The sequence below is a fragment of the Erysipelotrichaceae bacterium 66202529 genome (assembly GCA_017161075.1).
GTDB lineage: Bacteria > Bacillota_I > Bacilli_A > Erysipelotrichales > Erysipelotrichaceae > Clostridium_AQ.
This window is the reverse complement of record CP046174.1, coordinates 2595215-2652885: the sequence shown is the minus strand read 5'-3', so window position 1 is coordinate 2652885 and position 57671 is coordinate 2595215. Positions and strand designations below refer to the sequence as shown.

Here is a 57671-nt window from a genome sequence, read left to right as displayed (position 1 = left end):
TAAAAGAAGCTGCCAATTATCAGACGCGAAGCAATGCTGAACACGGGGTTGCCTATGTGCTGGAGCGCCTTTTGAAAACCGTAGAAGAAAAAAAGGTTTCAAAATTTTAGAAAATAATGTAAAATAAAGCTATATGACTCATGGAAAGGATGTTCGAGTATGAAAAAAGCTACGATTGCGGACGTTGCTGAACTTGCCGGTGTTTCCAAAGCAACCGTATCCCGCTTTCTCAAACAGGAAAATGTACGGGAGGAGATCGCAGAGAGGATACGTGCTGCCATTCAGGAAACCGGTTATGTTGCCAGAGGAAGTAAAGCAAATAAGACAAACGAAAAGACAACGGAGCCAAAGGGCGAAAAATCAAAAACAAATGTAAAAGCAAAACAGAGGAATTACCGCTTCGGTATGCTGGTGAAGGATATCACTTTGCCGCGTACCAGAAATATTATACAGGCATTAAAGGATGTACTCAGAGAACAAAATATTACGTTTTCCATCTGCATAACGGATGGAGTGGAGGAGCTTGAGGAGAAATATCTCACCTCTTATATCGTCCAAAATGTAAACGGGATTCTGGTTGAGAGCTGTTCCAGTACGGAATTTATCCAGAAGCAGATGCGGACAACCTCCATACCGGTGCTTTTTCTGCATGAGAAAAAAGAACAGCTGAATAGCTGCTGCTTTCATGAAGTACAGGCTGGTGAGGTTCTGGGGGCGTATATGCTGAAAAAGGAACAGCTGATCGTTCGCTACCTTGGTACTGAGCAGGAGCTGGCAGAACAGCGTCTGCAGGGTATCCGGAATGCTTACCATGAAAAACGGCAGCCGATCGATCTCAAGCTGTGCCTGTGTGATGGAAGCTATGGGGATATCTATGAGAAAATCAAAGAGGTATTTACAGAGAAATTTGATCTCCTTTTGCTGGAACGGGATGAAATGGCTGTACCTTTAACAAAATTCGCAAGAGAATATCATATCGCCATACCGCAGAATACATCCGTAATCAGCTTTGGCGGACATGAGCTATGTACTGTGATGTCACCAACGCTTACGGCACTCGTTTACGATTATGCCGCATATGCCAGTGATATCGTACAGCATATGAATGCCCTGATTGAAAAGACAGCTGTGAAGGAACAGACAGAGGTTTTCTCCGTTAGAGAAGGGGAAAGTGTACGATAGCTGCTGGATGCTTAGTAAGGCATGGAATAAGTGATGTAATAATGAACGGGAATAGGACGCTACTAAACAGCTTTTATAGCAGCAATACTTCTTGTATGCTGTGCGTTATTCCCCAATAGACTGTAAAGCATAACGAACTGATACCTGGTATCAGTTTTTTTACGCATGAATAGTTGCAATTTTCTTTATCCCCATTTACAATAACGATAGAAGCATTGGGGAGTAAATGTGTGAAAGAACATCAAGACGAAATGATTTGAAATACTTTCATAAACATTTATACTCACATAAGGTGAGAGAATGGAGGCATTTATGATAAGGGCTGAGGTAAGATATTTATGTAAATCCTTTGGAAAGCATGAGGTTTTAAAAAATGTGAGCTTTTCTATTCAGGATCATGAGATCGTTGGCTTCATCGGGCCAAACGGCGCTGGGAAATCAACAACGATGAAGTGTATGGCATCCCTGCTGTATCCAAGCAGCGGAACGATTATCATCGAGGGACATGATCTGGCGAAGGAGCGTGAGCTTGCTTTGCAATATGTATCCGCCATGATAGAAGCACCGGGATTGTATCCTACATTGAGCGGTTATGAAAATCTGCAGTATTTCGCAAAGCTGAAGCATGTCGATCAGAAGCGGGTTCAGGAAATAGCGGAGTTCACACGGCTAGGAAAAAATCTCAAAAAACGTGCAGGACAATATTCCATGGGAATGAAGCAGCGTCTCGGTCTGGGAATCGCATTGCTGGGGCATCCGAAATTTCTGATTCTGGATGAGCCTACAAACGGACTGGATCCCCGGGGGATTATGGAGCTTCGGCAGGAGCTTCGCCAGCTTGCGGATGAGGAGGATGTGGCGATCCTGATTTCCTCGCATCAGCTTGGGGAGATTGAAAAGGTGGCAGACCGTATCATCTGTATTAACCAGGGAGAAATCGTGGAAACACCATCAGCTGTACACAATGCGTATGTGTATACCTTTTATGTGCATGAACAGGATCTTGAGACTGCCTTATCCATACCGGTCGAGGAAGCAAGGCTGCAGCGCGATGGTCAGGGAGTGAAGGCGATGTTCCGTGATGAGGAAGGAATAAACATCTATCTGAAAAAGCTGATAGAGCGTGACATACAGGTGCTCGATATTGTCAAAGAGGATGTTGACATTGAAGCCATTTACCGGGAAGTGTATGGTGATGCGGCGTGAAGGATATGATTCTGGCTGAACTGCGAAGAAGCTGGAAGGGACGCCGTATTCTGGCAGCCTTTGCGGCCTTTCTATGCTTTTTCTCGGTTGTTTATGCACTTTCTTTGCAGAAGGCAAAAAGCTATGAGGACGATTTGATCATACAGCTGCATAATCAGAATACGATTATCGGCACGCGCTGTGGTGATCTGATGCATGAGCTGCAATTTACACCAAACAATCAGGAAACACCGGGACAAAGAGAAGAAGCATACGGCTGGTGTGAAATCAATGATAATCTGTACAGCTGGACACTAATGCGGCAGGCATCCGAGTATTATGACTGGCAGAATATCAATGCATATGCAATCGGACGTGCAGAAAGCCTTCTTTCGATGATGGATCATGGCTTTTATCATGATGAATTAAAGGATTACGGTATTACAAGAAAATCACTGGAAACAGACAGGGACTTTTACCGCTACTTCCAGGAACAAAATATTCCGCCTTATACGACACCGTATGAGCCTAATCTATTGAATTTTCTTTTACAAATCTTCCAGCAGGATACCATGCTTTTGCTTATGGTGGTGGTTATGCTACTTATGGCGGATCAAATCTGCCATGATTATGAAAGCGGCGCATTTAAAACGATTTACAGTCAGCCCATCGCAAGGGAGAAGCTTATGATCGCAAAGGTCATATCCGCAACCATTGTGATCCTGGTTGCTTTTCTGGCAGCACTCGCTCTGTTTTCCATCCTGCCGCTGACTACGTATGGAATGGGCAGCAGTGCGTATCCATATGTTGTGCATACCTATGATGTGATGCCATGGTCCGGGCTGATGGTGAGAGTTATACCCTTTACCTTCCTTGTCCTTGTATTTTATATGATGGTTGCCGCTTTGCTTGCCTCCTGGCAGAAAACGATATCCAATACGATGCTGTGCGCAGGCTCTGTGCTAATTCTGATTTATTTTCTCATCCGGATTTTCGGCTCCTCTTTGCCGTTGTTTTCCTGGGTCCCATTCTTTTACATGGCTCCGATAGAAATCGTGACACATGATTTTGCGCTTGACCTGCTTCCGTGCACGGCTTTGTGTATTGCCGGTATTCTGCTGTTCTTTATCCTAAATATCATAGTTGTGAAAAGGAAGGATCTGGAAGGAGGTACACGATGATGCTGGAAATAAAAAAGCTGCTGCGAAAGCGTAAGCTATGGATTGCTATGCTGTGTGTGCTGCTCTGCGGTATTCTGACTGCTGTGGATTTGAATGAAAAAGCAGCTCTGGAGCACAGAGATTTGTATGTAAATGCTCTGGAAGCAGAAAACAAGGTTAAAAATCAACTGTTTTTGTTAATGTCCGATGAAACAGCCGGGTATTTTACAACGCTGAGCAAAAAGAGTGAGGAATTGAAGGCTGCGATTCAAAAAAAGGACTGGAAGAATGTGAATAAAAGCTTTGCCGAAGTGAATCTTCTGCAGGCACGGCGCGTATCCGCACTGTATAAAACACGAAATTATGATTTATATTACCATGATTACATAACACAGGAGGATACACTGCAGACCTTACGCAAGGAACGCGGTTTGCCGGAGTTCACAGACAGCGAGATTGCAGCGGATTGGGCCAATGAGTTTATGATGGGGGATGAAACGCAGATGTTTCCTTATTATCAGTTTACCGCACGCTTTTATGATCAGCTCGAGAAGCAGCATATTGATACCCTCACCTACTCTACAACGGATAGCTCCACACTGATCGTACAGTTTATCCGCAGTCTGTTTCCTATTCTTCCGGTTATTCTGATAACCCTTCTGTGCTTTGATACGATCCATGAGGATAAGGACAGCGGTGTGCTCAAGACGCTGCTGTCACAGCCACGCAAGCGTATTCACTATCTGCATCAGAAAATGCGCAGCAATATGGCTGCTCTTACTGCGATCTTTCTCGTACCCCTGCTTTTGCTTTCGTTATGCTTCGCAATGTTTGATCATTATGACCGCGTGCAGGCCCCGGTGTTAACCAATGTGCATGGTCTGACATCGCTGGAACAAATGGAAAATACTCTGACGGAAACGGAGGAAAATAATGCGATGACGTATACGCTTGGCATTACCCGTTATTTCTCTATACCTTATCATGTGCAGAGTCCAAATACGAAGTTTGATCTTATGCCGATGTGGCAGTTTACAGGATATGTGATCGTGATGGCATTACTCGTGATTGCCTTCTGCATGCTGCTGAATCTGCTATTCAATGTCATCTGCCAAAATAAGATGGTATCGCTGGTTCTGACGCTTGCCATATTACTGCTGGGTATGGGAATCGCACAGCCGCAAAACATGGAGGCATGGTTTGCCTGGCTACCATTTACCTATTTTAATCCGGTGGAAATTCTTAGCGGCTATTCCTCCTATACGTATCTGCATGGCATCCTAACCTTAACGCTTTCCTGCAGCTTGCTGTATGTCATAACTCGCTGGATATTTCAGAGAAAGGATGCGGCATGAGGACTTGCATAAGGGGACAGCAGGCATATTGTTTTGATGGGGTTGGTGCATAATATAAAAAAACATGCAGCTTCTATTACGGATTCATTCTCACTTAAAAAGGAAGGAGCATAAGACACAAAAGGATGGGTATGCATAAGCTTTTTGTATTTCATGCTTCTCATATTCCCAAAGATGGGAAAAAGTCTCTGACAATTCATGCTTTCTTAAAAATATAAACCTAAAAAAGATGCAAGTATCATCCTGCATCTTTTCGTTTTTGTATGCAAACAAGATATAGGGCATACATATGATTCGCTTATTCACCATAAGAGAAGAAACCCTGCGTTCGGGTATTCTGTAGAACTTAGCCTTACACCGATAGTATGGTGTGCTTTCTCTTCAGCGCCTCATATTTGTCCTTTGCAATGCTTCGATAAATTTCTTCCCCGCGGCTTTCCCACATCATCATGGCCCAGTTACACCACAGCAGGTTTTGAAAGCTTTCCCAGATATCCAGCTGATGGCGCAGAGTGTCATCCAGTTTATCAAAATATACCGCATAGAAGCGTTCCCGTAAAGCAGGGTCTTCGATCTGGTTTTCACTCAGAAAAGACATGACATCAAACAGCGGGTCATTGTTTGCGGCATACTCATAATCGATCAGATAGGTTTTATCCTTTGTGAACAGGATATTCCCATCCACCCAGTCATTGTGACAGAGGATTTTGGGATTGTGCAGTTGGGATACCGCCTGCACCACATCCTCATATGGCTGAAGGTCATAGAGCGGCTGCCGGACACGGCTTTGATATTGCTGCAGTAGACGGACTGGCTCAAAATCCGCATCCACCTGTTTGTTCAACTGGTGAAATCGTTTCATTAAAGCTGCGGTTTTTTCAATTTTGAGCGGGTCTTCACATTCGCTGTAGGTTTTCGCATCCGCCAGATAGCGCGTTACCTTATATCCGCTTGCTTCATCGTAGTAAATTGTTTCCACATCAATATCGTGTGCCTGTATCGCTTCCAGTGCCATCGTTTCATGATGACGGTTCACAATATGTTCACTATCTGCGCGGGGAATCCGCAGCACATAGGTTTCCTGATTCATGTTCAGAAGGAAGTTCTGATTTGTCAGACCCTTATGCATATCGGTTATGGTAATGTCCGGGTCAAAAAACAGAGTATCCAGAAAATCCATTGCTTTCATTCATATCACCTGTTTAATCATAGCATATTTACGTAAAATTTGTTAGAATAAATAGCGAGAAGGTGAAGAAGTGAAAAAAGTTCTGCTGACGACATGCAATGCCAAATACATACATAAGAATCTGGCACTGCGCTGGTTATACACGACCTGTCCGCACAGGGAGCGTGTCACAATACGTGAATACACGATCAAGGAACGGGAAGAACAGATTGCAAGCGATATTCTGTCTATGGAGGTGGATGTCGTATGCTTTAGCTGCTATATATGGAATATCCAGCCGATCAAAACAATTATCCAGCTTTTAAAGCAGCACGATCCCCGGCTGCATATCGTTGTGGGCGGCCCGGAGGTCAGCTACGAATCCTATCGTCTGCTGGATGAGGGCGTGGACGCCATCAGTATCGGAGAAGGGGAACAGAGCATCTGGGAATACATCACCATGCTGGAAGAGGGGCAGCCTCATGAGGTTGCCGGAATATATACAAAGCAGTTTCCGAATACGGAATATCAAAGGTGCGATCTGTCGTGGCTGGAAGGCTTTGACAATCCGTATTTTATGGAAATGGATCAGCAAGCTATGGGAAGGCAGTATTTCTATCTGGAAACAAGCAGGGGCTGTCCATACGGCTGTACCTACTGTCTGTCCTCCGCCGACCGTAAGGTACGTATGTTTTCCATGGACTATATTATGGGCATTCTCAGGCAGTTAAAGGACAGCGATGTAAAGCAGGTCAAGCTGCTGGATCGCACGTTTAATTCCAATCCTGCGCGGGCCTTGAAAATTGCACGCTATATGAATGAACATTGCCTTCATCAGACGTTCCAATTTGAAATCGTAGCGGAAACGCTGAGTGAGGAGCTGTTGCGATTTTTTTGCGAGGAGGCGGATACCAGTCGTTTCCGTTTTGAAATCGGTGTGCAGTCCTTCAATACAAAAACACTGGAATCTGTTGGAAGGATACAAAATAATGAACGCTTGAAGGAAGTAATTGCACGGCTGAAAGCAAGCGGCTGCATCATGCATGTGGATTTGATTGCAGGCCTGCCTTATGAGGATATAGCTTCCTTTCAGACCTCGTTTGATACCCTGTTTTCACTACAGGCAAGTGAGGTGCAGTTGGGCATCTTAAAGCTGTTGAAGGGAACAGAGCTTCGAAGGCAGAAGGAAAGCTATCATTTTATCTTTCAGGATACGGCACCCTATGACGTGACTGCCAGCGCATGGCTGACAAAGGAAGAAATGAAGCGGATTCATACATGTGCTCATGCTGTAGAAAAATTCTGGAACAGCGCTGTCTGCCGTTATGTGATAACGGTGATATTACAGCTGCACTGGTATGACAGTGCCTTTGCCTTATTCATGGAGCTTGGACAGGAATACGAAAAGCTGCCCCGTCCCTATCAGCCCTATGAGCTGTTTCGCTGCTTTTATCCACTATTACGAAACCAAAATGAGCACTTTGTCGATGCGATTTTGTTAACACAGTATTATCGCGGTTTCCGTCAAAAGCCGCATCGCTTTACAAAATCCCGGATATCTCTGGAACAGAAAAAGAAGCTGCTATTTTTTGCACTTAAACAGGGAATTGCCAATCAGGATACGCTGTTTCGCTATGGTGTTGTGGATATCGGCTATGATGGGGAAGAGGGATATCAGCTGGTGCTGTACAATCGTCACCAGCAATACCCTAAGCAGTGGTTTATCAATAAAGAAGTGACAACAATCAAGGAGATGACGATATGAAACAAATAATGCTGGCAACCGCCAATGCACACAAGGCGGAGGAATTTGCGGCAATGCTGAAGCCATTGGGATATACAGTAAAAACCCTGCTCGATCTGGAGGAGGCTATTGAGATTGAGGAAACAGGTACGAGCTTTGAAGAAAACGCACTGATTAAGGCAAGAGTGATTCATGAGCGTCTGGGCATTGAGGTGATTGCGGATGACAGTGGACTTGCGGTCAATGCACTGAATGGTGCTCCCGGTATCTACTCGGCACGCTTCATGGGACGCGATACCTCCTATGAAGTAAAAAATCAATATATCATAGACCAGTGTAAGGATGTGAATGATCGAGGCTGTCAATTCGTCTGTGCGATTGCCTATGTGACAGCGGATGGCAGGGAATATGTGTTTACAGGTGTCGTAGAGGGTCTTGTCGCAGAGCATATAGAGGGAGAGGGAGGCTTTGGCTATGATCCGATGTTCTATTACCCACCCTATAAAACCACACTTGCCAATGTGAGTGAGGAACAAAAAAACAAGGTATCTCACCGCGGCCGAGCCCTGGCAAAGCTGATAGCTTTTATGGAAATGGAGAATTGATATGCTGCATCTGGTATTATATGAACCGGAAATCCCGCAGAATACCGGCAACATGATGCGTACCTGTATGGCGACCAATACCCGTCTGCATTTAATCAAACCACTAGGCTTTTCACTGGATGAACAGCATTTGAAAAGAGCCGGTATGGATTATGTGAAGGAGCTGGATTATACCGTTTATGAAAACTGGGAGGATTTCACATCCCAACATCCCAGTGACAATTATTACTATATGACCCGTTATGGAAAAAAGGCACCATCGCAGTTTGATTTTACTGCGTGTAAAGGCGATATTTATTTTATTCTCGGTAAAGAAAGTACCGGAATACCCAAAGAGCTGCTGTCCAGACAGCTGGATCGCTGCATGCGTCTGCCAATGGTTGCCAATGCCCGCTCTTTAAATCTCAGCAACTGCGCGGCTATCATTTTGTATGAGGCGCTGCGGCAGCTTGACTATCCCGGCTTATCCAATGTTGAGGTCATCAAGGGAGAGGACTGGCTGACACAATGATAGAACTGCTGGACCGCTTTGTCGATACCAGAGCGAAGCGCCGCCATCTTCTTTATTTGCTTACCCTTACAGCGCTTATTCTGCTTTTGCTGCCATATCTGTTTCTGGGGGCGCGTTTATTGCAGCTAACGGATTATCCATCGGTATTCGCATTGTTAAAGGAACCGCTGATTTCCTCAACCTATGTATCCCGCATAATTCTGGATACCATATCCACAGCCACCTTTTCCTTTTCAAAGGCAGCCGGTATCCTGTTAAAGGAGCTGCGTCCCTTTGAGGTAATTACCTTTCTGCTCGTTTTACTTGTTTTTCCCGCAGTGGAGAAAAAACGCAGCACGACGGTACTTTTGCTTGCCATACTGCTTGGCGCATGCGGTATATTCTACTGTACCTGGCGGGGGCTTTCCAGTACCTCTCTTTTACAGGCGGTGGTCTATATCCGTCTGATCGGAGGAATCCTTTGTGCAGTGGGCATATTGCTTCTGGTATTTCTTATATTCTATTTTGTGAAACAGCTTCAGGGCTATTGTCTGGCATTGCAAATGCAGGTGGAGGAGATGGAAGAAAATGAGTGAGAAACGTGTGATGATAAAAACAAGGCGGCTGATTCTGCAGCCCTTTACAGAAGCGGATCAGGATGCTATGGAACAGCTGTTATGCAATGAAAAAATAAAGGAAACCTTCATGCTGCCGGATTTCACCTCTCCTGATGAGGTGGCACGGCTGTTTGATAAATTTATGGAATGGTCACAGGATGACAGCCGCTATGAGCGTGGTATTTATCTGGAACACAAGCTGATTGGCTTTGTAAATACCGTGGAAATCGTAGAAGATACCATTGAGCTTGGGTATGTTATACATCCCGATTATCATTCTTGCGGATATGCGAGTGAGGCTTTACGTGCAGTCATTGCGGATTTGTTTGCGAAGGGCTATCATACGGTATGCGGGGGAGCCTTTCAGGAAAATATTGCAAGCTGCCGGGTTATGGAAGCATGCGGTATGAAGCGAATATCGCGCACAGTCGATGTGGAATATCGGGGAAGTGTACATCCTTGTGTTTACTATGCAATCAAGCAATAAAAAAGAACATGTGCATTTGCCGTAATTGGCACACATGTTCTTTCTTTTTTTCGCTTCTTAGAACTCTTTCAGGTTACGCAGGTTTGTAGATTCGTCTCCGTCGTTGATTCCGCGGATATGACGAGCGCCATCACGTCCTGTGAATGGAAGTGCGTTTTCGATCATACCCTGTTCAACAGCCTCTAAAGCCTGTTCGTAATCGTACGTCTTTCCGTTGTCATCCTTGAACTCGCTCAATGTACCATCACTGTTACGACGAGCTGCAACGAAACGTGTCTTTTTGCTTGTTTTTTCTTTTTTCATTTTTTCTTACCTCCTGACATTATTGTGAACACCAATCGCATATTTATACATAGGAGGGATACTGTGAATTTCTGGAAATTACAAATGAATGATCGAAATTTTTTACTCACAAGTGCAAGAAGGGAGCACATGAGTGATGTGACATTATGCAGCGAACAGATGCAGCATACCAGGCAGCAAAGCTTTGAGGGGAGGATCGTAGGGGAGGATATCCGGTTTCAGATCGTTGAGGATCAGAATTCGGCTTCCACAACGTGTACGCTGGAGGCGATGTGCTGTCTGGGCTACTGGTATATGAAGCAGTTTGAACGGGATACCTGTCATATTCGGATTGATGAACAAACCTGCCGTATGAAATGCTTTCGCAATCTTGTGACACTGGAAATCCGTGAGCATGCGTATCGTATGCCAGAAGCGTATGAAATACAGGATGCCATGCATTTCAGTACAACGGATAATTCAGAGGCCCTGATTCCGGTTTATTGCAAGGCATATCATGAGGAGCTTCTGCACAAAATAGCAATCGGTGCATCCCGGGGCGGAAAAAGTCTTTTGCGCTGGTCGAATAACAATATCTATCTTTCTGCACCCGTATATATGGATTATGAGGGCTTTGTCAGAAAATGTGATGAAAATGGCTGAGGATATCGTAAGAATATAGTCGTTTCCATTGAATTTTTCCAATTTTCGTTTATAATATTGACTATGGTGAAGAGTCTTTCAACCATCTTTTTCTAAACGGACATACGGTAGGGAGTGGTAATTCTTGGATGGATCGCAAATATGTCTTCTCATCGTTTTACTTATACTGGTAGCTTTCAGTGCATTATTTTCGTCAACGGAGACCGCATATTCCTCAGTGAATATGATACGTCTGAAGCAGATGGCGAAAAACGGAGACAAGCGTGCCCGTACGGCGTACAGCATTTCCAAAAATTTTACGGCAGCTATTACAACGATATTGATCGGTAACAACGTTGTTAATATTCTGGCTACTTCAATCGCGACAGAGCTGTTTACACAAATGTTCGGAAGTGCCGGTGTGGCGGTTGCGACCGGAATTATGACGGTGCTGATTCTGACCTTTGGAGAGATCACGCCAAAAATTGTAGCAAAGGCAAAAGCGGAAGCCGTCGCTTTGTTCATGGCAAAGCCGCTGTCTGTCATGGTATTGCTGTTTCGTCCGATTTCCTTTATTGTAGAGTCCATTGAGACGCACTGGGAAAAGAAAATGGAAATAGAAAATGTAACGGCGACAGAGGATGAGCTTCTGGAAATCGTATCAACGATTGAACAGGAGGGGGTTCTGGAACAGGAAGAACGCGAGCTGATTGAAAGCGTTATTGAATTTGACGATAAAAACGTTCGCGATATCATGGTTCCCAAGGATCAGGTGGTCTTTCTGTATGACAATGCGACCTATGATCAGATGAAGCAGGTTCTGCATGATCATAAGCTGTCCCGTTTACCTGTGATTTCCTATCAGACGACCGAGGTTGTCGGTATCCTGCGTGTCCGTGATGTTTTGGATGCATTGCTGGAGGATAAGGAAATCGTTATTTCCGAAATGATGCAGGAGCCGGTATTTGTTACACAGCGAAAGAAGCTGCCAGCGGTTTTGGAGGATATCCAGAAATCAAGAGAGCATATGGCGATCGTTGAGGAATCCCTGACCTCACATGTATTCGTGGGAATTGTAACACTGGAGGATGTATTGGAAGAGCTGGTTGGAGAGATTTATGATGAATATGATCCTCTTCCCAATCATGTCGTTGAAATCGGACACCATACCTTTACGATCGATGGCAATGTGTCACTTGTCGATTTCTTCGATACATACGTAGAAGATCAGGATGCGCCGAAAACAAAAGCTAGAACCTTCGCTGCCTGGATCTTTGAATTAAACAACCATCGCAAGGTCCGCAAAGGCCGTGAAATAGAATTTGAAAACTTTGAAATTAAGGTTCTGGATACCAAGGATGGTATGGCAGCCAGAATCGAAATGCAGATCTTGTCACAAATGGATGACGATTTAGACTAGGAGGCTATTATGAACGTATTTTTAAAAGCAGTGAAACCTGCAAATGCACCAAAGGCGCTGGGGCCGTATTCTCCGGCAGTAAAGCTGGGTGATTTTGTTTACCTGAGCGGACAGATTCCTTTGAATCCGGAAACCGGAGAAGTAGAAGGAACCACTATTGAGGAACAGACACATCAGGTCATGAAAAATATCAAGGCAGTTCTTGCTGATATGGGCCTGGATTATAAGCACATTGTGAAAACAACGATCTTTGTAAGCGACCTGAATGATTTTGATAAGCTGAATGAAGTATACGGCAGCTATCTGGAAGAACCATATCCGGCAAGAAGCTGTGTACAGGTGGCTCGTCTGCCGAAGGATGTCAAGGTGGAAATCGAATGTATCGTCATCGATACCTTGGTATACGAGCAGCAGATGGCAGCTCAGGAAAGCGGATGCTCCGGATGCGGTGGCGGATGCGACGGGGGCTGCTGCTAGTAATTGAGAAATGGGAACAGAGCACATACTCTGTTCCTTTTTTTCGCCTGAAAGCTTCATTTACCGCTTTTATTCTCATATTTTATATGCTTCTCTTCCGTATTTGATGATTTTTACTCCGGTTTTTATCCATATGTGTTATAACCATAAGGAGCATATCGTGTTGAAGGAGGGGGACAATGGTATATTATCTTCGTAGAATTGACGAACGAAGCTGTCTTATGGTACAGGAAAACGGACAGCAGACTGTTTTACAGGAGCCGCTGCTAGTGATTTTGCAAAGACTGTGCCTGCGTTATGGAAGTACCTGTGAGGGAAGGAGGGAAGCGGCAGCGTGCAATCTGGATATTCATCAAAAGGTACCGATTCTTTTATCCGAGGTATATCAGGATATTCTGTTTCCAACAAGAGCACTGCGCAATCCGGAATGTATTTGGATCAACTACCGTGCCGTGGATGAGATCCGCCGCAAAGAGAAGGGCTGCATTGTACAGTTCCATGATGAAAGCGAGCTGTTTGTTTCTGTGGATGTCCGCTGTATTCGCAGAAGTATGCAGCTATGCAAGCGTTATTTATCTTTTCTGAATGCCTGAGTGGAATGTATGATATAATGAAAACCGCTAGGAGAGATAATTATGGAATTGTATGTGTTAATATTTTTAATTCTTTGCGTTGTGCTGCTGTTTATCTTTCTGTTTCTGCAGCTTCGTCCAACAAGGGGAACAGAACAGGAGCGTATATTGCGGGAGCTGAGCGGCCAGCGTGAGGATATGGCTGCCATGCAGCAGCAGTGGAACAATCAGCTGATGCTGTTACAGACACAGATTTCCCAGCTGATGAAGACAGACCTGCAGTCTCTGCATGAAAATGTGGAACAGCGGATGAGCCATTTGGAGCTTACATTGAATGAAAACCTGCATCATGGCTATCAGACCACAACGCAGGTGTTTGGAAAGGTGTTGCAGCAGATGGGAAAGCTGGATGAAAGCCAGCAGAGTATAAAAGAGGTGTCCGCTTCTATATTGCAGCTGCAGAATATTCTGAATGATAAAAAAACAAGAGGTATTTTTGGTGAGATAGAGCTATACAGTCTGCTGGAGACGGCAATGGGAACGGATGAGCACCGCTATCAGAAGCAGTATAAGCTGAGCAATGGCATGATTGCAGACGCTGTATTGTTTGCGAGTGAACCACTGCGTATGATTTGTATTGATGCTAAATTTCCGCTGGAGAATTATAACCGCCTCATGCATGCGGATACGGCGCAGGAGAAAGCAAAAGCACAGGCTGCGTTTGTACAGGATGTGAAAAAGCATGTCCGTGCCATTGCGTCAAAGTATATCCTACCGCAGGAAACAGCGGAGTTTGCCTGTATGTTTCTTCCCGCAGAAGCGGTGTTTTCCTATATTTATGCAAGCTGTGATGAAGTGGTGCAGTATTCCTATGCCGAAAAGGTGTATATGGTGTCGCCGACAACGCTGATGGCGTATCTGACGGCAATCCGCGCTATTTATCTGGGGGTACAGCGCAATGAGCATGTAGAACAGATTCAGCAGGAGCTGAAGCATCTGCAGGTGGAATTTGAACGCTTTGATAAGCGCTATCAGGCAGTGAGCAATGATTTTGAACGCAGCTATCAGGATATGCGTCAGTTATCAATTACGGCCGGTAAGATTGTAAAGCGCTTTGAGGAGATTCAGGAGGTGCAGCTGGAGAAAAAAGAAGAGACTGCATCTGAATGAGAATTGGGTGTGAAGAGGAGTCTGTATCAAAAATCAGGTATGAAAGTATAAGACTTTATTTCTAATCATGATAGGTAAATAATTATCTAACTTGTCCTACATAGAAATTTATATATCCATTACCATGAAAATCGTACGATTGCAGGTGCACTAGCATGGATTTGATTTTGTAAAGGAGGTGTTAAAATGTGGTTTTACAAAGAGGATGTAACAAATCCTGTTATAACAAGTGAGAAACAAGTAAGTTCAAAGCACGCAGAAGCTAAGCTTGCTAAGCTGCCAAAAACAGCTGTATTACTATATATGAGTGGATTTGATTATATAAAGAGAAGATATAAAATAGAATTGATTACGGATAAATTTCCAAGATTTTTGAATGCCTGCCAAATATATAAACGAATAGGGGATGATAAGGTCTGTTTCCTGGATGGTGGACGCGGGGCACCAATGGCAGCAGATACAATCGAAGTGCTCAAAGCTTTTGGAGTTGAAAATGTTATTTCTATTGGATTGATGGGAGGATTTGCTGGGAAAACAAGAGCAGGTGAAATAATAATTCCCAATAAAGCATATGTCGAAGAAGGAACCACATTACATTATTATGAACATTTGGAATACAGTACACCGGACTATGACTTACGAAACGCAATGATGACAGCTCTTTCTCATTATAAAGTAGCACCCATCGTTTCTACAGATGCTATTTACAGGCAAACATTCTATAAAGAACGCTTGTGGAAAGAAAAGGGCTGTGTAGGAGTTGATATGGAGACTTCAGCCTTATTCAGCGTTGGAAGGTATCTACATATGCGAGTTGCTTCAGTTTTGATGGTTTCGGATTTGCATCCGATAGATGAAAAACACGATGCATGGGAATGGCATTTGTCTGATGAATTAAGAAAACAGTTTCTATATAAGGTTTTTGAAATTGCGTTATCTATATAATATAATCAGGATTTTAAAAACACAAAACTTAATATTATACATAGGAAATATTTTAATTTTATGAGATAATTAACTATCAGATATGGCTAAGAGTGAAGGAAATAACTGTCAAGTAAAAAGGCTCTGGAGGATATTCTGATGGTTTAATGCTTCGTAGTAGAACTGATTTTAATTATGAAGGGAGAATCTTTATGGATATTTTTGTTTACTGTCTTATCATCTGTGTCTTATTTGTGCTTGCCTCCATATTCAATGTACTGAAAAACTGCCTGAAGGAGCTGCGGCAGATTCGGGAAATGCTGAGAACAAGCCAACTGGTTGAGCTGCAAAAGGTCATGGACGAAGCAGAAGTGAAGCATGAAAAAACGGCAGAATAGTCTGTCGTTTTTCTTATATTTTCTATTTTTCAATCGTGATATTCCGGGTGATGATCCATCGGTCGATTTGATACAGATAGGCTAGCAGCTGCGGCCCGCTCATTAACTGACCGTACCATGGCAGCTGGAAGCTTTCCCCCTTGCTTTCAATCAGCTTCCTCAGCATTGCATCATCAAATAACTGATGCAAAGGACTCTTTGGATCATCATAACGCTCACGCAGGCGTTTACTGATCAGCTCGGCATACTGTGGATTGTGTGTTTTCGGAAACGGGTTTTTCTTGCGATGTGCGACACTTTCCGGCAGCTCCTGTTCAAATGCCTTTCGCAGAATACCCTTTTCCTCCTGCTGCAGAAATTTCATATTCCAGGGGATATTGTAAACATATTCCAGCAGCTTGACATTGGCAAAGGGAGCGCGAATATTCAGGCTTGCGGCATCCCCCATACACACCTGACGGGTTACCAGTGTCTGCATGAACCAGTGGAGACATAAAACGGTATGAATTCTTGCTCTTCGATCCTCCTCGGTATCCGTATCCAGAAATTCGATGTTCTCTATACTTTGTGCATAGCGTTTTGCGATATAATCCTCAAACGGCAGCTCGCGCAGATCAGGATGGAGAAGGGAAATGCGCTCCTTTGTGGAACGAAGCCATGGAAAGGTATCCAGATCCTTCAGCTCATCGCGGTAAAACCACGGATATCCGCCAAAAATTTCGTCTGAGCATTCACCACTCAATATAACCTGCTCATGCTCTGCCACCTGTTGACACAGCCACAGCAGACTGGAATCCACATCCGCCATACCCGGTGTCTCTCTGGCAGCCATTGCATCCTCCAGCAAATCACATAATTCCTGCTGTGTAATCATAAGCGGGGTGTGACTGCAATGACAATATGCACACATGTCCTGAATGAAGGCGGTATCCATTGACACCTGATACATATTTCCCTTGAAATTCTCCTTGTTTCCCTCATAATCCAGGGAATAGGTTCGCCAGCTTGGATTTGCACTGGCCGCGATACTGGTAATCAGACTGGAATCCAGACCACCGGATAAAAAGCTGGCCTGTGCACCATCCGCCTGGGCATGGATGGATGCGCACATCAGTTCATGAACCCTTTCTAATGTTTCCTCCAGTGTATCGGTATGAGGCAGGGCATGCAGAGTGTAGTATTGTTTTACCTTCAGCTCTGCATTGGAAACGCGAAGCAGGTAACCCATCGGAAGTGCAGAAACATCCTTATACAACGTGCAATCCTCGCTGATGCTGGGACCAAAGGCAAATAGCTCCAATATACCACTGCGATCCAGCACTGCTTTTCTTTTCGCGGCGTCCAGCAGCGTTTGTATCCGGCTGCTGATCCATATGCAATCATCCGCTAATAGATAATAAATAGGCCGCAGTCCCAGCGGGTCTTTTGCGCAGAACAGGGAATCCTTGGCTTGTATCAGAAAGGAATATGCCCCTTCCATATGCAGCATCGCTTTTTCTCCCCACAAAAGATACGCATACAAAACTGTTTCCTCTAAACCCGCAGGCTTTGGAAAGCCTGCCTTTTGCAGCTCCTCATGCAGGCTCCTTTGGTTGTACAGCTCTCCATCCACCAAAACGGAAAACTCCATATGTTCATGCCGCAGTACGGTAAATCCCTCTGTGTATATACGGGAATTCTTAAGCATTTCATTTTGCTTTACTGCCGTCTCATCCAGAGCGGCAACAGCTAAAAATTGTTTCATGACAACTCTCCTTCCATATGCATTGTATGAATTTGCGGAATGCAATAGTATCACTTATCGAAAAAAATAGGTGTAAGTGCTTGCGAAAAAACGTGTAAGCTGTGCTATACGAAAGTGAAAATTTACATCCTGAAAAGTAAACAGGTATCATCGGGAAAACGGTTGCATGTAGAAAAAAAGATAGTATAATAATGCATGACCAAAGAAAAAGGGAGTAGAAGAATGAGATTAAAAATAAGTGGCAGAGATTTGATCACGGTAGGCTGTGTTATCGTAGGTTCGCTTCTTTGTGCTATCAATATCAATACCTTTATCAATGCGGGAGGGCTGTTTCCCGGAGGCTTCACCGGACTGACCGTATTTATTCAGCGCTATGCGGAAAAATATTTAGATATGCAGATTCCGTATTCTGCCGTCAACTTTGCATTGAATGCCATACCGGCATATATCGGCTATAAGACAGTTGGAAAGAAATTTACGATGTATTCTTGTGTCATGATTGTTTTAACCGGAGTATTCGTCGAGGTTCTGCCAAGAACAAACATTACAGAGGATATCCTGCTGATTACTATATTCGGTGGGATCCTGCAGGGCGTTGCCTTGGGAATCGCATTGCGTGGAAATGCCAGCAGCGGGGGAACGGATTTTATTGCTATGTGGATTTCCCAGAGAACAAATCAGCCTGCCTGGAATTATATTCTGGCGATGAATGCTGTGATGCTGGTGGCTGCGGGGTATCTGTTTGGTTGGAATGCAGCTTTGTACTCTATTATCTTTCAATTCTGTTCCACACAGGTAATCAATTTTGTACATACCCGCTATAAGCGAATGACACTGTTTATCGTTACCAGCAATCCGGATATCGTCATTGAAGAAATCCAGAATTCCACACACCATGGTGTTACCCGTGTGGAGGGCATCGGCACCTATTACGGGCGACCGAGAACCATGCTGTATACGGTGGTTGAATCGCAGAACGTTAAAGGACTGGTCACCAGAATTCGTGAAATTGATCAGACCAGCTTTGTTAATGTTACCAAAACCGAAAGTGTCGAGGGAAGATTTTACCAGCGGCCAATCGAGTAAAGGGATGTATCCCCTTTAACTACAAGTTTAAGATTGAATAAGAGGAAGGAAAGACTCCTGTAGAAAGGGAATTCTCCTTCTTCTTTCATTTTTACACATACAGCATTCCCTAATTTGAATAGAACAGCAGAAACACCCGGCGGGTGTTTTCCTTTGTTTTTCATGACTTGTTCACATCCTCATCACCTGACCACGATATACTGAATCCGTGAAAGGAGAATCATCATGTATATCATCAAAAATGCATTACGAAATATAACGCGGTCAAAGGGCCGAAACATTCTGATTGGCTGTATTGCTCTTGTCATCGGTCTGTCCGCCTGCCTTGCCTTGTCGATTCGACAGGCTGCTGTCAGCGAACGGGAAAGTGGGTTATCCAATCTGAATATCACCGCTTCCATCAGTATGGACAGACAGTCTGTGATGGAGGAGCTGCGGCAAAACCCACCGGAGGATTCAGAAGACACCCGCAGCAGTATGAAAGAAAAAATGTCCGGGATGAAGGAGCTGTCTCTGGATGAATTAAAAACGTATGCGAAGGCAGACTCGGTAAAGGATTTTTATTATACGCAGAGTGCTTCACTGAATGCCTCCTCTATTGATGCGGTATCAACCTCCTCAGCTTCCTCCAGTGCTGACTCTCAGGGTAATAATATGCCTATGGAAGGAAAGGGTATGGGAGGTATGCAGAATCAGGGTGATTTTACAGTTACCGGCTACAGCTCCTATGCTGCCATGACAGCCTTTAGCGATGGAACTGCCACGTTACATGAAGGGGAGCTTTTCACAGAGGGCAGTGCTGCACTGGAATGTGTAATCAATAAGGAGCTGGCAACCTTAAATGATATCGCCATCAACGATACAATTACCTTTACCAATCCATCGGATGAGGAAGAAAGCTATAAAATCAAGGTTGTCGGTATATATACAACTACTTCTGCCACAGATTCCGGTATGGGGATGAACAGCATGGATCCGGCAAATCAAATCTATATGTCATATGAGGCGCTGAACAGTATTGCAGAAAAGAGTGCTGCCTCCTCCAGTGATAATGCGCTTCGCACCCAGACCCGCGGCACCTATGTGTTTGAAAATGTGGAGGCCTATGATACATTCGAAGAACAGGCACGCAAGCTTGGACTGAGTGATGATTATACGGTATCCTCCAGTGATGTAGCAGCTTATGAACAAAGCCTGGTGCCACTGGAAAATCTGAGTACCTATGCCGGCTATTTCCTGGCTGTTGTTCTGATCATCGGCGGAGTGATTCTGGTGGTATTGAATATCTATCATATCCGTGAGCGGAAATATGAAATCGGAGTACTGGCGGCCATTGGTATGAATAAGAAAAAAATCGCCTTACAGTTTATATGTGAAATCTTCATTGTCACTTTAATTTCCATCATGCTTGGCTGCGGAATCGGAGCCGCTGGTAGTGTGCCGCTCACCAATACGCTGCTGCAGTCACAGTCTGCAGAAGTCTCTACAACACAGGAAACTGGCCCTTTTGGCAATGCAGGAGAGCCCGGCGGCCGCGGTATGAATAAGGGACAGCCAGGGAACCAGAAGGTATCCTATATCGAGGAAATCAGCAGTGCCACCAACGGAAGGGTTTTGCTGGAGCTTGGCGGTATTGCCATATTGCTGACGTTGCTTTCCTCCGGTATGGCTGTCATGACCATTCTGCGCTATGAGCCATTGAAAATATTATCGAACAGGGAATAGGAGGAAGAAAAATGCAACTGGAATTACAGGATATCGGCTACAGCTACAATGGAAGAGACCGTGTGCTACAGCATGTGAGCTACAGCTTTACCTCAGGTAAGCTGTATGCAATAACAGGGCGCTCCGGGGCAGGAAAGACAACGCTGCTTTCTCTGCTTTCCCAGCTCACCAGACCCACAGAGGGTAAAATTATATACAATGATAAGGACATCAGCGAGGTGGATCAGTATTTGTACAGGAGCCGCTATGTAGGGGTTATCTTTCAAAGCTTTAACCTGCTGATGAATTTGACCGCAGTTGAAAATGTATTGCTGTCTATGGATATCGCCGGTGTGAAAAAGGATAACAATCGGACATGGGCGATGGAGCTGCTGGAAAAGGTGGGGCTCAGCGATGAGGAAGCCAACCGCAGAATTCTGAAGCTCTCCGGAGGACAGCAGCAGCGGGTGGCGATCGCCCGTGCATTATCCTATGATCCTGATATTATTCTGGCGGATGAACCGACAGGGAATCTGGATGAGGATACTCAGGAGGAAATAATGGAAATCTTCCGTAATCTTGCGTATGATGAGCAAAAATGTATAATTCTTGTCACCCACTCCCCTGTCGTAGCTGCACAGGCGGATGAGATTTATGCTCTCGCAGGTATTGCAAAACAAAGGAAAAAGCGAAAAGGTGTGTAATACGCCTTTTTCTTTCGAAAAAATTACATTTTGTAAAGGATATCCTGTATAATATACTGTATAGGAACTGAGGTGAGATCATGAAACGAAAGGGAATACTTGCATGCTGTCTGCTTCTGCTTGCTTTTGTATTATCTATAGCTCCCGCTGTACAGGCAAAGGAAAACAAGCGTGTAATTCGTATAGGCTTTCCCATACAGGATGGTCTTACTATGAAAAATGACGATGGCACCTATGCGGGCTATACGTATGATTACCTGAAGGAAATTTCACAATACACCGGCTGGACATATGAATTTGTTGAAATCGAAGGGGATTTGAATACACAGCTAACTACTCTGATGGATATGCTGAAAAAAGGCGATATTGATCTGCTGGGCGCTATGAGCTACCATGAAAGTCTTGCGAAGCTGTACGATTATCCTACCGAGAATTACGGGAATGCTTATAATGTAATTGCTATTAAGACGGATGATGAGCGATACGATGAGTATAATCTGACGGAAAGCAAGGGCTTTAAGATTGCTTTGGATAAAAAAGCGGAAAACCGGAACGCTTCCTTTCTGCAATTTGCGGAATTAAATGGAATGAATTATGAAATCGTCTGGTGTAAAGACGGCTATGCGCAGATGCAGGCTGTAACCGATGGCAAAGCTGATGGTTTTTTAACGGTTGATTTAGGCCTGGAAGGAGACTTTCGCTCGATTGCAAAATTTTCACCGACACCGTTTTATTTTGCTACCACCAAGGGAAACAGTGCCCTGATTTCCGAATTAAACAGAGCTATTGTAAACATCAGTGAGGTCAATCCAACTCTGCAATCCAGTCTTTATAATAAATATTTTACAAAAGCAAATCATCAGCTGCTTTTAAACAGCAAGGAAAAGGCGTATATTAAGGAGCATCCTACACTGAAGGTACTCGTACAGGACGGATTTGGCCCTTTGCAGTATTATGATGAAAGCAGGGAAATTCGCGGTGTTGCAAATGATCTGCTCAAAAGCATCAGTAAAAAAGCCGGATGGAAGCTGGAATATATATACACGGCAGATTATGATGAATTCGAAGCAAAGCTGAATAACAAAGAGGCGGATGTTGTATTAAATATACAGTACGATTATGATCTCATCAGTCACAGCGCACTTTTGCTCAGCACCCCATATCTGGAAACAGAACGGGTTCTGGTAGCTGGAACCAATGTGGATGTCACTACGTTAAAGGGGAAAAAGGCCGCGATCTACAAGGGGAATATTTCGCAGAATTATACAGATATAAAGAATGCTGTGTATTACGATTCCATAGAGGAAGCCCTTCGTGCTGTGGATGAAGGCGTCTGTGATTATACATACACAGACAGCTATGCCGCCTCCTTTTATCAATACCGGGATGATTTAACGCATTATATAATATATCCGCAGGCAAACGCTGCATCTATGAAATACAGTATGGGTATTCTGGATAGTAAGGAGAATCTGCTGGCAACCATTCTGAATAAGGGAATCCGCTCCGTGGATGCCAGTGAATTGGAAAGCTATATTTATGAAAATGCACAGCAGCAAAAGCCGTTTACCCTGATGACCTATATCCAGGAAAATCCACTGCGGTTTTTAACTCTGATCTGTGCAGCAGCAGCGATACTTCTACTGCTTGGCTATGTGTATTATCGAAATCAGATGAAAATGAAAAAACAGATTGAGCTGGAGAATACCCGCTATCGCTATCTTTCTGAAATTATGAAGGAAGTCATTTTTGAATATGATTATAAAAGTGATACCCTGCGTCTTACCCGTGAGGCTGTGGAAATATTCCAGGTGCCGGAAATTATTGAAAAGTTCTCTGTATTTTCCGCCGATATACAGGTCGCAGGAAGCAATTCCAATAATCCGCTCTATGATCAGCTGATGAAAAAAACGGATACCGATGCGGATATCAAGCTGACATTTCGCGGAATTGCCTTGTGGTATCATATTTATATCAAGGTTATTTCTGACCGGAATCAGGCTGTTTCTGCGATCGGGCGCGTACAGAATATTCATACAGAAAAACTGGAGAAGGAACAGCTGCGAAAGAAAAGCATGCTGGATTCTTTGACGAATATTCTCAATGCAGCTTCTGTGAAAAAGAAGATACAGGATATATTGCAGGCGGACAGTGCTGCACATGCTTTGTTCATACTGGACCTTGATAATTTTAAAGATGTAAATGATATTCATGGACATTATACCGGGGATCAGGTATTGATTCAGACAGCGACTGCCCTGTGTGAGGTATTCCGTGATTCCGCCGTTGTTGGACGTTTGGGCGGTGATGAATTTGTTGTATTTTTAAAGCAGGTACAAAGCGATGAACAGGTACAGGAAAAATGTAAGCTTCTGACAGAAAACCTGCGTTACAAAAAAGAAAGCAAGAATCTGCCGATTCCTACCATCAGTATCGGTGTGGCTCTGAGCAGGGCAGAGGATGATTTTGTGAGTCTCTATCAGCGTGCGGATACGGCATTGTATGATGTAAAGCATGGAGGCAAGGATAACTATGTTATTGAAAAAGAGTAAACCAGCGGGCAGGATCATGATGATGATTCTGCTTTCTGTGCTATTACAGGGATGCAGTAAGCAGGTAGAGATACCCAAACAGACCAAGCAGCTTGCCGCACAGCTTTCCCAGCAGCGCCAAAGCACCGTGTATTCTACGCCTTCCCTGCATTATGAAAAAAAACATCTGCAGGATTACTGGAAGGCTCTTGATTATGCATTGGAGCACCGCAATGCCGCATCTCCCTCACGAACTCTTACAAGAGATGAGGCAGTACAGGATACAGAGGCATTGTTTGCGATGCTAAAGGAGCTGTACGGCTGCTATGATTTCTTCAATGATAAACAGGCGTTTGATTGGGCGAGGAAGGCCGTCCTGTCTGACATACAACAGCTTCCTGCGTTTGACTATGCGGCATACCGTTCCTCTTTGCGTGCTCGCCTGCGTTTTCTTGAGGATCAGCATTTTCTGATAGATCAAACACCGCTCAGGCATGCAATGATTACAATGACCATGCAGGAAGCCTTTGAAAAGCGTAAGGGAGGCTATTACTTTCAAAACCGGCAGGTTGCTGCTATCGACAATGAAACAAAGCTCGATGTGCTGCTGAAACCGGATGTTCTTCATAAGGGACAGTATATGTATATTCAAAAGGTGGAGGAGCAGAAAAGTGAAATCACCATTCATTTTAAGAATGGGGAAGCACAAGTGCATAAGGTGTATCCCGTCGCTACCCAGAGTGTAACGAAGGCGATGGAACAAAAAGAGCTTGACAATGTACCCTATGTACATCCGGCCCGTATGTTTTATATGGACAGTGAAAAGGAAAAAGCAGATGCTTTTTTGGAAACTGCAAAGACATGTAGAAGCAGCAAGGCAGCCATACTTGACTTGCGCGGAAACAGCGGCGGTGATCTGCTGCTGGCGGAGAAATGGTATCGAAGTTTTTCCGATTGTGAGGAAGGCGGACATATTCGCAGCATAATCAGCTTACCACTTGAGGAGACATTACTAAAAGAAAAGTTTTCAGCAATCAAAATGAGTCAGTCACTACAGGAGCTTCAGAAGGGGGAAGACTGGCAGAAGCTGGATGCGCTGCATTATATGGTGGAGCGAAATACAACAGGATTGATACAGAATGACACCCTGCTGCTTGTTCTGCAGGATGATAAAACAGCATCTGCTGCAGAGCATCTGATTGACCGGCTGCACAGTCTGGAAAATGTGATATTCATCGGCACACCGAGTGCAGGAATGCTGCGCGGATCGTCCTTTTTAACCGTATATTTGAAAAACTCAAGCGTATCTGTGAGCTTTGGCAATATGCTTTCACAATTTCCGTCGTCCTATGCAAAGGAATATTATGGTATCGAACCGGATGTATGGACGACCTCAGAGGATGCTCTCAGGGTAGCTGAGGCACTTTTTAAAAAGGATGCGTAAAGTATCTGCTTCTAAAAGCTATCAATACAGCTTCGACAGGAATTTATGCAATGAAATAAAAGCTGAAAAAAACCTGCTTTGCACTGCTGTGGAAGTCCACACAAGAGTACGCAAACAGGTTTTTATTTTTAAGCCTTCTGTGCCTGACCGGACAGATGGTTGATCAGCTGCTGGGCTGCACGACCGCTGTTTCCACCATGCCCAAGTCCCCATTTTCTTGCCTCTGCCTGCAGCTCCTCCTCACTTAATGTGATTTCCGGATACTGCTTGGCCAGCTCTGTGACAATCTCGAAATAATTTTTCTGATTCGGACGCTCATAGCAGATGCTTAGACCGAAGCGTGCCACAAGGGAGAGCTTCTCCTGCATCGTATCGGAATGATGCAGCTCGTCATCGTCATTGATATCGTTGCGATCCTTCCATGTTTCCCGTACCAGATGCCGGCGATTACTGGTGGCATAGATCAAAACATTATCCGGCTTTGTCTCCACACCTCCCTCGATTACAGCTTTTAGAAACTTATATTCAATTTCAAATTCCTCAAAGGATAAATCATCCATGTAAATGATAAAGCGGTAATTGCGGTTTTTAATGCGTGCGATAATCGTAGACAAATCCTTGAACTGGTGCTTGTAGATTTCTATCATGCGAAGACCGTCCTTATAATATTCATTTACGATGGCCTTAATGCTGGTGGACTTACCTGTACCGCTGTCTCCATACAGCAAAACATTGTTGGCATTGCGCCCCTCCACAAAGGCCTGCGTATTCTCCCGCAGCATATCCTTTTGCAGCTGATAGCCAATCAGATCATCCAGCACCACGCTGTCCATGTTGTTGATAGGCAGAAACTCCACATCTCCATGTTCACAGGAACGGATACGAAACGCCTTGTTCAGTCCAAACATGCCAACGCCGTATTCCTGATAGAAGGTCGTAATGATCGTGAATATTTCCTCCTCATCCACTGCCGCTTCAATTCTGCGGGAAATGCTTTGTACCATCGCAGAAACATTCTTGTTGTACATGCGTTCCTTCTTCGCGATGGCTTTATAGGAGCTGATCGTGGAAAAGCAGTCGATGCCGAGTGCTTCCTCGATTGGCTGAAAGTCAAAATCAAACAGGCGCTTGAAAATTTTAAAATCATTTTTTGCGAAATGATGCACACTGCCGGCTTGCACGGGACTTTTCTCACTGACCAGGCTGAAGGAATTTTCATTCATCAGTAACAAAAAGGTCAGATAGTTATGCCATAAATTTTCATCGAAGCCATAGCTTGTCGCCAGGTCAAGCAGAGCTTTGATCTGGGCGTAAATTCGTTCTATCAGCTCGGCATCACTCACCGTATGACTGTCAAAATCACGAAATATCTGAGAAAGCTCTGCGAGAATGCTGTGTTCACCAAAGCTGCGGTATAAAACCAGTTTTGCTGTTTCCTTATACATAGGGATACCTCCGTTTGCTTACCTCTTATTATAAAGAAGGTTCAAAGGAATGAAAAGAGTTTTGTGAAAATAAATATACGCTTTACAGAGCTAATGTAAGAAGATTGTAAAATAAATGAAAATATCATTGAAAACTATTGACAAAAGGGTGAAAAAGTTTTATTCTAATACCATCACAAGTTGGAAAGGAAGTGGACAGGTGATGGCACTATATATTATCGTCATTATTATTATTCTCATAGTCCTAAGCAAGTCTGTTTTTCTTTCTAGCGAGTCTCATGTGTGAGATTTCCATAACAGATCACTTTCGTTGTATAGACACAAAGGCGTGAGGATAGAAAGAAAAGCAGCTTATCATTGGATATGCTGCTTTTTTACGAAATAGGAGGAAGCGGAATGGAATGTAAAGATGTAGAGCAGGCGGCCGCCAGACTGCAGGGGCAGATTCACAATGTGAAGGTGACCAGCTCGCGGACATTTTCGGAAATGAGCAACTGTCAGCTGTTTCTGAAATGTGAGAACCGGCAGAAAACGGGATCCTTCAAGGTACGGGGAGCGTTCAATAAGCTGGCCAAGCTGAAGGAGGAGGGCAAGACCTGTGAGGTCATTGCCAGCAGTGCCGGAAACCATGCGCAGGGCGTCAGCTATGCCGCAAGCAAGCTGGGCATGCATGCGACCATCGTTATGCCGAAAAGCACACCGATTGCCAAGGTACTGGCAACCAAGGGCTATGGCGCAGATGTGGTGCTTGCCGGAGACAATTATGATGAGTGTTATCAGGAGGCGCTGCGGCTGCAGGAGGAAAAGGGAGCAACCTTTATTCATCCCTTTGATGATGAGGATGTCATAGCCGGTCAGGGAACAATCGCCTATGAGATCTGTCATGATCTTCCCAATGTGGATATGATCGTCGTACCGGCTGGAGGCGGAGGGCTGTTGTCCGGGATCAGCTTTTATGCGAAACAGATCAATCCGCGTATCAAAATCGTCGGTGTGCAGGCCGAGGGTGCTAATGCCATCGTACAAAGCTTTCAGAAACAAAAGCACTGCAGTACGAAGTATGTCAATACGATCGCAGACGGTATTGCCGTCATGAATCCGGGGAAAACAACGGTACAGCTCATTCAGGAAAATGTGGATGAGATGGTAAGCGTCAGCGATAGTGAAATTGCCGCAACGATTCTGCTGCTGCTGGAGCGTGAAAAGCAGGTAGTGGAGCCTGCAGGGGCAGCCAGTCTGGCAGCGGTACTCAATGGAAAAATCGATGTGGCAGGCAAACGGGTCGTCTGTGTGCTGTCCGGAGGAAATATTGATGTGTCCTTCATTCACAAGGTTGTGGAAAAGGGGTTAGTCAGCCGCGGAAGAAATATGAAATTTAAAACACTGATGCTGGATGTTCCCGGGGCTTTGGAGCATTTCACACATATTCTGTGCGAGCAGAATGCCAATATTATTGAAATACAGTATGACCGTATCCAGGCGGATCTGAATCTGAATGAAACCATACTCCATCTGGCCGTCGAAGTCAGCAGTAAGGAACATGGCGAAGCACTGATTAAGGTGTTGAAGGAAAAGGGTTATGAAATAACGATGGAATAGGGAGGCAGTTATATGAAAATGAATGGTTCGCAGATACTGATACAGGCACTGATCGACCAGGGTGTGGATACGATCTTCGGGTATCCGGGTGGTTCTGTTTTGAATATCTATGATGCGCTATACGAGCGGAGTGAGGATATCCGTCATATTATTACATCGCATGAGCAGGGGGCTTCCCATGCAGCAGACGGGTATGCGAGAAGTACAGGAAGAACGGGGGTTTGCCTGGCAACCAGCGGGCCGGGAGCTACCAATCTGGTTACCGGCATAGCAACCGCATATATGGATAGTATTCCCATGGTTGCCATTACCGGCAATGTTTCCAATGATTTGCTGGGAAGGGATTCCTTTCAGGAGGTCAATATCACGGGCATTACCATGCCGATTACCAAGCATAATTTTATCGTTCAGAATGTCGATGATCTGGCAGCGGTGGTACGCAAAGCCTTTGTCATTGCCAATTCCGGAAGAAAGGGCCCGGTACTGATTGATATACCAAAGGATGTTACCGCAGCTGTAACGGAGTATGTAAAGCTTCCGCGTTATCGGATCCGCAAGCTTCCCAAGGTGGATGATGTGGTCTTCGAGCAGGCACTGGAGGTCATTCGCAAAGCAGAGCGCCCGATGATCTATGCAGGAGGCGGTATCATTTCCTCCAATGCGACAAGGGAGCTCATGAATTTTTCCAAGCATATGGACATCCCGATCTGCTGTTCCATGATGGGGCTTGGCAGTGTACCGTATGACTATGATTTGTATCTGGGAATGCTGGGAATGCATGGTACACCGGTTTCCAACTATGCGACGCTGAATACTGATTTGATCATCGCTATCGGTTCACGCTTTTCTGATCGTGTTGCCGGAAACCGTGAGGAATTTGGAAGGGAAGCTAAGATCATCCATTTTGATATCGATGCCTCTGAAATATCCAAAAATGTCGCCAGTGATATTTCCATTGTCGGGGATGCCCGCTATATTTTAAAGAAAATGATGCAGCGAATGCCGGAAACGGTGCATGAGGACTGGACAGGTACATTGAAGGATTTTAAAATAAAGCTCGGCCTTCCAAAGCCGAAGCCGGGGGAGAATGTCGATCCGAGAGATCTCGCTTTGACTCTGCATGAAATCGTCGGTGAGGATGCCATCATCGTAACGGATGTCGGACAGCATCAGATGATCATGGCACAGTATTATCAGTTCTCCCGTCCACGCAGCTGGATCAGCTCCTGCGGTTTGGGAACGATGGGCTATGGTATGGGTGCGGCAATGGGAGCCAAGGTTGCCAATCCGCAGCGTCCGGTCATTCTGGTTACTGGAGATGGAAGCTTCCACATGAATATGAATGAGATGGCAGCCGCTGTGAGCGCTAATATTCCCATTGTCATTCTTGTATTCAATAATCATGTGCTCGGCATGGTACGGCAGTGGCAGTCACTATTCTATGACCATCGCTATTCCAATACATCCATTGACCGTCAGACGGATTATGTCAAGCTGGCGGAGGCATTCGGTGGAAAGGGACTGCGTATTAAGACGCGTCATGATATCAAGGCAGTTATGGAGGAAGCACTTGCCAGCAAGGTTCCCTGCATTGTGGATTGCTGGATCGACAAGGATGACTGTGTCTATCCGATCATACCTCCGGGAAAGAGCGGCAAGGATATTATCTTATATGGCAACTAGGGAGATGAATGTATGAACAGAGCTGTATTATCACTCTTGGTATCCAATCACTTCGGGGTACTGACAAGAGTAACGAATCTGTTTTCTCAACGAGGGTTTAATATTGCGTCCCTTGCAGTGGGAGAGACAGAAAATGAAAACTATTCCCGTATTACAATTACGACGAGCGGCGACGCTGCCAGTGTCAATCAGATCAAGCTGCAGCTGGATAAGCTGGAGGATGTGAAAATTGTACAGGAAATACCGGATGAACAGCTGTTTATCCGTGAGGTGATGCTGGTAAAGGTGGCACCGCGACCTGCCCAGATGGAAGCCTTTGAAAAGTGTGTAGAGGACTTCAATGGAAGGACTCAGATTATAGAGGATGGCTGCTGTATTGTGGAAATGACGGATACGCCGGCTTCCGTGAATTATTTTCTGGAGGAGCTTCGCGAATACCATATTAAAGAAATCAGCCGTACAGGCGGGGCTGCCTTGCAGCTGAGTACAGAAACCGTTTATTAAACGTAAGCGATTACGTTTTGATAGAATAGGAATTACCAGAAAACATAAGGAGGAAAACGAAAATGGTAAAAGTTTATTATGATGCAGATTGCAATATGGATCTTCTGAAAGGAAAGACCGTCGCAATCATCGGGTATGGAAGTCAGGGACATGCACATGCATTGAACCTGAAGGACAGCGGAGTCAATGTGGTTGTTGGACTTCGTCCGGGCTCCAAGAGCCGTGCAAAGGCAGAGGAAGCCGGCTTAACAGTTATGGATACCGCTGCTGCCGCAAAAGCAGGAGATGTGATCATGATTCTGACTCCGGATCAGGATCAGCCGGATATCTATAAGAAGGACATTGAGCCAAACCTGGAAGAAGGAAACATGCTGATGTTTGCACACGGCTTCTCTATCCACTTTAATCAGATTGTAGCACCTGCAGGCGTTGATGTTACAATGTGTGCGCCAAAGGGTCCGGGACATACCGTACGCAGCCAGTATCAGGAGGGCAGAGGTGTTCCATCACTGATCGCTGTACATCAGGATGCTACCGGAAAGGCACATGATTATGCACTGGCATATGCCGGAGGAATCGGAGCTGGACGTGCCGGAATCATTGAAACAACCTTTAAGGAAGAAACAGAAACTGATTTATTCGGTGAGCAGGCTGTCTTATGCGGCGGTGTCTGCGAACTGATGCAGGCTGGCTTTGATACCTTGGTGGAAGCAGGCTATGAGCCGGAAATGGCATACTTTGAGTGTATCCATGAAATGAAGCTGATCGTCGATCTGATCAACAGCGGTGGCTTCGCAATGATGCGTTATTCTATCTCTGATACCGCTGAATACGGTGATTACGTAACCGGAAAGCGTCTGATTACAGAAGAAACACGCAAGGAAATGAAAAAGGTGCTGACAGAGATTCAGGATGGTACGTTTGCCGGCAACTGGATTACGGAAAACAAGGCAGCAGGACGTTCCCACTTCCTCGCAATGCGTCGTGTTCATGCAGCGCACCCGTCTGAAAAGGTTGGCGAAAAGCTGCGTAAAATGATGAGCTGGCTGAAAAAATAAGGAGGCATTCGATATGGGTAGACCAAGTGATTCTGTCGTTCGAGGAGATGCCTGTGCACCGCAGCGCTCGCTGTTTTATGCACTGGGACTGACAGAAGAAGAATTGAATCGGCCGCTGATCGGTGTGGTCAGCGCCTATTCCGAAATCGTTCCGGGGCATCTGCATCTGGATAAAATCACAGAAGCGGTCAAGGCGGGCATCCGGATGGCTGGCGGTACTCCGATCATGGTGCCTTCCATCGGTGTGTGTGATGGAATCGCCATGGGACATATCGGAATGAAATATTCCCTTGCCTCCCGTGAGCTGATTGCGGACAGTGTGGAAACAATGGCAAAGGCACACGGCTTTGACGGTCTTGTGCTGGTGCCAAACTGTGATAAGATCGTTCCGGGGATGCTGATGGGAGCACTGCGCGTCAATGTACCAAGCGTCGTTATGAGCGGTGGAGCTATGCTGCCTGGAAATGACAGGGGAAAGGCGATGAGTCTTTCGACCATGTTTGAGGCAGTCGGTGCCAAGAAAGCGGGCCTGATCGATCAGACAGAATTGACGCACATCGAGCAGAATGCCTGCCCGGGCTGCGGCTCCTGCTCTGGTATGTTTACTGCTAATTCCATGAACTGTCTGTGTGAGGTACTGGGAATCGCATTGCCTGGTAATGGTACGATTCCAGCAGTATATTCGGCACGAACCCAGCTGGCGAAGAAGGCCGGTATGGCTGTCATGGATATGGTGGAAAAGGATATCCGCCCAAGAGATATCGTAAATGAAAAATCCTTACGCAATGGTTTGGCGTGTGATATGGCGCTGGGCTGTTCCTCCAATACCGTGCTGCATCTTTTGGCAATCGCTAAGGAAGCCAAGGTAGATCTGGATTTGGACATGATCAATGAGGTTTCTCAGAAAACGCCGAATCTGTGCAAGCTGGCTCCGGCAGGCCCGGATCATATTGTAGATTTATACAACGCAGGCGGTGTACAGGCGGTCATGAAGGAGCTGTCAAGAAAACAGCTGATTGATACCGGCCTCATGACTGTGACGGGTAAGACCGTCGCAGAGAATATTGCGAATGCCGTGAATATGGATACGAATATCATCAAGGATATCGAGCATCCTAACTCAGCCACCGGAGGAATTGCGGTACTGTTTGGAAATATCGCACCAAAGGGCTGTGTGGTAAAACGCTCCGCTGTTGATCCGAAAATGATGACACATACCGGACCGGCGCGAGTGTTTGACAGTGAGGAGGATGCGATTGCGGCAATCTATGCCGGAAAGATCGTTAAGGGGGATGTTGTCATTATCCGCTATGAGGGACCAAAGGGTGGTCCTGGCATGCGAGAAATGCTGAATCCGACGAGTGCACTTGCCGGAATGCAGCTGGATAAGGATGTTGCGTTGATTACCGATGGACGCTTTTCCGGGGCAACCCGTGGTGCTGCGATTGGACATGTGTCTCCGGAAGCAGCAGCTCAGGGCCCAATCGCTATCATTCAGGAAGGCGATTCTATCACAATTGATATTCCAAAGGGTACGATCAACCTGAATGTGGACGCAGCGGAAATAGAGCAGCGTCTGCAGGCATGGGTAAAGCCGGAGCCAAAAATCAAAGAGGGCTGGCTCTACCGGTATTCCCGCCTGGTTGCCAGTGCAGATGAGGGTGCTGTGCTGAAATAAAACAGTATTGTTGCTGTTAAAAATCATTATAAGAAAGATACGAAGCTGATTGCTGCTATGACTGAATTCTCAAGTCCGGATAAAGGATAAGAGATTCCTTGCTCTGTGGCAGTGAACGCAGGCGTATCTTTTTTTTGCGTTCAGGAAGCAATTAGTGTGAATTGTTCATCCTTGTTCAATGCTGTAAACAGGGGAAAGAAAGCTTTTCTGCGGTTTTGTTAGCAAAGGTAACAGATTGGAAGCGGAGAATGAACGATGTTCATTGACATTTTGTGTAAGCTTGCTATACTAAAGGGGAGGGTGATGCTATGGTGCAGAAAAGACAAACCAGGATTGTTAAAGATCCAATGAAAAGAAAACGGGAGATACTGGATGGTGCGATGGAGCTGTTTGCATACAACGGTTATGAACAGACCTCGATGCGGGATATTGCCCGCCATCTGAATATATCTCTGGGGTTATGCTATCGCTATTTTGACAGCAAGCAGAAGCTCTTTCAGGAGGCCATGCAGCAGTATGTGGAGGATTTATGTGCTTCTTATCTGGTGACGCTGCATAATGAAGCGTTACATTTTCACGAAAAGCTGGATGCACTCTTTCTCATGCTGGAGCAGGAGGAGCAGCAGATGCGTTATCATGACTTCTTTCACCGGCCGGAGAATATCGGCTTTCATGAGGAGCTGGCTGTAAAGCTGTGCAAATATATGCAGCCGCATCTGCAGAAGGAATTGCACATTTATTTAAAGAAGCATCACTTAAAGGTGCGGCATGAAGAGTTGCTGCTCAGCTTTCTCACATATGGACAGATTGGGCTTCATGCATCTGTGAATTCACCAAATCCCGAGCTGCTTGCACATCTTCGTGCATACTTTGATCTCCTGCTGAAACAGGAATGTATCCCTGATGACAGCCAATAGTCAGGGATTGCTTTTTAAAGTATGAATGAACAATGTTCATTAAAGGAGGACAATGCTATGGATAAAACAGAACAATCAAGACGTGTATTTGACAAACAGGCAGAAACGTATGATACAGCCATCTTCGGATCACATGCAAGAGAATTATATCCGTTCATGCTGGAGATAATGATTCAGTTTCCTGCAAAAGATGTATTGGATATGGGGTGTGGAACCTGTGCGCTTATGAAGCAGCTCTATGAGGAGGATCCAACACGGCAGCTTACAGGAATCGATCTGAGTGAACATATGCTGAAAATCGGAAAGGACGTGATGAAGGAGCATGCTGTTCTGGTACAGGGGGATGCGCTAAGGCTGCCCTTTGCGGATAGCAGCTTTGATATGGTTTATTGCAATGATTCGTTTCACCATTATCCAAATCCGAAGGGTGTGCTGCAGGAGGTTACAAGAGTGCTGCGATACGATGGGATTTTTGTGCTGGGAGATTGCAGGCAGGGGTGGCTTTCCCGCAGGATCATGAATCTGTACTGCCATTTCAGTAAGCAGGGGGATGTGCACATGTACAGTGAAAAGGAAATTCGGCTGCTGCTACAAAAGCACTTTCATGATTTGCACTACCGTAAGGTGAATACGAAGAGCTTTATCGCATGGGGTGTGAAATGAAGCTCACATCTTCCCAGCAGATGTATGTGCAGGCCATTGATCTTTTGCAGCAAGAGCAGAATAGGGTCTGTCAGATTGATATTGCCGTATATCTGGGGTATTCTCGGGCCAGTGTCTGCCGTGCTGTGAAACGATTGAGCAGTGCAGGTCTGATCGTAGTAGAAAATTATGCAATTTCTCTGAGTGCTGCTGGAAGAGGAGAGGCAGACCGCCTGCGATATGTAAGACAGGCGATGCTTGCGGCACTTACGGCCTATGACTGTCAGAAGTCGCTGGATATGAAAGCTGTCTTGCAGCTGCCCGCCTGCTGGCAGGTAGTAAATACGTTTGTTACCTCTGGTCATACAGGGGAAAGGTCTGCTATAATAAAGCAAACGAAATGAGGGCTGAAAATGGAGAAAAAACGATGCTTCTGGGCAGAACATGTGCCTGCGGTTTATGTGCAGTATCACGATGAGGAATGGGGGAGAGAGGTGCATGATGATCATAAGCTGTTTGAAATGCTGCTTCTGGAATCCTTTCAGGCCGGACTTTCCTGGCTGACAATTTTGAAAAAGCGGGAGGCCTTTCGGGAAGCCTTTGACAATTTTGATGTCGTAAAGGTTGCCGGCTATGGAGATGCGAAAAGGGAGGAGCTGCTGCAAAATGCAGGCATTATCCGCAATCGCCTGAAAATCAAAGCAGCTATTCAAAATGCTGCCATCTTTATACAGATTCAAAAGGAATTCGGAAGCTTTGACGCATATCTGTGGGGCTTTACGCAGGGCAGAGTGATCTACCGCACGCAGCAGGAGCTACCGACACACACGGCGCTTTCCGATGAAATCAGTGCAGATTTATACAGGCGCGGCATGCGTTTTGTAGGAACAGTGATTATTTATTCCTACCTGCAGGCAGTCGGTATTGTGAATGATCATGAGCCGGGATGCTTTCTCCATGTAGAGATACCGGAAAAGGCAGAGTGAACGGATACAAAATCATAGCTTGTTACAGCATAGGAAAAACAGGAGGTCTTTCTTTATGAAAAAGATCTCCTCCTTGGATTTGTATTACTTACCTGCTGTTATCGGAATATATAAATGCCGCTGGATATCCTTGCTTCCGGTAAGGTCATTGGGTACGCTTTTTTTCAGGATGTTGACTTATGGGAAAGATATCCTGTTTTTTTGTTGCGTTTCACAGCTTGTTGCCGGTCTTACTATACAGCATTCATTGCAGGCAGTGCATGCTAGCGCTTCTGTGAAGGCAGTCTTTTTTTTATGAGCGGGTATGCGGCTAATGCGATTGTATAGCCTGCTGCAGCCTGCACGAAATTGGCAGGAACTCCCGTCAGAGACAGCTGCCAGCTTTGGTTAATATAAGCATCCGTGATGAAATATCCACTGACCATGAGCAGACCGCCGAGCACATAGGCGATGTAGCGCACAGAGCTGTGCCCCTTAAAGACAAGCCAGGAAACAAGAACAGCCTCCAGTCCCTTAATCAGTAAAGTGGGAATCGCATACATGCCATACCCTCCTGCAATATCTGCGAGTGCGCTGCCGACACCGCCTGCCATAAAGGCCAGGAAGGGGTTCAGCACAGAGGCAAACAGCAAAAGGAAGCCATCACCAAGATTGAAATAGCCCTGAATACCGTTTGGTACCTTCATCAGCCAGGTTGCCAGAAATACGAGCGCCATACCAAGCGATGCTGTGACGATTTCCTTTACGTTATATGTTTTCATATGAAATGCCTCTCTTTCTTTTTACGTTATTCTATCAGTTTTCTGTTCATTTAAAAATATACAGATTTATTATAAAATTAAGGTACAGTATGCTTTTTGTGTTATACTGTAGGTGGTGATGGTATGAAACTGAAAACAATAAATTTTGAACGTGTCAAGGGGAAGGCATTGTATGTACAGATTTATGAAAAGCTGCGTTCGGATATCGTATCCGGTTATCTTGTCAAGGGAGATCAATTACCAAGCATACGAAAATGTGAGGTACTCATGAAGGTGTCCAAGACAAGCATTGAGCGTGCATATGAAAAGCTGCAGGAGGAGGGCTATATCATATCCCTGCCGCAAAAGGGATTTTTTGTAGATGTGGAGCCGGAAAACATACGGCTGCGTAAGGCGGTGACAGCACAGGAGTCCAAACTGTACGATGAGAAAATCCGTTATGATTTCCGTTCACAGACGATGGATGTCAGCTCCTTTGATCTTGCCCTATGGAAGAAATATCTGAAAGAGGTTCTGGATGGCCGTTATGAAATTGCGACCTATGGAGAGGCACAGGGAGAAGCACGTCTGCGCGTGGCACTGCAAAAATATGCTTATACGGTGCGCGGTGTTTTATGTACAAGTGATCAGCTTCTGATTGGCTCCAGCTTTCAGTCACTGTTATATGTTCTCTGCGGACTTTTGGATAAACCGCTCGTCATTGGTATGGAGGAAAGCGGCTTTCAGCAGGCGGAGACCGTATTTTCGGATTATGCATTTCCAATTCGCAGACTGCACAGTGAGGCAGATGGAATCTGTATGCAGGAGCTGGCAGCCAGTGATGTGACACTGCTGTATGTGAACAGTGCATCCACCGGTAGAAATCATCAGCCGATCTCGAAGAAAAAGCGAAAGGAGCTGCTGGCGTGGGCTGCACATAACAAGGCAGTGATTATTGAGGATGATCATAACGGTGAACTGCGCTATCATACGCGAATGACACCGGCCATGCAGGGATTTGATACCGGCGGACATGTTGTGTATATCGGCTCCTTTTCAAAAATTTTACTGCCATCCCTGCGGATCAGCTATATGGTTTTACCACCAGCCCTGCATCAGCGTTATCAGCAGCGGTTGAACAGCTATTCACCAACCTCCAGTAAAATTGAACAGCTGGCATTGGCGCGATATATCGCAGATGGGCATCTGGAGCGCCATGTTCGCAGACTGCGCCGGCATTACGAGCAGAAAAGCAATCATATGCGTGAGCTGTTGCAGCACTGGTTTCCACAGGCGGATATTCTGCTGGAGGAGGCTGCTTTGCAGTTCATAGTACGCTTTTCAAAGCCGCTTCCTTTGGATACCATAATCAGTCAGGCAAGAGAATATCGTATGCGGCTTCAAACGAATACACAGGGGGAGCTGGTGTTATCCTTTGCCGCTATTAAAATGGAGGATATGGAGGAAGCGGTGAAGCTGCTGCATGAGCTTGTGGTGTCTGCTTGCACATAACCGGCTGTAAGAAAATTGTAAGACCATAATAAGAAAGCTTAAGAAATTTCAGATGCATCCTATGGTATACTTTAGCTATACAAAGAGATTCAGAATATGGAAATCGAGGGGATGTTATGAGAAAGCTAATGGTCGTTCTTGCATTCATATGCGGGATCATCGCTTTTTTTGCGTATGCATTATATTCAAATTCATGGAAGACGGTACAGGTTGTACACAGCGATATCCATTCTGAGCTGTATGCGAAGCAGGAGGTTGCTGCTGCGATGGATGCTGTGGAGCAGGGCTTTGCACAGGAATTAAAGGATGCAAGGCTAACAGAAATCAGCTATGATGAGCAGGTATCCAGCACTTATGCGGAAAGCTTCAAAAAGCAGGCTTCGGATGAGGTTATTGTGGTGTTTACGAATTTCATTACCGTATTTCACCTCTTTCCGAGTGAAGAGCAGCTGCTGGAGCCCAATACAACCTATAAGGGATATCCCTGGGTACTGCGGCGTTCCGCAAACCAAAAGGCATGGGAAATCATTGGCTCGGGATATGGATATCTGTATACGTAAGCGCATTGCATAGAGCTGTATGGGGGAAGTGTTTATATGTTTCTATAAGGGCTTTTATATGACTGCGAACGTGCTGACTTTGCATGGTTCAGCTGGTTAGTATAAGAACTGTCCTCGCTGTATATATAAGGAATACTGTGTGCGTTCTCGTTACGGTGGTGCGAATCACAGCCAGCTTGAAAGCCTGTTGTTTGAAATAGCATATTCTGAAAACACGGGAAAGGAAATAATCAATTATAGAGCATATTATTACATCCTGTATTTATCTGATGATATGTTTATGAGTATGAATTATAGCTTCATAGGAAACTATGCGCTAATGTAGATGTATAAGGATAAATATGCATAGCTGCGGATGTATAAGGGTGTACGAATCATTCAATAGGTAGTATAATATACTATCGGAAAATGATAGAAAGAAGATGATGGTATGATGGATGTTATGCAGTTGGAAACACAACTGGAATTTCTCGTACGGATTCTGCTGGCTGGAATATGCGGAGGTATTATCGGCTATGAACGAAAAAGCCGCAATAAGGAAGCGGGTATACGCACCCATCTCATTGTGGCAAGTGGTGCAGCTTTGATTATGATTGTATCCAAGTACGGCTTCTCGGATATCCTCGGGGATAAGGGAATTGCGCTGGATCCTTCCCGTATAGCGGCACAGATCGTTACCGGGGTTGGATTTCTTGGTGCCGGTATGATTTTTATGCGGAAAAATACAATCAGCGGCCTCACCACGGCAGCGGGGATTTGGGCAACCAGTGCAATCGGTATGGCGATTGGAAGCGGTTTGTATCTTCTTGGTATTGTAACTGCGGTTCTTATCGTCCTGGTTCAGATCATTCTGCATCAAAATCATCGCTGGCTGAAGGAATCCTATAAGGAGGAGCTATCCTTTGTAATTGATCGAAACAAGGATGCCCTTAAGGATCTACAGGAGCGCTTAAAGGAGCTGCAGATTGAAATACTGAATGTTACGCTGACGCAGGAGCAGGATAGCTATCAGGTGAATCTGGTGGTTTCATTTCCGGATACATATCAGGCAGCACATCTGCTGGATGTATTCCATGAGGTGGACTATATTCATGAAATTAACGCATAGAGTATTGCCAAAACGGAATTTCTGTATTAAAATAACCATGACAACTAAATAGGTTTGTACAACCTCCATTTTTTCTATTTTCATGAATCCAAAATAGATAAATGGAGGTTTTTTATGAGAAGAGGAGGTTTGTCATGCAAACAATAGAACAAAACAAAATGGGATATAAGCCTGTTTTACCATTGCTGATGTCAATGGCTTTTCCTCCGATGCTATCCATGCTGATACAGTCACTGTACAACATTGTCGACAGTATGTTTGTGGCACAGATTGGAGAGGATGCACTTACGGCGGTTTCACTGGCCTTTCCGATACAGACACTGATTGTGGCCTGTTCGGTCGGTATCGGTGTCGGTGTAAATTCCTATATATCGAGAAAGCTGGGAGAACAGAATCAGGCTGAGGCAAACAGTGCGGTTGCCCATGGGCTGCTGCTGTCTCTGTTTGGTTATCTGTTATTTGTCGGCATCGGTCTGTTTACCATTCGTCCATTTTTTGAAATGTTTACCGATTCCCCAGCAATTTTGGAGGATGCCTGCATGTATACGTATATCTGTGTATTTTTATGCTTCGGCTGCTTCTTTCATATCCTGATTGAAAAGGTGTTTCAGTCGATGGGAAAGATGATTTTCCCGATGGCAATTCAGGCAGCGGGGGCGATTGTGAATATCATTCTGGATCCGATTATGATTTTCGGTTTGCTCGGTTTTCCGGCTCTTGGCGTGAAGGGGGCGGCAATCGCCACGGTAATCGGACAGATTTTTGCGATGTCGTTGTCTCTGTTTATATTTTTTACAAGAAGGTTTGATGTTATCCTGGATGTAAAGCAGTTTCAGTTTTCCTGGAATACAATACGACGTATTTTATCGGTAGGGATTCCCAATGCGTGTATGAATGCTCTGGGAAGTGTTCTGGTGATCGGTCTAAATTCCATTCTGATTCAGTTTTCCAATACAGCTGTTTCCGTCTATGGAATCTATTATAAGCTGCAGACCTTTGTGTTTATGCCGGCAAGCGGTCTGACACAGGGGGCAATGCCGATTATGGGCTATAACTACGGTGCAGGAAGTCATGAACGCCTTATGCAGACGTTGAAGTATGCAGTGCTGGTGACACTGGCTATCATGATTTGCGGCTGTGCCATCTTCCTGCTGTTTCCAACGCAGCTGCTGATGCTGTTTCATGCCAGTGAAGATATGCTGCGTATCGGTGTTCCTGCGCTTCGTATCATCAGTATCAGCTTTCTGCCGGCAGCATTCGGGTTTATTCTGCCGACACTGTTTCAGGCGATGGGACTTGGACTTCAGTCACTGATTGTCTTCCTGCTTCGCCAGCTGTGTATTACCCTGCCGCTTTCCTGGCTGTTTGCGTCCTGGTTTGGTCTGGATGGTATCTGGTATTCCTTTATGATTGCAGAGAGCATTGCTGCCGCAGTTGCGTTTCTGTTATTTCTGCAAGTCCGTAAAAAGGATAAGATTTTATCGAGTAATTCAACAAATGAGGAATCGCAGGATCATACTGCTTCTCAAAAGGCCCTGTGCTGAATATGGCGCTGCAGGTAGTAATACTTGTAGTGCTTTCTTTTTATGCTTTAAAACTTTACGTATTTTCTATTTTATTATGTTCCTGTCTGAGGAAATATGTTACACTTTACTTGGACAAAAAGAGTAGAAGGAGATTAGCTTATGAAACAAGACATGATTGTTATTCTGGATCTTGGCAGCAGTGAAAATACAACGCTTGCCAGAGAAATTCGTGCATTGGGTGTATACAGTGAGATTTATCCGCATGATATCACCAAGGCGGAGCTGCAAAGGCTTTCCAATGTAAAGGGAATTATTTTAAACGGCGGGGAACACCGCAATGTGGATGGTGTGAATATCGATGTTCTCCCGGAAATCTATGAGGCAGGCTATCCGGTTCTTGCCATTGATCATGCTCCTGCGTTATGTGAACAGAAGCTGACGGTGTGGCCGACAGAGGAACAATTAAAGACGTTTGTGTTTGCTGAATGCAAGGCAGAGGCAAATTGGAATATGAAGAATTTTGTGGCGGATCAGGTAGAGCTGATTCGTGAGCAGGTAAAGGATCGCAAGGTACTGCTGGCTTTGTCCGGCGGTGTGGACAGTTCAGTGGTTGCGGCACTGCTGTTAAAAGCTATTGGCAAGCAGCTGTATTGTGTGCATGTTAATCACGGTCTGATGCGCAAAGGGGAGTCGGAAAGCGTGATTGAAGTGTTTCAAAATCAGATGGATGCGAATCTGATTTATGTAGATGCAAGTGAGCGATTTCTTGGTAAGCTGAAGGATGTTGCAGAGCCGGAGCAGAAGCGTAAGATTATTGGTGCGGAATTTATCCGTGTATTTGAGGAGGAAGCCCGAAAGCTGGAGGGGATTGATTTTCTGGCACAGGGTACCATTTATCCGGATATCGTAGAGAGCGGTACGAAGACAGCGAAGGTTGTCAAATCACATCACAATGTTGGCGGGCTGCCGGATGACCTGGCGTTTGAATTGGTGGAGCCACTGCGTCAGCTGTTCAAGGATGAAGTGCGTGCGTGTGGGCTGGAGTTGGGACTTCCGCATGACATGGTTTTCCGTCAGCCATTCCCAGGGCCTGGGCTTGGTGTGCGCTGTCTTGGGGCTATTACGAAGGATCGTTTGGAGGCGGTGCGTGAGTCAGATGCGATTTTACGTGAGGAGTTTGCGTCAGCTGGCTTAGATCAGAAGGTATGGCAGTATTTCACGATTGTTCCGGATTTCAAGTCTGTGGGCGTGAAGAATAATGCGAGAAGCTTTGAGTACCCGGTTATTTTGCGTGCAGTGAATACGATTGATGCGATGACGGCATCCATTGAGGATATCGACTGGCCGGTGCTGCATAGGATTACGGATCGTATTCTGAAGGAAGTTGCGAATGTGAATCGTGTGTGCTATGATCTGACACCGAAGCCATGCGGGACGATTGAGTGGGAATAGGATTTTATTCAAAAAAAGTGCTTTAAACAGGCACTTTTTTAGCATTTACGTGCGTTTATTGAGTATGAATATTTGTTTCATAGTAATAATAAAGAAATATAATATTTTGATATGAATGTATGTTTTGCACAGCCACAGCATATGAAAAATATAAAGTAATACAAGATTTTTTTATACAAGTATAGCTATTCACCAGAATGCTAAAAACATAAATTATGTAATAGTATCATCCCTGTAGGGGGGCTTTGCAGATTGAGCAGAACTTTTTCTGTGAAAGAGAAAGGATAGTATAGTCGTTCTATGCAAAATATCATAAACTTAACGTATTAACCGTGAACTAAAATATAAAATCGAGTGAAAATCAAAGAATAGCAAAGAGCTGTTTACAGGTATCCTTACATGGGTATCTTATTTCTATTGACCAAAAATGAAATTTTTTTAATTTTGGTCAATAGTGTTTTATGTGTGTAACCGTAGGATATTTAAAATCTGTTATCTACTGTCGTTTTGGCACCATCTGTTTGCGTAATCAATATAAGTAAGCCAATTTACTAAAATATGCTAAAGCATTTATAAATATTTAATATTAAATACTATCGTCTGAGTTAGAATAGTAATACTTTTATTTAAAATAAGTCCAGGAAGATATCGTTTTTGTATAGGTCATATTACAGAAGCATCAACAAACGAGAACATCCTGAATCCTATACCGTAAGTACGCATAATTGTCCAGTTTATACAATACTATTACAAAACCTGCGATATAATAAAGGACATATATTGAAAAAGAAAGGATATTAGAATATGAAATTTAATGAAACAACGATTCGTGTACTTGTACGTAAAAATTACGGAGAATGCTTTGACTTTTATACAGAGAAGCTGGGCTTGCATGCAGTATGGGGCGACCGCAATGGCCCTTATACCTCTTTTGCTGTGCAGGAGGGAGCATCACCATGCTTTGCCATTTTTACAGGGGATGCTATGCCGCTGTTTAAGGGCTATGAGCTGCCGACGTTTAACCAGCAGCCGGATACAATAGCAGGAATCATTCCTACAGATACGCTTGAAGAAGATTATTTACGGTTAAAGAAAGCAGGCGTTGTCTTTTTGGGAGAGCCGCAGTATATCGAAGAATGGGGAATGCGCTGTACCTATTTCAGAGATCCGGAAGGAAATCTATTCGAATTAAATGATGCAAGCATTTAGCCTGTTTTAAATTTCATGCATGACAAAGCACCGAAAGCTAAAAAAGTGCAGGCTGGCTATACAGTAATGATGTTATATATGGTAATCGTATAATTGGAAGGAGTGTCTACATGAACTGGGAACCGTGGACAGGCTGCTATCAGCATAGTGAGGGCTGTGCCAATTGCTATTTTTATGGCCCTCATGCAAAACGGTACGGTCAAAATACCATACAGAAGACGGATAAATTTGACTGGCCAATCAGGAGAAATGCCAGAGGTGAATACAATATCAAGGGAAATAAGATTCTTGCGACATGCTTTGCTACAGATTTCTTTTTGCCGGAAGCAGATGCCTGGCGTGAGGAGGTCTGGGCGATGATTAAGCAGAGAACGGATATTGAATTTTTGATTCTGACAAAGCGGATTGAACGCTTTCCCGTATCGCTGCCAAAGGACTGGGGTGCCGGCTATGATAATGTGAATATCGGCTGCACTGTAGAAAATCAGGTAGCCGCTGATTACAGATTGCCGCTCTTTCTTTCCTATCCCATAAAGCGACGGTTTATCGCCTGTGCCCCGCTGCTGGAAGCAATCGATATAACGCCGTATCTTCATGGAGTCGAACATGTGACAGTTGGCGGAGAAACAGGTCGTGATGCACGGGAGTGTAACTATGAGTGGGTGCTTGACCTTCACAGACAAAGCGTGAACGCCGGGAAAACCTTCTGGTTTAAGAATACCGGATCCCTGTTTCGACATGACGGTATTTTAGAAAAGATAAATCCCTTTCAGCAGACAGGCAGAGCAAAGGCCTGCGGGATAGATATCACGGACGGAAAAAAGCTCTTCTGATTATATAAGAGAAGATATCCTTTTACTAAGGGAGGCGTTAAACTGCTGAACAGAAAAACCGAAATGTGCTTATATGCAGATAAGCGAGGGAAACCAATTTCATATACATAACGAAAATGAGAGCAATCTCATTTTTTTTGTAATAGAGCAGGCGAATTTCACGGTATGCATTCCAACGGCGCATAAGAAAGCAGCTCCTGGCTTGACATTTTCTTTAAGTGTATTATAATGTACATGTACAATAAGTACATTAAAGTACAATGGAGGTGACCTTGTGCAAATACTGATCAGTAATCATACTACAAAACCAATTTATGAACAGATAACCTCACAAATCAAATCTGCCATCATGAGCGGGGAATTGAAAAGCGGTGATCCGCTTCCATCCATGCGTGCTTTGGCAAAGGATTTGCATATCAGCGTTATTACGACACAAAAAGCTTATGAGGACTTGCAGCGCGACGGCTTTATCGAAAGTGCCACTGGGCGCGGAACGTTTGTATCCTCACAAAACAAGGAATTTATCCGTGAGGAACAGCTGCGTCTTGCGGAAGAAAAGCTGCAGGAGGCCGCTGACATCGGGCGGTCAAACGGTATACCATTAAACACATTAACGCAGCTGCTTGCAATGTTTTATGATGAAAAATAGGGAAGGAGTATTTTATGGATGCACTTGTGCTTAAACATGTATCAAAAGCATATGAAAATTTCCAGTTGAAGGATATCAGCTTTACCCTGCCGGAGGGAACCATCATGGGGATCATTGGTGAAAACGGAGCGGGAAAGTCAACCATCATCAACTGCATTATGGATTTGGTAAAAAGAGACAGCGGTGAGATTACGGTTCTTGGACAGCAGATGGATAAGGACAACCTGACGATGCGGGAAGATATTGGACTCGTATTCGATGTCAGTGATTTCTATGACAGCTTTCATCTTGAGCAAACGGAAAGGATTTTACAGGATATTTATAAAAACTGGGATCATGAAGCCTTTCAAAAATATAAGCGGCAGTTTGCTTTACCGGATAAAAAGCGCATTAAGGAATTCAGCCGCGGGATGAAAATGAAGACAGCAATCGCGATTGCATTATCTCATAAGCCACGGCTTCTGATACTCGATGAGGCAACAAGTGGTCTTGATCCTGTTATGCGAGATGAAATCCTGGACGTATTTATGGATTTTGTTCAGGATGAGCATCACTCTATCCTACTATCCTCTCATATCTCTTCCGATTTGGAAAAGGTGGCTGATTACATTACGTTTCTTCATAATGGTGAGCTTGTGCTGTCCTCCTGTAAGGATGAATTGATCTATCAGTATGGCATCCTAAAATGCAGGGATGAGGATTTTAAACAGCTTGCACAAAGCGATATCATTCGCTATCGGAAGCTGCCCTATGAAACCGTGGTGCTGGTCGCAAATCGTGAGGCAGCTGCACAAACCTATCCAAGCTGTATAGTTGAGCGGGCAACACTGGATGATATCATGATGCTATATGTGAAAGTGAACGCATATGATTGGTTTGATACGAAAGGATTTATATTACTTAACCACAAGCTGGAAGCCACTGCTGTTATCTGTCCTGATCCTGGGTGGATTTTCTACCTGGAAGGGCTTTGGAGCGATTTTAATCGTGATCCTGCCAACCTTTTTCGGGTTAAGCGTTTTGGGCTGTATTCAGATGGACGCACAGAGAAAATGGTATGACTATTACCGTGTATTACCGGTATCGTTACGAAATGTTGTGGCAGCCCGCTATCTTGCATATCTGTCCTTCATGACCATTGGCTTTCTGATCACCGTTGTATACGGCTATGTTATTCAGTTTACGATGGGAATTACTTCCTTGGGAACCCGGTTTGCAATGTGGCAGGGTTTTTCTATGGGGCTCGCTCTGGCATTGAGCTTTGCGGCTGTCTTTCTTCCTGCTACCTACTATAATAAGGGGGAGAAAATGGAGGTCTCCATGATGATAAGCGGCTTTGTCTCCTTTGGTGCTGTCTATCTTGTCAGCAGGCTGCTAACACTGTTTGATATTCAGCTCGTAGATATTGCGGATATTTTCCTACAGCTTCTGTTTGGCGCAGCTATGCTGATGTTTGCAGTCTCCTGGCTTGTATCCAACATCATCGTTCAAAAGCGTCTCAGTAAAAAATAATGCTAGAGCCTGGATTTATAAAAGCTGGTACAACCAATTGCATACAGGTAGCACAGGAGGAGAACTATGGAATTCACAACACAGCAGCTGGAAGCTGCGTATAAGGAAATCATATCCATAATTAAAAAATGTGAAAAAATGGAAGGGAAATTTGCGGAAGGGACCTCACAGCATACCCTGTTGAGAAACCGACTGTTTGCAATGCAGGTTGCAAAACAGCTGCTGGAAGAAACACTGCAGTCATCAGAAAAAAGCACTATGGATGACAAAGGAAGGACATATTCCTATCAGGAATTGGCCTCTGCTAAGGAGCCGGTTTGCTCCATCATCAGAAAATGCAGTAGGGCGCAAAGTAAGTATATAAAGGAAACAGCCAATTATCGCCGCTATGTACCGATGATTGAGGCGATGCAGATTGCTGAGCAGCTCATTGAGGAACAGCAGGCATCGTGTACAGAAAGCAGTAAGTCATGATAACAGGCAAATAAACCCTTCGAATATAGTGACTTTTGCACATATGAAGCAAAGGTATGACTACAACTCAGTCTTCCTTTGAACAGTATGTGCTTTTTCCATTTTTATCATTGTATCGTTCTTTCAAATTTTGGTTGACTCTCCCCCTACAGGAGCATGTAAGCTGAATATGGAAGGAGGAATTACAATGAAAAGTATTGAAGCTTTCGATATTACAAAGACATATAACGGACGCGTAGTTGTGGATAATCTGAGCTTTACAGTAGAGCAGGGAGAGGTATTCGGCCTGCTGGGACACAATGGAGCCGGGAAAAGCACGACGATCGACTGCATTTTAGGATTGACAAGGCCGGATCATGGCAGCGCCCGTATTCTGGGACAGGATGCAGCTAAAAGCAGAAAAACATTGTTTGAGCATGTTGGCGTGCAGCTGCAGCACGAAGCACATGCGAACAATATACGTGTTAGTGAGGTATGCGAGGAAACAGCGGCGCTGTATCATGACCCGGCAGATTATCATGCTCTCTTGAAGCAGTTTCAACTGGAAGCATACGTAAATCAGAAGGTGGAGCAGTTGTCAGGAGGGGAGCGGCAGAAGCTTTCCGTTGTAGTAGCGCTGATACCAAAACCGAAGGTAATATTTCTGGATGAGCTGACAACAGGTCTGGACGTAGCTGCACGCCGTGAGGTATGGCATATTCTGAAAGGATTGAAGCAAAAGGGAATGACGATCTTTCTAACGACACACTATATGGAAGAAGCTGAAAATCTCTGTGACCGGGTGTTGATCCTGAAAGCAGGCAGAAGGCTATGCGAGGGAAGTGTTGCGGAAATCATTGAAAGCAGTCCCTGTGAAAATCTGGAGGATGCTTATCTTTGGTATAGTAGGGAGGAAACGAATATATGAAACGATTTCTGACTTTTTTAAGGGTAGAAGGAAAGCTGAGTCTGCGCTGTCCGGATGGTGTCATTTTCGGAATCGGCATGCCGGTTGGGGTACTGCTTCTCATCGCAGTAATTGCGGGCTCACAATCCGCAGGCGGTGCAGATTATTCATTTTTACAGAGTGCATTTGCATCTCTGCTGACGGTGGGAATCTGTGCGACTGCCTTCATGGGGCTGCCGCTGACGATTGCCGATTACCGGGACAAGAAAATTTTGAAGCATTTCTTTGCGACTCCGATTCGTCCGCTTATGATACTGGCAGTACAGGTGGTGATCGGCATGCTGACGGCAGTCTTCTCGGCAGCTCTGGTCACGCTGTTGGCTGTTTTTGGCTTCGGTTACCGCATGGAAGGAAATCCGATTCTATTTATGGGAGCCTTTCTGCTGGTCATGCTTTCCATGTACAGCATCGGTATGATATTGGCCAGTCTGTGCAAGACCGTAAAAATTGCAAATGTCGTCACGACCTTTGTCTATTTTCCCATGCTCTTTTTATCCGGAGCTACGATCCCCTTCGAGCTGTTTCCGGAAGCTGTGCAAAGGGTATGCAATATCCTTCCGCTGACACATGGCATTAAGCTGCTGAAGGCGGTATCTCTGGATATGTGGAGTCAAGAGATATGGATATCTGTTATTCTTCTGATCGTATTTGCTGTTGTCGGCAGTATCATATCTGTAGTATCCTTTAAGTGGGAATAAGAAAGGCGGTTGACCATATGAATAAAGAATTTTTCTGTCATCAGAATGTATCGGCAAAGCTGTACCGTATTGGTGTTTTTTCACAAATGAACCGCATTACTGTGAAAACACTGCGGCATTACGATGAAATAGATTTACTGAAGCCTGCCTATGTGGATGAGGACAGCGGGTATCGCTATTATACTTCAGATCAGCTGCTTCCGCTGCATAAAATACTGGCTCTGCGGGATATGGGATTTTCCCTGGAAGAAATACGGCAGGTTTGTCACGGCGCATCTGAAGAACAGCTGCTGCAGAGAAGAAAGCAGGAGCTGTTGAAAATTATAGCGGAAACAAGCGAAAAGCTGGCGCGTGTGGAGGGCTATCTTACTGGGGGACATCTGGAGGATGATTACCGCGTTGTCCTGAAGTCACTGCCTGCGGTGACAATTGCCTCCATGCGGGTGCATCTGGACAGCTATGCAGATCTGTTTTATAAGATGCCGGACATGGGCTTGGAAATGGAGAAGGCTGGTTGTGCGTGCAGCGAGCCGGAGTATTGCTTTACCATGTATTATGATGATGCATATCGTGAGCAGGATGTGGATGCAGAAATCTGCGAGGCGGTAACGGAACGAAAAGAGGATCGCGGTGACTTGAAATTCCGTGACCTGCCCTCTGTTGCGCTTGCGGCCTGTGTTATGCATAAGGGGCCATACCGGACACTCCCCCAGGCTTATCATGCAATCGTCTCGTTCATCGAAGACAGCGGCTATGAAATCATTGGCCATCAAAGAGAATCGTACATTGACGGTATCTGGAATAAGGACAGTGAGGAGGAGTGGCTCACGGAAATCCAATTTCCTGTGCGAAAAATAAAGAGCATAGAATAGGGTAAAACGGGCATGAATTCCTTAAGGAAGGGGAATCCGTGCCCTTTTGTGTATTCCTGTGCTTGAAACGCCGGCTATAAATATGCTGGTATTGGAATATGTTCAGTTCTCCTTAGAGTGACAGTTTTGTCACACTCATAGACAGGGCGGTATTTATTTTTTATAATACAGAAAAGGAAAGGTTGGATAGTGTATGAATGTATTATTTGTCGAAGATGATCAGGCCATCGCCATGGGGCTTGTCTATACATTGAAAAAGGAAGGCTATGAGGTGGTATGGTGTGATTGCAAGCAGGCAGCATTGCAGCAGCTTCACCAGCAGGCTTTTGATTTGCTTCTGCTGGATGTCGGATTGCCAGATGGGAGCGGATATGACATCTGTACCTATGCAAAAAGCCGGCAGGATGTTCCGGTACTCTTTTTAACTGCCCTGGATGATGAGGGAAATGTCGTAATGGGGCTGGATATGGGTGGTGATGATTATATTACGAAGCCGTTTCGTATCAATGAGCTGCTCAGCCGTATGCGCAGTGTACAGCGCCGCTATCACAGGCAGGAGGAAGACATCATACAAATCCAGTATCTTAGCATCTATCCAAAGCAGGGGAAGGTATACAAAGAACAGGAGGAAATCCTGCTGACTGCACTGGAATACCGCCTGCTTATGGTATTGGTCAATCATCCGCAGCAGGTGCTTAGCCGTTCTCAGCTTTTGGAGGGGATTTGGGATGTAGCCGGTGATTTTGTTAATGACAATACTCTGAGTGTGTATATGAAGCGTCTTCGCGAAAAGCTGGAGCGTGATCCAAAGAATCCGACAATTATTGTGACTGTGCGCGGGCTGGGCTATCGGCTGGAGCTGCATCATGCTGCGTAATAAAGAGCTTCGTATCGCGCTGTGGATTAGTCTTGCCGTCATGCTGTTTACCGCTTGCCTGCTGCTTCAGATTTCTATGAAAGCAATGCTTTTAGCTTTGCTTTCTCAGGGGGTGCTGCTGGTTCTGTATCTGCTGCTGAGTCACTATCGCTATGCAGAGCTAAAAAAGCTGTCCATGTATCTGCAGCAGGTTTATCAGGGGGACGGTGTTTTTGACATTCCGCAATACAAGGAAGGAGAGCTGAGTATTCTGTACAGTGATCTTTATAAAATCACACGCACCCTGCAGCTGCAAAAGGAGAGCCTGAAAAAGGACAAGCTGTTTCTGGCTGATTCCCTTTCGGATATATCCCATCAGTTAAAAACTCCGCTGACCTCCATGATGGTGATGAGTGAGCTGCTTAAGGATGAGGCGCTGTCCAAGGCACAGCATGACCAGTTTGTGGATGCTCTGCGTCAGCAGCTGAAACGCATTGAGTGGCTGGTTTCCACGCTGTTGAAGCTGTCCCGCATTGATGCGCGTGTTTTGCAGTTTCACCCGCAGCAGGTCGTGATATATCAGCTTATACAGGAAAGTCTGCAGCCTCTGCATATCATGATGGAGCTAAAGGAGCAAACCTGTACGCTTCATTGTGATAAGGCGCTCTGCGTGACCCTGGATGCGAAATGGAGCGTGGAAGCATTGGGGAATATATTGAAAAACTGTGTGGAGCATACACCACAACAGGGCAGTATCCATATTTTGGTCCAGGATAATCCGCTGCATACCTGTATCCGGATTCAGGATAGCGGTGAGGGAATCGCACCGGAGGATCTGCCGCATATCTTTGAACGCTTTTATCGGGGAAGGCATGCCTCCTGCGACAGTGCAGGAATTGGTCTTGCCATGAGTAAGGCGGTGTTTCAGCAGCAAAATGGCGATGTGGAGGCACTAGCTTGTGAGCAGGGAGCCTGTTTTCTCATACGCATATACAAGGATGTGACAAATTTGTAATCCTTCGCTCACGAAGCTGTCATGTGCGCGCGGTATGCTATTGCTGAGGAGGTAGCTTATGGAAATTTTAAGAGTAGAGCATTTATCAAAACGATATGGACAGGGGGAAGCGCAGGTAAGTGCGCTGGATGATGTATCCTTCCGAGTGGAGCAGGGGGAATTTGTCGCCATTGTGGGGCCGAGCGGTAGTGGGAAATCCACGCTGCTGCATCTGCTGGGCGGTGTGGATCAGCCTAGCAGCGGCAAGGTATATGTGAGTGATAAGGATATGTATGCACTTGATGAAACCGCACTTGCTATCTTTCGCAGAAGACAGATCGGTCTCATCTATCAGTTTTACAATTTGATTCCTGTGCTGAATGTGGAGGAAAACATCACTCTTCCTCTGCTGCTGGATAATCGCAAGGTGAATGAAAAGCAGCTGCATACAATGGTGCAGGCACTGGGATTGGAGAAACGATTGCAGCATTTGCCAAGCCAGCTCAGCGGCGGACAGCAGCAGCGTGTTTCCATCGGCCGTGCCCTGATGGCATCACCTGCCATCGTACTGGCGGACGAGCCGACTGGAAATCTGGACCGCGCCAACAGCAGGGAAATCATCGACTTGCTGAAACGCCTGCATGATGAGCTGCAGCAGACACTGATTATCATCACACATGATGAAAGCATCGCTTTGCAGGCAGATAGGATTTTAAAAATCGAGGACGGACACATTGTACGTGATGAGGTGATTCGCCGATGAACATCATACAGAGGGTAACATTGAAATGCATGCTCGCCAGCAAACGGAGAACGATGGTGACGGTCTTTGGGGTTATCCTGTCCGTAGCCATGATTGCAGCGGTATCCACAATCGCCCAGTCCTTTCAGGATCTGATGCTGCGCAATGCCCGTTCCAATTTCGGAGATTTTGAAATGGAATTTTATGATGTACCTGCCGCACAGGCAGAAAAGCTGGTACAGGATGAGCGCATTAAGGAAAGCCTGATCTCCTATCAGGATACCTGTGCATATCTGAAGGATGTAAAGGATACAAGGCGCAGATACATACAGCTTCAGGTTTACGATATGGAGCATCTGCATCTGAATGCTTTGCAGCTGGTAAAGGGCAGGCTTCCCCAGCATAAGAATGAGCTGTTGTTATCTGAAAGCTTTATTAAAACAAGCGGTACCTCGTGGAAAATCGGAGACAGCATTACGCTGCCCATCGGCTATATTACGCAGGAGGATGGAACACGGACATATTCGCAATGGGGAATACCAGATGCAACAAGTAAAAATTTTCATCCCACAGAAGAGCGAACCTTTCAGATTACCGGTATTATAGATGATGGAAGGGTGCATTTCGGAAGTCAGAACTATGCCTTTTATCTGCCGTTTCAGGGAAATGAGGGAACGGCGGATAACCAGTATGTTGTCTCTGTCACAATGAAGGAGCGCACAGCAGCCATTTATGAGGATGCACAGAAAATTGCAGAGGATTACGGAGTCGCAGATGTACCCATCAATGCCAACAATACCCTGCTGATGTTTTACGGTATCAATGATGATAACGGCTTTATGACAACGATTACGCTTGCCACAGGAATCGTATCCCTCATCATCATGATCGGTTCCATATCCCTGATTTACAATGCCTTCGCCATCTCATTATCACAGCGGAGCCGTTATCTGGGTATGCTTGCCAGCATTGGAGCAACACGAAAACAAAAGCGCTCCTCTGTTTTCTTTGAAGCATTTGTGATTGGGATTGTTGCGATTCCGATAGGCATCCTTGCCGGTTATGCAGGAATCGGTATCACCTTTTTATGCATACAGCCGCTGATCGAGGGAATGTTTGAAACCATGGTTGAGCTGAGGCTTGTCATCACCTGGCAGAGTGTGCTTGTTTCCATTTTATTTTCCTCCATCGTTTTACTGGTCAGTGCGTGGATTCCTGCCCGTCGTGCATCCCGCATTACCCCAATCGATGCGCTGCGGCAAAATCAGGATATCAGTATCCGTGCAAGGGATGTACGAAAAACCCGCTGGGTGCGCCGTTGGTTCGGCTTTTCCGCTGAGCTTGGCGCAAAAAACCTGAAGCGCAGCAGACACCGCTATTACGCAACCCTGTTCTCGCTCATCATCAGCATGGTTCTCTTTATGACAGCCTACAGCTTTTCCACCTATATCTCGCAGGCGTTCGCGATGGCGCAGGGGGAGATACCGGCGGATGTAACCGGTGGAATCAGCGGATATAAGCAGCAGGAGCAGGATATGCTGCGCAAACAGCTATCCCAGCTTCCCTCTAGTGATGAGTTTCTGTATATGGAGCATGTGACGCTGCAGGATCATTCAACGACAGCCTACAGCAAGCAGCTGCAGCAGCTTTTGGCTGAGCGGGGACAGCATCTGGATAGTACAAAGAGTGAGCAGCGTTTAAACCTGGAGGTCATTGCTCTGGATGTGGATGGCTTTGAGCGCTATGCAAGAGAGGCCAATGCTTCTGTTGGAACGTTTACAGGTGATGCTGTACAGGCAATCCTGCTGAACACGCTGACCTATAAAAATGAAAACACCTTTACCAATTATCAGCTGCTGGAGGATGCAAAGCAGGGAATGCATATGCAGACTGGTCTTACGAACAGTCAAAAGCAGACAACGATCAAGATTGCTGCCGTCAGTGACGTGCATCCGTGGTTTTTACCCGCGAATACCGATGATATTCATACAATCTATCTGATAACCAACGAGCAGTCCATGCAGCTATTGAAAAAGCAGCTGCACATCCCGGATGATCTGCTGTCCATGACCTTTCAATATCGCTCCTCTCAGCCCTATGCCTTGGAAAACGAGCTGACACAGCTGCAATCCCAGCATCCGGCAGGGACAATCTATAAAAGCAACATCCGTGCATTAAAGGATCGGCAGAATCAGCTTTCACTGTTCCTGAACATCTTTCTCTATGGATTTGTGGCACTGATCCTTCTGGTCAGCTCCGCCAATATTTATAATACGATATCTACTGGTATTGCCCTTCGCAGACGGGAATTTGCCATGCTGAAATCGATTGGAATCACACCGCATGCCTTTCGCACGATGATTCGTATGGAGCTTTTGCAATATCTGGGCAGAACCATGCTGTTTGGCATACCGCTCTCCTTCCTCATCATATATGGTGTATACTCCATTCTGCAAACTAATTTCGCCTTTTCTTTTACGTTTCCATGGCAGGGACTGCTGTTTATACTCTGTCTGCTTGCCATTCTGCTGTTTACCAGTATGCAGCTCGCACTGCATGCTATGAAGCATGACAATCTGATGGAAACAATACGCCAGGAGAGCATATAAATGCTCTCCTTTTGTCTGCTGTGAAAAAGGGAGACCATAGCCCTGTTTATTATGTAAACCGCTATCATTTATGTTATAATGTAGAAAAATAATGAAGGAGGAAGCATATATGACATCCTATGTCATGGCGATTGATCAGGGAACGACAAGTACCCGCGCCATTCTGTTTGATAAAGCCAGCAATATTGTAGGCGTAGCGCAAAAGGAGCTGGAAAATTTTTATCCGCACCCGGGCTGGGTGGAACAAAATGCAAATGATATATGGGCCAGCACCGTCGGTGTTATGTTTGAGGTACTGGCGAAAGCCGGTGTGAAGGATACACAGGTGGCGGCTATCGGTATTACCAATCAAAGAGAGACTACGGTTGTCTGGGATAAGGAAAGCGGTCAGCCGATTTATTTTGCCATCGTCTGGCAGTCCCGGCAGACAGATGATTATTGCCAAAAGCTGAAGGAGGAAGGACAGGAGGCAATGATTCGTGAAAAGACCGGACTGCTTTTGGATCCGTATTTCTCTGCCAGCAAGATTCGTTGGATACTGGATCATGTAGAGGGTGCGCAAAAGCGTGCAGAACGCGGTGAGCTGTTGTTTGGAACGATGGATACCTGGCTGCTGTGGAAGCTGACCAAAGGCGCAAAGCATATGACAGATGTCTCCAATGCTTCCCGAACGATGCTCATGAATCTGAAAACTCTGCAATATGATGAGGAGCTGCTGAAGCTTTGGAATATCCCGCGCTGTATGCTTCCGGAAATCCGTGATTCCAGCGAGGTATACGGGGTAACCTGTGGTGTGTTTGATCATCCGATACCCGTTGCGGCTTTGATCGGGGATCAGCAGGCAGCCCTGTTTGGACAAACCTGCTTCGATGCAGGTAATGTGAAAAATACGTATGGAACCGGGTGCTTCCTTTTGATGAATACAAAAGAGCGTTTGATTCATTCCGCACATGGACTTGTCAGCTGTGTCGGCTGGAGAATCAAGGGAGAGACGGATTATGTTTTAGAGGGCAGCGTGTTTGTGGCAGGCGCAGCCATCCAGTGGCTTCGCGACGGCTTGAAAATTTTACACAGCAGCGGGGAAAGTGAACAGCGCGCCTTACAGGTTGCGGACAGTGACGGCGTATATGTCGTACCGAGCTTTACCGGCCTTGGTGCTCCATATTGGAAGCCGCAGGCAAAGGGTGGAATGTTTGGACTGACCAGAGGAACAACGCAGGAGCATATCATTCGGGCTACCCTGGAAGCTCTGGCATATCAGACCAACGATGTGCTGCAGGCGATGAAGCAGGACAGCGGGTTGGATATCGCACAGATGCAGGTAGATGGCGGTGCCAGCAGGAACGATTATCTCCTGCAGTTTCAAAGTGATATTACCGATACGTGCATCGTACGCTCCACCATCAGTGAAACAACGGCACTGGGCGCAGCCTATCTGTCTGGTCTGGCTATGGGCTTTTGGAAATCCAAGGAGGAAATCCGTTCCCAGTTTCAGATATCACATACATTCATGCCGCAAATGGATGAACAGAAAAGAAATGCCTGTCTAAACGGCTGGAACAGAGCCATTCATGCGATTTTGGATTTCTGATGCACACCAATCAAGCAGTTGGGAATATGGCAAGGGCTGTCATCGGGAAGTCGTAACGATGAAAGCACCTATACCTGCCATAAAAAGGTACTGTCGTAAACAGGGAAGAGCCCTGATTTTACCCAAATATAAATGAAACAGCTGCATTGGTAAAAATTAACTTGTGAAAATGTAAGCAAAACGGTTGACGATTCTTGATACAATCTGATACCATAGGGATACCACATCATATCATAGGATGAGGGATATTAGGAAGGCTGTAAATAAGCAGCCACATGGAGGAGAATAGTAAATGAAAAAACTCACAGTACTACTAGCAATGACAGTGTTACTAGCAGCCTGCGGCGGTAATTCCGAGCCTGAAAAAACAGGAAAAGGTGAATCCGCAAAAGACAAGAGCGGAGACTTCGCATCAGCGGAAATTACCGTAAAGGGTGATGATGTCGTAGCCATCAGTCTGGATGAAACAAAAGAGGGAAAATCAAAAAAAGAGCTTGGCGATAAGTATAATATGAAGTCTGCCAGCAAAAAAGCAAAAAAAGAATGGTATGAGCAGGTGGAATTCCTGGAGAATTACATTAAGAAAAACGGGCTGGACAAGGTTGAAATGAACGATGCAGGATATCCTGTAAACGATGATGTTCTGGCTGGCTGCACCATCAATATAAAAAATCTGATGGATGCCGCAAAGAGTGCAAAGGACAGCGCGGAATAAAATAGAAAAGCGGAGATAGGACAAGCTATCCCCGTTTTTTTTGTGCTTCTTATGTATCCCTGTAAACATATGGAAGGTGTTCATACAAAAGCACTGTGCCTGTGTACGATAAAATATTACTTTTATATCCTGCTTCAGCTATGACTCCTTGTGTCTACATCATAAACCAGAATATGATTTCTGTAACCGGTATTAAAGGTGTAAAAGACAGCGGTTTCCGGAATATCGCTTAACATCTGTGAACGGATGCTTTATAATGTAACATAATAAGGGGAAAGGAATGCATTTATGAAAAAATTACTAATTACATGCTGTGCTGCATGTCTTCTGCTTTGCGGCTGCAGCAAAAAAAATGAACAAGAAAAGAAGCCGGCTGTTAAAAAAGAAAATCCAATACATACGGTATCCTTACGTTTTACCGGTGATATCCTGATTGAGGATGCCTTGTACAACTGGATGGGAAGCGACTA

The 57671-nt window shown here is 45.2% G+C and carries 57 protein-coding genes and 1 pseudogene (2 of these 58 running past the window's edge); 52 read left to right on the top strand and 6 right to left on the bottom strand.

Annotation, left to right across the window (positions count from 1 at the left end; all coding sequences use genetic code 11):
* The 5 genes from GKZ87_12650 to GKZ87_12630 all read left to right on the top strand — a co-directional run.
* Positions 1–110 carry the 3' end of a Cof-type HAD-IIB family hydrolase gene (locus tag GKZ87_12650; protein ID QSI26280.1) on the top strand. The gene continues 769 nt to the left of window position 1, outside the view, so the window shows 110 of its 879 coding nt (coding positions 770–879); the start codon falls outside the window, past its left edge; the stop codon is at positions 108–110.
* Between the two features lie 49 nt (positions 111–159).
* Positions 160–1182 carry a LacI family DNA-binding transcriptional regulator gene (locus GKZ87_12645; GenBank protein ID QSI26279.1) on the top strand — a complete coding sequence of 341 codons (1023 nt, stop codon included), beginning with the start codon at positions 160–162 and terminating at the stop codon, positions 1180–1182.
* Between the two features lie 312 nt (positions 1183–1494).
* Positions 1495–2388 (top strand): ATP-binding cassette domain-containing protein, encoded by an 894-nt coding sequence (locus GKZ87_12640; GenBank protein QSI26278.1) that lies wholly within the window; start codon positions 1495–1497, stop codon positions 2386–2388.
* Entirely contained in the window at positions 2385–3548 is a 1164-nt protein-coding gene (locus tag GKZ87_12635; GenBank protein ID QSI26277.1) for an ABC transporter permease subunit, read from the top strand. The genes GKZ87_12640 and GKZ87_12635 overlap by 4 nt, the downstream gene beginning before the upstream one ends.
* On the top strand, positions 3548–4882 hold the full coding sequence (locus GKZ87_12630) for an ABC transporter permease subunit (GenBank protein QSI27956.1): 1335 nt from the start codon (positions 3548–3550) through the stop codon (positions 4880–4882). The genes GKZ87_12635 and GKZ87_12630 overlap by 1 nt, the downstream gene beginning before the upstream one ends.
* Before the next feature lie 352 nt (positions 4883–5234).
* Here GKZ87_12630 and GKZ87_12625 read toward each other — a convergent pair whose 3' ends face one another.
* Positions 5235–6071 (bottom strand): phosphotransferase, encoded by an 837-nt coding sequence (locus tag GKZ87_12625; protein ID QSI26276.1) that lies wholly within the window; start codon positions 6069–6071, stop codon positions 5235–5237.
* A 70-nt stretch (positions 6072–6141) separates the two neighbouring features.
* On the opposite strand from GKZ87_12625, the gene GKZ87_12620 reads away from it, so the two are divergent.
* Genes GKZ87_12620 through GKZ87_12600 form a run of 5 tightly spaced genes read left to right on the top strand, consistent with a single transcriptional unit; the run spans position 6142 to position 9993 of the window.
* Positions 6142–7815, top strand: coding sequence for a DUF4080 domain-containing protein (locus GKZ87_12620; protein QSI26275.1), 1674 nt, complete (start codon positions 6142–6144; stop codon positions 7813–7815).
* A complete protein-coding gene (gene rdgB, locus GKZ87_12615; GenBank protein QSI26274.1) occupies positions 7812–8399 on the top strand; it encodes an RdgB/HAM1 family non-canonical purine NTP pyrophosphatase in 588 nt (195 codons plus the stop codon). Before GKZ87_12620 ends, rdgB begins: the two co-directional genes overlap by 4 nt.
* 1 nt (position 8400) lies before the next feature.
* The gene (locus GKZ87_12610) at positions 8401–8910 is read left to right on the top strand and encodes a tRNA (cytidine(34)-2'-O)-methyltransferase (GenBank protein QSI26273.1); all 510 of its coding nucleotides are present in this window, start codon (positions 8401–8403) and stop codon (positions 8908–8910) included.
* Positions 8907–9485, top strand: coding sequence for a hypothetical protein (locus GKZ87_12605; GenBank protein QSI26272.1), 579 nt, complete (start codon positions 8907–8909; stop codon positions 9483–9485). Before GKZ87_12610 ends, GKZ87_12605 begins: the two co-directional genes overlap by 4 nt.
* Before the next feature lie 10 nt (positions 9486–9495).
* On the top strand, positions 9496–9993 hold the full coding sequence (locus GKZ87_12600; protein QSI27955.1) for a GNAT family N-acetyltransferase: 498 nt from the start codon (positions 9496–9498) through the stop codon (positions 9991–9993).
* A gap of 57 nt (positions 9994–10050) precedes the next feature.
* On the opposite strand, the gene GKZ87_12595 is transcribed toward GKZ87_12600, so the two are convergent.
* The gene (locus tag GKZ87_12595) at positions 10051–10296 is read right to left on the bottom strand and encodes a DUF3892 domain-containing protein (protein ID QSI26271.1); all 246 of its coding nucleotides are present in this window, start codon (positions 10294–10296) and stop codon (positions 10051–10053) included.
* Positions 10297–10359: 63 nt separating this feature from the next.
* On the opposite strand from GKZ87_12595, the gene GKZ87_12590 reads away from it, so the two are divergent.
* The 7 genes from GKZ87_12590 to GKZ87_12560 all read left to right on the top strand — a co-directional run bounded on the left by GKZ87_12590 (position 10360) and on the right by GKZ87_12560 (position 15878).
* Positions 10360–10938: a hypothetical protein gene (locus GKZ87_12590; protein QSI26270.1), complete on the top strand. Its 579-nt coding sequence runs from the start codon at positions 10360–10362 to the stop codon at positions 10936–10938.
* 124 nt (positions 10939–11062) lie between these two features.
* On the top strand, positions 11063–12337 hold the full coding sequence (locus tag GKZ87_12585) for a DUF21 domain-containing protein (protein QSI26269.1): 1275 nt from the start codon (positions 11063–11065) through the stop codon (positions 12335–12337).
* A gap of 9 nt (positions 12338–12346) precedes the next feature.
* The gene (locus GKZ87_12580) at positions 12347–12814 is read left to right on the top strand and encodes a RidA family protein (protein ID QSI26268.1); all 468 of its coding nucleotides are present in this window, start codon (positions 12347–12349) and stop codon (positions 12812–12814) included.
* 179 nt (positions 12815–12993) lie between these two features.
* Entirely contained in the window at positions 12994–13407 is a 414-nt protein-coding gene (locus tag GKZ87_12575; GenBank protein ID QSI26267.1) for a competence protein ComK, read from the top strand.
* 42 nt (positions 13408–13449) lie between these two features.
* Complete coding sequence (gene rmuC / locus GKZ87_12570) at positions 13450–14556, top strand: DNA recombination protein RmuC (protein ID QSI26266.1); 1107 nt, start codon at positions 13450–13452, stop codon at positions 14554–14556.
* A 186-nt stretch (positions 14557–14742) separates the two neighbouring features.
* Positions 14743–15501, top strand: a complete 759-nt coding sequence (locus GKZ87_12565; GenBank protein QSI26265.1) for a uridine phosphorylase — start codon at positions 14743–14745, stop codon at positions 15499–15501.
* A 191-nt stretch (positions 15502–15692) separates the two neighbouring features.
* A complete protein-coding gene (locus GKZ87_12560) occupies positions 15693–15878 on the top strand; it encodes a hypothetical protein (protein ID QSI26264.1) in 186 nt (61 codons plus the stop codon).
* 22 nt (positions 15879–15900) lie between these two features.
* Here the strand turns inward: GKZ87_12560 and GKZ87_12555 are convergent, their stop codons facing one another.
* On the bottom strand, positions 15901–17622 hold the full coding sequence (locus GKZ87_12555) for an asparagine synthase (protein QSI26263.1): 1722 nt from the start codon (positions 17620–17622) through the stop codon (positions 15901–15903).
* Between the two features lie 222 nt (positions 17623–17844).
* On the opposite strand from GKZ87_12555, the gene GKZ87_12550 reads away from it, so the two are divergent.
* Entirely contained in the window at positions 17845–18708 is an 864-nt protein-coding gene (locus GKZ87_12550) for a DUF2179 domain-containing protein (GenBank protein ID QSI26262.1), read from the top strand.
* Here the strand turns inward: GKZ87_12550 and GKZ87_12545 are convergent.
* Positions 18687–18872: a hypothetical protein gene (locus GKZ87_12545; GenBank protein ID QSI26261.1), complete on the bottom strand. Its 186-nt coding sequence runs from the start codon at positions 18870–18872 to the stop codon at positions 18687–18689. The two genes, GKZ87_12550 and GKZ87_12545, sit on opposite strands and share 22 nt — an antisense overlap.
* 61 nt (positions 18873–18933) lie before the next feature.
* Here GKZ87_12545 and GKZ87_12540 point away from each other — a divergent pair, with 61 nt between their 5' ends.
* The 4 genes from GKZ87_12540 (at position 18934) to GKZ87_12525 (ending at position 25091) form a co-directional block, all read left to right on the top strand.
* Positions 18934–20433: an FtsX-like permease family protein gene (locus GKZ87_12540; protein ID QSI26260.1), complete on the top strand. Its 1500-nt coding sequence runs from the start codon at positions 18934–18936 to the stop codon at positions 20431–20433.
* An 11-nt stretch (positions 20434–20444) separates the two neighbouring features.
* Positions 20445–21116 (top strand): ATP-binding cassette domain-containing protein, encoded by a 672-nt coding sequence (locus GKZ87_12535; protein ID QSI26259.1) that lies wholly within the window; start codon positions 20445–20447, stop codon positions 21114–21116.
* 80 nt (positions 21117–21196) lie between these two features.
* The gene (locus GKZ87_12530; GenBank protein ID QSI26258.1) at positions 21197–23668 is read left to right on the top strand and encodes a transporter substrate-binding domain-containing protein; all 2472 of its coding nucleotides are present in this window, start codon (positions 21197–21199) and stop codon (positions 23666–23668) included.
* A gap of 19 nt (positions 23669–23687) precedes the next feature.
* Positions 23688–25091, top strand: a complete 1404-nt coding sequence (locus tag GKZ87_12525; protein QSI27954.1) for a peptidase S41 — start codon at positions 23688–23690, stop codon at positions 25089–25091.
* Positions 25092–25219: 128 nt separating this feature from the next.
* On the opposite strand, the gene GKZ87_12520 is transcribed toward GKZ87_12525, so the two are convergent.
* Positions 25220–26536, bottom strand: coding sequence for a DUF815 domain-containing protein (locus tag GKZ87_12520; protein QSI26257.1), 1317 nt, complete (start codon positions 26534–26536; stop codon positions 25220–25222).
* A 396-nt stretch (positions 26537–26932) separates the two neighbouring features.
* On the opposite strand from GKZ87_12520, the gene GKZ87_12515 reads away from it, so the two are divergent.
* From GKZ87_12515 to GKZ87_12475, 9 genes are all read left to right on the top strand, one after another.
* On the top strand, positions 26933–28135 hold the full coding sequence (locus tag GKZ87_12515) for a threonine ammonia-lyase (GenBank protein ID QSI26256.1): 1203 nt from the start codon (positions 26933–26935) through the stop codon (positions 28133–28135).
* Between the two features lie 12 nt (positions 28136–28147).
* A complete protein-coding gene (gene ilvB, locus GKZ87_12510; protein ID QSI26255.1) occupies positions 28148–29818 on the top strand; it encodes a biosynthetic-type acetolactate synthase large subunit in 1671 nt (556 codons plus the stop codon).
* 12 nt (positions 29819–29830) lie between these two features.
* Positions 29831–30322, top strand: coding sequence for an acetolactate synthase small subunit (ilvN, locus tag GKZ87_12505; protein QSI26254.1), 492 nt, complete (start codon positions 29831–29833; stop codon positions 30320–30322).
* Between the two features lie 62 nt (positions 30323–30384).
* The gene (gene ilvC / locus GKZ87_12500; GenBank protein ID QSI26253.1) at positions 30385–31380 is read left to right on the top strand and encodes a ketol-acid reductoisomerase; all 996 of its coding nucleotides are present in this window, start codon (positions 30385–30387) and stop codon (positions 31378–31380) included.
* A gap of 13 nt (positions 31381–31393) precedes the next feature.
* Positions 31394–33058, top strand: coding sequence for a dihydroxy-acid dehydratase (ilvD, locus tag GKZ87_12495; GenBank protein QSI26252.1), 1665 nt, complete (start codon positions 31394–31396; stop codon positions 33056–33058).
* A 308-nt stretch (positions 33059–33366) separates the two neighbouring features.
* On the top strand, positions 33367–33975 hold the full coding sequence (locus tag GKZ87_12490) for a TetR family transcriptional regulator (protein QSI26251.1): 609 nt from the start codon (positions 33367–33369) through the stop codon (positions 33973–33975).
* A gap of 57 nt (positions 33976–34032) precedes the next feature.
* Positions 34033–34638 (top strand): methyltransferase domain-containing protein, encoded by a 606-nt coding sequence (locus GKZ87_12485; GenBank protein QSI26250.1) that lies wholly within the window; start codon positions 34033–34035, stop codon positions 34636–34638.
* Positions 34623–35021 (top strand): MarR family transcriptional regulator, encoded by a 399-nt coding sequence (locus GKZ87_12480; protein ID QSI26249.1) that lies wholly within the window; start codon positions 34623–34625, stop codon positions 35019–35021. Before GKZ87_12485 ends, GKZ87_12480 begins: the two co-directional genes overlap by 16 nt.
* 9 nt (positions 35022–35030) lie before the next feature.
* The gene (locus GKZ87_12475) at positions 35031–35603 is read left to right on the top strand and encodes a DNA-3-methyladenine glycosylase I (GenBank protein ID QSI26248.1); all 573 of its coding nucleotides are present in this window, start codon (positions 35031–35033) and stop codon (positions 35601–35603) included.
* A 263-nt stretch (positions 35604–35866) separates the two neighbouring features.
* Here GKZ87_12475 and GKZ87_12470 read toward each other — a convergent pair whose 3' ends face one another.
* The gene (locus GKZ87_12470; GenBank protein ID QSI26247.1) at positions 35867–36364 is read right to left on the bottom strand and encodes an ECF transporter S component; all 498 of its coding nucleotides are present in this window, start codon (positions 36362–36364) and stop codon (positions 35867–35869) included.
* Between the two features lie 123 nt (positions 36365–36487).
* On the opposite strand from GKZ87_12470, the gene GKZ87_12465 reads away from it, so the two are divergent.
* The 21 genes and pseudogenes from GKZ87_12465 to GKZ87_12365 all read left to right on the top strand — a co-directional run.
* Positions 36488–37855: a GntR family transcriptional regulator gene (locus GKZ87_12465; GenBank protein ID QSI26246.1), complete on the top strand. Its 1368-nt coding sequence runs from the start codon at positions 36488–36490 to the stop codon at positions 37853–37855.
* A gap of 116 nt (positions 37856–37971) precedes the next feature.
* Positions 37972–38415, top strand: coding sequence for a hypothetical protein (locus GKZ87_12460; GenBank protein QSI26245.1), 444 nt, complete (start codon positions 37972–37974; stop codon positions 38413–38415).
* 430 nt (positions 38416–38845) lie between these two features.
* Positions 38846–39523, top strand: a complete 678-nt coding sequence (locus GKZ87_12455; protein QSI26244.1) for an MgtC/SapB family protein — start codon at positions 38846–38848, stop codon at positions 39521–39523.
* Positions 39524–39657: 134 nt separating this feature from the next.
* On the top strand, positions 39658–41067 hold the full coding sequence (locus GKZ87_12450; protein QSI26243.1) for an MATE family efflux transporter: 1410 nt from the start codon (positions 39658–39660) through the stop codon (positions 41065–41067).
* Positions 41068–41208: 141 nt separating this feature from the next.
* The gene (gene guaA, locus GKZ87_12445; protein ID QSI26242.1) at positions 41209–42501 is read left to right on the top strand and encodes a glutamine-hydrolyzing GMP synthase; all 1293 of its coding nucleotides are present in this window, start codon (positions 41209–41211) and stop codon (positions 42499–42501) included.
* An 804-nt stretch (positions 42502–43305) separates the two neighbouring features.
* Entirely contained in the window at positions 43306–43710 is a 405-nt protein-coding gene (locus GKZ87_12440; protein QSI26241.1) for a glyoxalase/bleomycin resistance/dioxygenase family protein, read from the top strand.
* Positions 43711–43820: 110 nt separating this feature from the next.
* Entirely contained in the window at positions 43821–44543 is a 723-nt protein-coding gene (locus tag GKZ87_12435) for a DUF5131 family protein (protein QSI26240.1), read from the top strand.
* A gap of 274 nt (positions 44544–44817) precedes the next feature.
* Positions 44818–45192, top strand: a complete 375-nt coding sequence (locus GKZ87_12430; protein QSI26239.1) for a GntR family transcriptional regulator — start codon at positions 44818–44820, stop codon at positions 45190–45192.
* A gap of 14 nt (positions 45193–45206) precedes the next feature.
* Positions 45207–46049: pseudogene (locus GKZ87_12425) on the top strand (ATP-binding cassette domain-containing protein).
* A gap of 10 nt (positions 46050–46059) precedes the next feature.
* Positions 46060–46704 (top strand): ABC-2 transporter permease, encoded by a 645-nt coding sequence (locus GKZ87_12420; protein ID QSI26238.1) that lies wholly within the window; start codon positions 46060–46062, stop codon positions 46702–46704.
* A 66-nt stretch (positions 46705–46770) separates the two neighbouring features.
* A complete protein-coding gene (locus GKZ87_12415; protein ID QSI26237.1) occupies positions 46771–47178 on the top strand; it encodes a hypothetical protein in 408 nt (135 codons plus the stop codon).
* Positions 47179–47365: 187 nt separating this feature from the next.
* A complete protein-coding gene (locus tag GKZ87_12410) occupies positions 47366–48085 on the top strand; it encodes an ATP-binding cassette domain-containing protein (GenBank protein ID QSI26236.1) in 720 nt (239 codons plus the stop codon).
* Positions 48082–48822 (top strand): ABC transporter permease, encoded by a 741-nt coding sequence (locus tag GKZ87_12405; GenBank protein QSI26235.1) that lies wholly within the window; start codon positions 48082–48084, stop codon positions 48820–48822. Before GKZ87_12410 ends, GKZ87_12405 begins: the two co-directional genes overlap by 4 nt.
* Before the next feature lie 17 nt (positions 48823–48839).
* Positions 48840–49694: a MerR family transcriptional regulator gene (locus GKZ87_12400; GenBank protein QSI26234.1), complete on the top strand. Its 855-nt coding sequence runs from the start codon at positions 48840–48842 to the stop codon at positions 49692–49694.
* 193 nt (positions 49695–49887) lie between these two features.
* Positions 49888–50571: a response regulator gene (locus tag GKZ87_12395; protein ID QSI26233.1), complete on the top strand. Its 684-nt coding sequence runs from the start codon at positions 49888–49890 to the stop codon at positions 50569–50571.
* The gene (locus GKZ87_12390; GenBank protein ID QSI26232.1) at positions 50561–51565 is read left to right on the top strand and encodes a sensor histidine kinase; all 1005 of its coding nucleotides are present in this window, start codon (positions 50561–50563) and stop codon (positions 51563–51565) included. Before GKZ87_12395 ends, GKZ87_12390 begins: the two co-directional genes overlap by 11 nt.
* 58 nt (positions 51566–51623) lie before the next feature.
* The gene (locus GKZ87_12385) at positions 51624–52307 is read left to right on the top strand and encodes an ATP-binding cassette domain-containing protein (GenBank protein QSI26231.1); all 684 of its coding nucleotides are present in this window, start codon (positions 51624–51626) and stop codon (positions 52305–52307) included.
* On the top strand, positions 52304–54895 hold the full coding sequence (locus tag GKZ87_12380; GenBank protein ID QSI26230.1) for an FtsX-like permease family protein: 2592 nt from the start codon (positions 52304–52306) through the stop codon (positions 54893–54895). Before GKZ87_12385 ends, GKZ87_12380 begins: the two co-directional genes overlap by 4 nt.
* A 109-nt stretch (positions 54896–55004) precedes the next feature.
* Positions 55005–56486, top strand: a complete 1482-nt coding sequence (glpK, locus tag GKZ87_12375) for a glycerol kinase GlpK (protein QSI26229.1) — start codon at positions 55005–55007, stop codon at positions 56484–56486.
* 292 nt (positions 56487–56778) lie between these two features.
* Positions 56779–57201, top strand: coding sequence for a hypothetical protein (locus tag GKZ87_12370; GenBank protein QSI26228.1), 423 nt, complete (start codon positions 56779–56781; stop codon positions 57199–57201).
* A 288-nt stretch (positions 57202–57489) separates the two neighbouring features.
* Positions 57490–57671: the 5' end (the start) of a CapA family protein gene (locus GKZ87_12365; protein QSI26227.1), read on the top strand. 994 nt of this gene lie beyond the right edge of the window; only the first 182 of its 1176 coding nucleotides appear in the window; it begins with the start codon at positions 57490–57492; the stop codon falls past the right edge of the window.

What these genes read in the sequence shown, in the direction of transcription:
- GKZ87_12645 (QSI26279.1), top strand. Translation starts at nt 160, where the DNA reads ATGAAAAAAGCTACGATTGCGGACGTTGCTGAACTTGCCGGTGTTTCC.
- GKZ87_12640 (QSI26278.1), top strand. Translation starts at nt 1,495, where the DNA reads ATGATAAGGGCTGAGGTAAGATATTTATGTAAATCCTTTGGAAAGCAT.
- GKZ87_12630 (QSI27956.1), top strand. Translation starts at nt 3,548, where the DNA reads ATGCTGGAAATAAAAAAGCTGCTGCGAAAGCGTAAGCTATGGATTGCT.
- GKZ87_12625 (QSI26276.1), bottom strand. Translation starts at nt 6,071, where the DNA reads ATGAAAGCAATGGATTTTCTGGATACTCTGTTTTTTGACCCGGACATT.
- rdgB (QSI26274.1), top strand. Translation starts at nt 7,812, where the DNA reads ATGAAACAAATAATGCTGGCAACCGCCAATGCACACAAGGCGGAGGAA.
- GKZ87_12610 (QSI26273.1), top strand. Translation starts at nt 8,401, where the DNA reads ATGCTGCATCTGGTATTATATGAACCGGAAATCCCGCAGAATACCGGC.
- GKZ87_12605 (QSI26272.1), top strand. Translation starts at nt 8,907, where the DNA reads ATGATAGAACTGCTGGACCGCTTTGTCGATACCAGAGCGAAGCGCCGC.
- GKZ87_12600 (QSI27955.1), top strand. Translation starts at nt 9,496, where the DNA reads ATGATAAAAACAAGGCGGCTGATTCTGCAGCCCTTTACAGAAGCGGAT.
- GKZ87_12595 (QSI26271.1), bottom strand. Translation starts at nt 10,296, where the DNA reads ATGAAAAAAGAAAAAACAAGCAAAAAGACACGTTTCGTTGCAGCTCGT.
- GKZ87_12580 (QSI26268.1), top strand. Translation starts at nt 12,347, where the DNA reads ATGAACGTATTTTTAAAAGCAGTGAAACCTGCAAATGCACCAAAGGCG.
- GKZ87_12575 (QSI26267.1), top strand. Translation starts at nt 12,994, where the DNA reads ATGGTATATTATCTTCGTAGAATTGACGAACGAAGCTGTCTTATGGTA.
- rmuC (QSI26266.1), top strand. Translation starts at nt 13,450, where the DNA reads ATGGAATTGTATGTGTTAATATTTTTAATTCTTTGCGTTGTGCTGCTG.
- GKZ87_12565 (QSI26265.1), top strand. Translation starts at nt 14,743, where the DNA reads ATGTGGTTTTACAAAGAGGATGTAACAAATCCTGTTATAACAAGTGAG.
- GKZ87_12560 (QSI26264.1), top strand. Translation starts at nt 15,693, where the DNA reads ATGGATATTTTTGTTTACTGTCTTATCATCTGTGTCTTATTTGTGCTT.
- GKZ87_12555 (QSI26263.1), bottom strand. Translation starts at nt 17,622, where the DNA reads ATGAAACAATTTTTAGCTGTTGCCGCTCTGGATGAGACGGCAGTAAAG.
- GKZ87_12550 (QSI26262.1), top strand. Translation starts at nt 17,845, where the DNA reads ATGAGATTAAAAATAAGTGGCAGAGATTTGATCACGGTAGGCTGTGTT.
- GKZ87_12545 (QSI26261.1), bottom strand. Translation starts at nt 18,872, where the DNA reads ATGAAAAACAAAGGAAAACACCCGCCGGGTGTTTCTGCTGTTCTATTC.
- GKZ87_12540 (QSI26260.1), top strand. Translation starts at nt 18,934, where the DNA reads ATGTATATCATCAAAAATGCATTACGAAATATAACGCGGTCAAAGGGC.
- GKZ87_12535 (QSI26259.1), top strand. Translation starts at nt 20,445, where the DNA reads ATGCAACTGGAATTACAGGATATCGGCTACAGCTACAATGGAAGAGAC.
- GKZ87_12530 (QSI26258.1), top strand. Translation starts at nt 21,197, where the DNA reads ATGAAACGAAAGGGAATACTTGCATGCTGTCTGCTTCTGCTTGCTTTT.
- GKZ87_12525 (QSI27954.1), top strand. Translation starts at nt 23,688, where the DNA reads ATGATGATTCTGCTTTCTGTGCTATTACAGGGATGCAGTAAGCAGGTA.
- GKZ87_12520 (QSI26257.1), bottom strand. Translation starts at nt 26,536, where the DNA reads ATGTATAAGGAAACAGCAAAACTGGTTTTATACCGCAGCTTTGGTGAA.
- GKZ87_12515 (QSI26256.1), top strand. Translation starts at nt 26,933, where the DNA reads ATGGAATGTAAAGATGTAGAGCAGGCGGCCGCCAGACTGCAGGGGCAG.
- ilvB (QSI26255.1), top strand. Translation starts at nt 28,148, where the DNA reads ATGAAAATGAATGGTTCGCAGATACTGATACAGGCACTGATCGACCAG.
- ilvN (QSI26254.1), top strand. Translation starts at nt 29,831, where the DNA reads ATGAACAGAGCTGTATTATCACTCTTGGTATCCAATCACTTCGGGGTA.
- ilvC (QSI26253.1), top strand. Translation starts at nt 30,385, where the DNA reads ATGGTAAAAGTTTATTATGATGCAGATTGCAATATGGATCTTCTGAAA.
- ilvD (QSI26252.1), top strand. Translation starts at nt 31,394, where the DNA reads ATGGGTAGACCAAGTGATTCTGTCGTTCGAGGAGATGCCTGTGCACCG.
- GKZ87_12490 (QSI26251.1), top strand. Translation starts at nt 33,367, where the DNA reads ATGGTGCAGAAAAGACAAACCAGGATTGTTAAAGATCCAATGAAAAGA.
- GKZ87_12485 (QSI26250.1), top strand. Translation starts at nt 34,033, where the DNA reads ATGGATAAAACAGAACAATCAAGACGTGTATTTGACAAACAGGCAGAA.
- GKZ87_12480 (QSI26249.1), top strand. Translation starts at nt 34,623, where the DNA reads ATGGGGTGTGAAATGAAGCTCACATCTTCCCAGCAGATGTATGTGCAG.
- GKZ87_12475 (QSI26248.1), top strand. Translation starts at nt 35,031, where the DNA reads ATGGAGAAAAAACGATGCTTCTGGGCAGAACATGTGCCTGCGGTTTAT.
- GKZ87_12470 (QSI26247.1), bottom strand. Translation starts at nt 36,364, where the DNA reads ATGAAAACATATAACGTAAAGGAAATCGTCACAGCATCGCTTGGTATG.
- GKZ87_12465 (QSI26246.1), top strand. Translation starts at nt 36,488, where the DNA reads ATGAAACTGAAAACAATAAATTTTGAACGTGTCAAGGGGAAGGCATTG.
- GKZ87_12460 (QSI26245.1), top strand. Translation starts at nt 37,972, where the DNA reads ATGAGAAAGCTAATGGTCGTTCTTGCATTCATATGCGGGATCATCGCT.
- GKZ87_12455 (QSI26244.1), top strand. Translation starts at nt 38,846, where the DNA reads ATGATGGATGTTATGCAGTTGGAAACACAACTGGAATTTCTCGTACGG.
- GKZ87_12450 (QSI26243.1), top strand. Translation starts at nt 39,658, where the DNA reads ATGCAAACAATAGAACAAAACAAAATGGGATATAAGCCTGTTTTACCA.
- guaA (QSI26242.1), top strand. Translation starts at nt 41,209, where the DNA reads ATGAAACAAGACATGATTGTTATTCTGGATCTTGGCAGCAGTGAAAAT.
- GKZ87_12440 (QSI26241.1), top strand. Translation starts at nt 43,306, where the DNA reads ATGAAATTTAATGAAACAACGATTCGTGTACTTGTACGTAAAAATTAC.
- GKZ87_12435 (QSI26240.1), top strand. Translation starts at nt 43,821, where the DNA reads ATGAACTGGGAACCGTGGACAGGCTGCTATCAGCATAGTGAGGGCTGT.
- GKZ87_12420 (QSI26238.1), top strand. Translation starts at nt 46,060, where the DNA reads ATGATTGGTTTGATACGAAAGGATTTATATTACTTAACCACAAGCTGG.
- GKZ87_12415 (QSI26237.1), top strand. Translation starts at nt 46,771, where the DNA reads ATGGAATTCACAACACAGCAGCTGGAAGCTGCGTATAAGGAAATCATA.
- GKZ87_12410 (QSI26236.1), top strand. Translation starts at nt 47,366, where the DNA reads ATGAAAAGTATTGAAGCTTTCGATATTACAAAGACATATAACGGACGC.
- GKZ87_12405 (QSI26235.1), top strand. Translation starts at nt 48,082, where the DNA reads ATGAAACGATTTCTGACTTTTTTAAGGGTAGAAGGAAAGCTGAGTCTG.
- GKZ87_12400 (QSI26234.1), top strand. Translation starts at nt 48,840, where the DNA reads ATGAATAAAGAATTTTTCTGTCATCAGAATGTATCGGCAAAGCTGTAC.
- GKZ87_12395 (QSI26233.1), top strand. Translation starts at nt 49,888, where the DNA reads ATGAATGTATTATTTGTCGAAGATGATCAGGCCATCGCCATGGGGCTT.
- GKZ87_12390 (QSI26232.1), top strand. Translation starts at nt 50,561, where the DNA reads ATGCTGCGTAATAAAGAGCTTCGTATCGCGCTGTGGATTAGTCTTGCC.
- GKZ87_12385 (QSI26231.1), top strand. Translation starts at nt 51,624, where the DNA reads ATGGAAATTTTAAGAGTAGAGCATTTATCAAAACGATATGGACAGGGG.
- GKZ87_12380 (QSI26230.1), top strand. Translation starts at nt 52,304, where the DNA reads ATGAACATCATACAGAGGGTAACATTGAAATGCATGCTCGCCAGCAAA.
- glpK (QSI26229.1), top strand. Translation starts at nt 55,005, where the DNA reads ATGACATCCTATGTCATGGCGATTGATCAGGGAACGACAAGTACCCGC.
- GKZ87_12370 (QSI26228.1), top strand. Translation starts at nt 56,779, where the DNA reads ATGAAAAAACTCACAGTACTACTAGCAATGACAGTGTTACTAGCAGCC.